The following is a 57671-nucleotide window of genomic DNA, read 5'->3' as shown; positions in this document are numbered from 1 at the left end:
GCGGGCGACGAGGCGGCCGATGCGGCCGAAGCCGTAGAGCACGACATCGCGGCCCTCACGGCACTCGATCTTGTTGGCACCGGTCGCACCGGCCACCGCCTGGGCGGTGAACTGCTCGATGCCCAGTCCGCGGTCGTCGGCCCGGTACTCCTCGGCGAGCCGGCCGATGTCGATCTGCGAGGGGCCGAGGTCCAGCGTGGTCAGGGCCTCAAGGAACGGCAGCGTCTCGGTGACCGAGAGCTCCTCGCCGGCTATCTGACGTACGAAGCGGTGGGTCTTCAGGAGCGAGACCACCGACTTGTTCACCAGGGAGCGGCTGTGCAGCAGAACGGTCACGTCCCGCTCGCGGTGCAGCTTCCCGATGAGCGGGATCATCGACTCCGCGATCTCCTCGCGGTGCTTCCAGTTGGTGAACGAGTCGTCGTTGACAGTCACAGGAATTTATCTTTCGAGCTAGGCGGCGCTCACATGCTAACTCCCTGCTGTTCAGGAGCTTGAGGGGGTGGGCCATCTCACTCCTCGGACAGGTCCGGTGCGGTGCTTTCTGCGGCTTCCGTGACGTTTCGCCGCGCGGGCCGGGGTACTCCGAGAGGCATGAACGCGCTACGACGTCTGAAGTCCGATGCCACCCTGCCCCTGCTCGCCGACGGCTACCGCTGGCTGCCCGCCCAGTGGGAACGCACGACAGCACCCGTGGTTCGCACCCGGCTGCTCGGCCGTCCCGCCGTCGCGCTGCGTGGTCCTGACGCGGTGCGCTTCTTCTACGAGGAGCCGCGCATCGCGCGCAGTGACGCGCTGCCCGAGCCGGTGCTCTCCACCCTGTTCGGGCACGGCGCCGTGCACACGCTGGACGGACGCGCCCATCAGGTGCGCAAGACGCTGTTCATGGACCTGCTCAAGGACCCGGGCCGCATCGACGCCCTCGCGGAAGCGGTCGGCACGATCTGGGACGAGACGGTCGGGTGGTGGGCGGACGGCCGGCGCGTGGTGCTGTTCGACGAAGTGAGCCGGATCCTGACACGCGCCGTGTGCGGATGGGCGGGGCTTCCGCTGGACGCCGCCCGGGTCGAGCCCGTGGCACGCGATCTGGTGGCCATGGTCGACGGCTTCGCGGCCGTGGGACCGCGGCACGTGCGCGCCCGGCGGGCCCGCAGCCGCGCCGAGAAGGGGCTGATGCGGCTGATCGCGCAGATCCGCACCGGTGAGCGCAAGGTGCCGGACGGCTCGGTGGTCGATCTCGTGGTCCACCACAGGGACGCCGACGACCAGCTGATCGACGCGCACACGGCCGCGGTGGAACTGCTCAACGTCATCCGTCCGACCGTCGCGGTGTGCTGGTTCGTCGCCTTCGCCGCGCACGCGCTGCATCAGGACCCGGACCAGCGGCAGAAGATCCTCGACGAGGACGGCTACGCACGGGCCTTCACGCACGAGGTACGGCGCTTCTACCCGTTCGCCCCGTTCGTGGCCGGGGTGGCGACCGAGGAGCTGTTCCATCAGGGCGAGCCGATCGAGGAGGGCTCGCTCGTGCTGCTCGACCTGTACGGCCAGAACCACGACGAAGAGCTGTGGCCGCACCCGTACGACTTCGACCCGGGACGCTTCGTCAACCGTCCCCCGCAGCGCGATGTCCTGGTGCCGCAGGGCGGCGGTGAGGCGGCGAGCGGCCACCGGTGTCCGGGCGAGGACATCACGGTCCGGCTCCTCGAGGTGCTGACGCTGCGCCTGGCGCGGCTCGCCTACGCGGTCCCCACGCAGGATCTGCGGATCGACCTGGGGCGCATGCCGACCCGGCCCCGGAGCGGGTTCGTCCTGACCCGCTCGTCGGAGGTTTCGCCGGCCTCAACTGCAGCGCCTTCTCAGGAAGGTTGAGGAAGCGGGCGCCCCTTCACGCAGGTCCCCGGCGTTCGACGGTGGCGCCCTCTTCCGTGACCGTGCGGCCCACGCCCTCGCCTCGCCCCACTCCGGCGAGCTTCTCGGGATCGGTGACGATGTACACGTCGGACACCCCCTCGCCCTCGGCGGCCAGATCCATCACCATCACCGCGAACGGGGCCCCTTCCGCGTACACCACCGCGGCCGCATCACCGTTGACGCTCCGGTAGCGGACGTCGAGGTCGGCCGGCGGGCGCGAGGCGAAGCCGGCCAAGGTACGGGCGACCTTGTCGCGGCCCCGGACCGGGCGCGGCACCGAACGGGCCTTGCCGCCCCCGTCGGTCCACAACGTCACGTCCGGCGCCAGGATCTCGAGCAGCGTCGCGAGGTCGCCGCCGAGCGCCGCGGCGACGAACCGCTCGGTCGCCTGACGGCGGACCCGCGGGTGGGCCTCGAAGCGGGGGCGCCGGGAGCGGACGTGGGAGCGGGCACGGTGGGCGAGTTGGCGTACCGCCGAAGCACTGCGGTCGAGGATCTCCGCGATCTCCGTGTGCGCGTAACCGAACACCTCGTTCAGGACGAACACCGCGCGCTCCAGCGGGCTGAGCGTCTCGAGCACCACGAGGAGCGCCATCGACACCGCCTCGCCGCGCAGCGCCCGCTCCCCCGCATCGGCGTTCTCCACCGGGGAGTCCGCGGCGACCAGGGGTTCCGGCAGCCAGGGGCCGGCGTACATCTCACGGCGGCGGTCCTCGACGGCCCGCCGGGCGAGCGCGTGGTTGACCGCGATCCGCACCAGGTAGGCACGCGGCTTCTCCACCGGCGCCTGCGGTGCCCCGCGGCCCCGGCCCGCCCATGACAGCCAGGTCTCCTGGAGTACATCCTCGGTGTCGGCGACGCTGCCGAGGATGTTGTAGACGACGGAGAACAGCAGCTCGCGATGGTCGACGAAGACCTGCGTCGCCGCGTCGGTCCCCGCCGTCTCCCGCTGCCGCCCTGGGCTGTCGGTCATGCCGCACCTCCCTCGTACCCCCGACGAGGCTCCGCGCCCCCGGAACGTGACATGAACTCCGGAAGTGTGGGTCACCTCTCAACCGGCCCGCAAGAGGTCACACTCGCCGCCGCCGCTCCCCTCCTAGGTAGCAAAACCGTCTGGACGACGGGGAGTTGGCGCCCAAGGCGTGCGCCCCCTTCGTCCGCACCGAAGGGAACCCCTCATGAAACTCGTCGTGTTCGGAGCCAACGGCCCCACCGGACGCCAGGCCACCGCACAGGCCCTCGCCGACGGCCACGAGGTCACCGCCGTCACCCGCCGACCCGAGGACTTCCCGCTCGCCGACGCCCGGCTGCGGATCGTCGGCGCGGACGTACGGGACCCGCTCGCGGTCGAAGCCGTCGTGGCCGGTCAGCACGCGGTGATCTCCTCGCTCGGGGTGCCCTATGGGCGCGCCCCCGTCTCCCTCTACTCCGAAGCCGGCACCCACATCACCCAGGCGATGACCAAGCACGGCGTCCGGCGCCTTGTCTGCGTGACGTCCACCGTGCTGTTCGACACGGAGGCACCCGGCGAAGGCTTCCTCTTCCGCAAGGTCGTCGAGCCGCTCATCGCCCGGACGATGGGCCGCACCGTCTACGAGGACATGCGGCGCATGGAGGCGATCGTCCGCGACAGCGGCCTCGACTGGACGGTGGTCCGCCCCGGCGGCCTCTTCGACGCGGACGCCGTCACCGACTACCAGGTCGCCACCACCCGTCTCCCCGGCCGCTTCACCTCCCGCTCCGACCTCGCACACGCCTTGGTGCGCAGGGCGGTTGACGGCCTGGATGTGCACTCGTTCATCGACGTACGCACCACGGATGGAGCCCCGACCTTCCTCGAACTCCTCAGGAAGGAGGCGTTCGGCGGCAAGAAGTCCAGCTGACCGGGCAGGGGCGGGAGTCACCGGCACCCGCCCCCACCAGCTAAATCGCTGTCGCCGAGCGCCTCCGCCAGGAGAGGATCGAACTCCACGAACCAGGAGGAACACGATGAGCGGGGCACCCCTGACCCTCAATGAGCTGCTGCCGAAGACGGAGCTGTCGGCTGCCCTCGAGGCCGGCCACGTCACCCGCAAGTCGCACCCCTCGCTGCCGCTGTCCATCTACACGTACACACGCAGCGCCCAGTACGAGCGGGCTTGGACCCAGGTGACCACCCGCTGCCGTGGCCTCGTTGCCGATGACCGCACAGGTGAGATCGTCGCGCTGCCCCTGCCGAAGTTCCACAATGTCGGTGAGCACGAGACCGGTCAGCCCTACGCGCCCGCCCTGCCGGACGAGCCGTTCGAGGTGTACGACAAGGTCGACGGCAGCCTCGCGGTGGTCTTCCACTACGCGGACCGCTGGCACGTGGCGTCCAAGGGCTCGTTCATCAGCGACCAGGCGACCTGGGCGCAGCGCCGCCTGGACGGCAAGGACCACACGGCCCTTGTGCCCGGTGTCACGTACCTCGCGGAGATCCTGTACCCGCAGAACCGCATCGTCGTGGACTACGGCGACCGACGGGACCTGGTGCTGCTCGCGGCGTTCGGCGTCGACGGCACCGAACTCCCGCTCGCCGAGGCGGCGACGCACTGGGACGGGATCGGTTCGGTGGTCCGTGTCTGGCCCGCGATGCCGCTCGCCGAGCTCATCGCCCTGACGGACTCGAACACCCTGCCCGGTGGCAAGACCGCCACGGGCACCGACGCCGAGGGCTTCGTGCTGCGCTTCGCGTCCGGCGTGCGGGCGAAGGCGAAGCTCGCCGAGTACGTACGTCTGCACAAGGTCATCACCGGTGTCACCGAGCGGGACATCTGGCGCGGCCACGGCATCCAGCGTTTCGCCCACCTGCCCGCCAAGCAGGTCGCGCAGGCACTCGGCTGCACGGCCGCGGACATCGAGGCGAACCGCCGCCCGCTGGACGCACTGCTCGAGCAGGTGCCGGACGAATTCGACGCCTGGGTACGGGAGTTGATCGCCGGCTTCGAGCAGGAGGTCACCGACCGCGAGCGCGCGATCGACGAGGCGTACGAGACCCTCGCCCACCTCGGCGCCGACCGGGGCGCGTTCGCGCGCGCCGTACAGGCACTGCCCGAGGTGAACCTGCGCTCCGCGATGTTCCTACGCCTCGACGGGCGCACCACCGAACTCGTCACCTACCGTTCCGTACGGCCGGAAGCGGCCGACCCCTTCAAGACCGATGAGGAGAACTGACCCGTGTCCGAGGCAACCAAGCCCGTCGTGCACGTCATGACCGGGCTGCCCGCATCGGGCAAAACGACCGCGGCCCGCAAGCTTCAGGAGGAGGCGGACGGCCGGATGCGCCGGGTCAATCTGGACGATCTGCGCGTCATGCTGGACGTCCCCTCGCCCGAGCAGCGGCGTTCGTACGCCCATGAGCAGACCGTCCTCGAAATCCAGGACGCCGCCGTGCGCGCGGCGGTCGAGGGCGGGTTCGACGTGGTTGTCGACAACACGCACCTCACGCCGAACATCCCCAAGCGGCTCAAGGCGGCGGTCGCGGGCAAGGGCACCTTCGTCGTGCACGACTTCACCGACGTACCGCTCGAGGAGTGCATCCGCCGGGACGCGGGGCGCCCGCGTGAGGTGGGTGAGGAGATCATTCGCATCCTCGCCGACAAGCACACCAAGGCCCGCAGTGGTGGCTGGCGGCTCACGGCCGAGTGGCTGAACGACGAGCCCGAGGTCACGCCGTACGTCCCCGACCCGGCGCTGCCGGCCGCGGTGATGTGCGACATCGACGGCACCCTTGCGCTGCGCGGCGACCGCGGACCGTACGACTTCACGCGCTGCGACGAGGACACCCTCAACGAGCCGGTGCGCCACGCCCTGCGCGCCTTCCGAGCCGGGGACGGTGACGGTGACGTCATCGTGCTGCTCTCCGGCCGCGGCGAGGAGCACCGGGCCATCACCGAGGCCTGGCTCGCCCACCACGAAGTGCCGTACGACGAACTGTGGATGCGCGCCCACGGCGACCACCGCCGTGACGACCTCGTGAAGGCGGAGCTGTTCGACGCGCATGTGCGGAACCGGTACGCGGTCCGGGTTTCGCTGGACGACCGCGACCGGGTCGTGGCGGTCTGGCGCCGGATGGGGCTGCCCACGTGGCAGGTCGACTACGGCAATTTCTAGGGGCGTCGACGGTTCGGGCAACCTCGGGCAACCGGTGTCCGACCCGTCCCTGCGTGCCAGAATTGTGCGGTGGACCGGGGGATGCTCGAACGCGACCACGAGCTGGGCCGGCTGGCCACCGCCGCGCGGGAGGCGGCCGACGGGGCCGGTTCGGTCGCGCTTGTCCACGGTGAAGCGGGGATCGGCAAGTCGAGCCTGGTCAAGGCCATGTCCGCGGTGCTGCCGCCGCACGCGCGGATCCTCGTCGGCGCCTGCGACGACCTGGCGACGGGACGGCCGCTCGGGCCCTTCCGTGATCTGGTCGGCGGGGCGGAAGGCGTCGGCGAGGAGCTGGCGAAGGCGCTGCAGGGAGCGGGTGACCGCCATCGGGTGTACGACGCCCTGCGCTCGGAGCTGACCACGGCTCCGCTTCCGGTGGTACTGGTCGTCGAGGACGTGCACTGGGCCGACGAGGCCTCCCTGGACGCGCTGCGGTTCCTCGTACGGCGGATGGAGCGGCTGCCCGCGGTCCTCGTACTCACCTACCGGGACGACGAGTTGGGCCGTGAGCACCCGTTGCGCCAGCTGCTCGGGCAGGTGTCGCGCACCGGCCGTGTGCACCGGCTCGCGCTGCCTCGGCTCTCACGGGGTGCGGTCGGCCGGATGAGCAGGGCCGAAGGGCTCGATCCGGCGCAGGTGTACGCGGTCACCTCGGGCAACCCGTTCTTCGTCGCCGAAGTGCTCGCGGCCGGCAACGCCGGCGGGGTGCCGCCCACGGTGGTGGACGCCGTGCTCGCCCGGCTCCGCGGGCTCGACGCCGAGGCGCGGGACGCCCTGGAGCAGCTGGCCGTACTCCCGTCGGCGGTGGAGCACCGGCTCGCGGAGGCGCTGCTGCCGGACGCGCTGACGGTGCTCGCCACCGGCGAGCAGCACGGTCTTCTCTCGGTGACACCCGAACGCGTCGTGTTCCGGCATGAGTTGATCCGCCGGGCGATCGCCGACTCACTCCCCGCCGCGCGCCGGATCACCCTCAACCGCGAGGTGCTCCGCGCGCTGGTCGCGAGTCCCGGCGCCGATCCGTCCCGGATCGTGCACCATGCCGCGCAGGCCGGCGACGAGGAGGCCATCGCACGGTTCGGGCCGGTCGCGGCGGCCGACGCCTCGCGTACCGGCGCCCACCGCGAGGCGGCCGCCCAGCTGCGGCTCGTCCTGCGGGACCGGCAGCGTTACGGCGCCGCCGAACTGGCCACCCTGCTCGAACAGTTCGCCGTCGAGAGCTACACGATCGCGGACTCCGCGGCCGCCGTCGCCGCCCAGCGCGAGGCCGTCGCCCTGCGCAGATCCCTCGGGGACACCCGCGCGCTCGGCGCCGATCTGCGCTGGCTCTCCCGGATCCACTGGTGGGCCGGCGACGCGGACGAGGCGCAGCAGGCGGCGCAGGAGGCCATCGTCGTGCTCGAAGGCGCACAGGATGAACGGCTGCTCGCCCTGGCGCTGAGCAACACCGCACAGTTGCACATGCTCTCCGAACGGCACGCCGAGGCGGTCGAGTTCGGCCTGCGGGCCATCGCGCTGGCCCGGGCGACGGACGACGCGGCGATCCTGTCGCACGCGCTGAACAACGTCGGGTGCGCGCGCTGGCGCACCGACGACCCGCGGGGCCGCGCCCAGCTGGAGGAGGCGCTCCAGGTGGCGCTCGGGGCCGGCGAGGTCGAGCACGCCTGCCGGGCGTACGCGAATCTCATCTGGAATCTCCTTGAGCGTCTGGAGTACGCGGAGGCCGACCGCTACTTCGCCCCCGCGCTCGAACTCGCGGACCGGGCCGAACACTTGGGCTTCCTCAGCTATCTCCAGGTGGAGCTGGCCATGCGCCGGTTCGCCGCCGCCGACTGGGACGAGGCGGAACGGTACGCGGAGCTCGCCGTGCACGATCATGTGCCGGGCCGCTGCCCTGCCCTGACGGTGCTCGGCCGGGTGCGGATCCGGCGCGGCGCACAAGGCGGCGATGAACTGCTCACGGAGGCCTGGGAGATGGCGGTGCGCACCCGCGAGCTGCAACGGACGGGAGCGGTGGCGGCGGCGCGGGCGGAGGCGGCCTGGCTGCGCGGCGACGTCGAGGCCGTCATCGAGGCCTCGCTGGAGGTGTACGAGCAGGCCTGCCTGCTCGAGTCCCCTTCCCATCGCGGCGAGTTGGGCTACTGGCTGACCCGTGCGGGCCACCCGGTCCCGCCGGACGACTCCGGGCATCCGTACGCGCTGCAGAGCGCCGGGCAGTGGCACGCCGCCGCGGCGGCCTGGCGCGGGGTCGGCTGTCCGTACGAGGAAGCTGCGGCGCTCGCGCAGAGCCCCGACGCCGACGACAAGCTGGGTGCGCTCGCGCGCCTGGACGCGCTGGGCGCGGAGCCGCTGGCCCGCCAGGTCAGGGCGGAGCTGCGCACGCTCGGTGTGCGGCGCATCCCGCGCGGGCCGCTCGCGGCGACCCGGGACAATCCCGCGGGGCTCACCGAGCGGCAGCTCCAGGTGCTGCGGCTGATGGTCGAGGGCCTGACGAACCCGCAGATCGCGGACCGTCTGGTGGTGTCGGTGCGGACGGTGGACCACCACGTCTCGGCGGTCCTGGAGAAGCTGGGCGCTCCTTCACGGGGCGAAGCGACCGTGCGGGCACGCGAGTTGGGGCTGACATAGGCAGTCGGGTGGCGCGACCTGGGTGCCCCTCACGGATATCGGCGCCCCCACCCCCGTACTAGACAAGTGCACACCGGACCCAGCCAGGGTTCCGCACCACGGGGGATCACATGCCGAAGACACCGGCACAAGCCGCACAACAGGAACTGGCCGCGCTGAACGGGACGTTGACCGGACCGGACGACCCCGGCTACGAGGACGCGCGGGCCGTCTACAACGCGATGATCGATATGCGTCCCGCCCTCATCGCGAGCTGCACCGACACCGACGACGTGCGCCGCGTCATCGGCTTCGCCCGCGACCACCAGCTGCTTCTCGCCGTGCGCGGCGGCGGTCACCACGGCGCCGGGCTCGGCACCTGCGACGACGGAGTGGTCCTCGACCTCTCCCCGCTCAAGGAGATCAGCGTCGACCCGAAGGCCCGCACCGTACGCGTCGGGGGCGGCTGCGTATGGGGCGAGGTGGACCGCGCCACCAACGCGCACGGCTTCGCCACACCGAGCGGCATCATCTCCACGACCGGCGTCGGCGGCATCACGCTGGGCGGCGGCCTCGGGCATCTGAGCCGCAAGTACGGTCTGACCATCGACAATCTGCTCGAGGCGGATGTCGTGCTGGCGAGCGGTGAGGCCGTGCGGGCGAGCGCGGACGAGAACAGCGATCTGTACTGGGCGATCCGCGGCGGTGGCGGCAACTTCGGGGTCGTGACGTCGTTCCTGTTCCGGCTGCACGAACTGAGCACCGTCGTCGCGGGCCCCACCTTCTGGCCCGTCGACCTGGGCACCGAAGTCCTGGCCGCCTACCGGGACTTCCTGCCGTCCGCGCCGCGCGAACTCAACGGCTTCTTCATGTACGGGTCCGTGCCGCCGGCCCCGCCGTTCCCGGAGGCGATCCAGGGCCGCAAGACGGCCGCCGTCGTGTGGTGCTGGGCCGGTGACGACGCCGATGCGGCCGCCCGGGCGATGGCTCCACTCCTCGACGTGCTGCCCGAGCCGCTGCTGCACGGCCCCGCGCCGATGCCGCACCCCGCGCTGCAGTCGGCGTTCGACGGGCTGTACCCGCCCGGCGACCAGTGGTACTGGCGCGCCGACTTCGTCGACCGGATCCCGGACGAGGCGGTCGCGCTGCACGCCAAGTTCGGCGCGGACCTGCCGACCGGGCAGTCCACGATGCACCTGTACCCGATCGACGGCGCCGTCCACGACCACGCTCCGGCGGACACTCCGTGGAGCTACCGCGAGTCGACCTGGGCTTCGGTGTACGCCGGCGTCGACCGCGATCCCGCCAACGCCGAGCTCATCAAGCGCTGGACCGTCGACTACTTCGAGGCGCTGCACCCGTACTCGGCGGGCGGTGCGTACGTGAACATGATGATGGACGAGGGGCAGGAGCGGGTACGGGCCAGCTACCGCGACAACTACGCGCGGCTCGCGCGGATCAAGGCCGCGTACGACCCGGAGAACCTGTTCCGGCTCAACCAGAACATCCAGCCGGCGCCGCGCCCGCCGTTCGAGGCGCGGCCCTGATCACGAGGAGAGGAAGGGCCCGGGGTGTGACGCATCCCGGGCCCCTCGCCTATGAGCACGTCCAGCAGGTCCAGCAGGTCCAGCAGGTCCAGCCGGGTACTGCTCGGCCTCCGCTACAGCATGCTGAGCATCCTCGGTCCGGCTCCTCGGGAGTCGGCCCGACCTGGTGGGCGAGGGGGCGACGGCTCACGTGGAGTGCGGCGGCTCCGCGGCAGTGGGCTGCAGGAGGTCCGCGATGGTGCCGATCGCCCGGCGGATGGCGGCGTCGGTGACATTGCCGAAACCGAGCACCAGCTGGGCGGGCTGCGTCGCACCGTCCGCGCGGTAGTCGCTCATGCCGTACAGGCCTACCGAGCGGGCCCGGGCTTCGGTGACGACGTGCTGTTCGTCCACGCCGGGTGGCAGTTGGGCGACGGCGTGGAAGCCCGCGGCCAGTCCCGTGAGTTCGACTTCGGGTGCATGCCGGGCGAGGGCCTCGGCGAGAACCTGGTGGCGGGTGGCGTACACCGTGCGCATCCGGCGCAGATGGCGGTCGTAGCGTCCGGATTCGATGAGGCGGGCGAGCGCGAGCTGTTCGAGGGCCGGGGAGCCGCGGTCCGCGAGGTATTTGTCGTGGGCGAGGGCGGCCGTCAGGTGCGGCGGGCAGAGGATCCAGCCCAGGCGCAGGGCAGGGGCCAGGGATTTGCTGACCGAGCCGACCGACGCGACCCGGTCGGGGACCAGGCCCTGCAGGGAGCCGACCGGGCGGCGGTCGTAGCGGAACTCGGCGTCGTAGTCGTCCTCGATGATCAGCGCGTCGGCCGCCTCGGCCCAACGGGCAAGGGCTTGACGGCGGTTCGGGGCGAGGACCACTCCGGTGGGGCTCTGATGGGCGGGTGTGAGGACGACGGCGCGCGCACCGCTGGCCCGCAGGGCGGCCACGTCGATGCCCTGTCCGTCGACGGGGACCGGGACCGGCCGCAGGCCGTTGCGCAGCGCGATGGCGTCGCAGTCGCGGTCGCCGGGGTCTTCGAGGGCGACTTCCGTGATTCCTTCGCGGGCCAGCGCGGCGAACAGGAGGTTGGCCGCCTGGGCGAAACCGCTGCAGATCATGGTGTGTTCGGGGTCGGCCGCGGCGCCCCGCACCCTGCGCAGATACGCGGCGAGGACTTCGCGTAGTACGGCGCTTCCGCGGGCGTCGCCGTAGCCGGACGCGGCGACAGGGGCACGGCGGCCTGCTTCGGTGAGGGAGCGGAGCCAGTCGTGCAGCGGGAAGCTCGACAGCTCGGGCACGCCGGAACGGAAGTCGACAGCAAGGGCCTGGGGACGTGCGGGGGTGGCGGACTCGGTGCGGGTTGTGGCGCGGGCGGCGACCCGGGTGGCCGAGCCAGGATGGGCGCTGAGATAGCCCTCGGCTTCCAACTGGGCGTAGCACTCGATGACGAGGCCGCGCGAGACACCGAGGGTGCGCGCCAACTCCCTTGAGGACGGCAGCCGTTCACCCGCAGCGAGGCGTCCGCCACGTATCGCATCGCGCAGTTCGCACTGCAACTGGGTGCCGAGAGGCTCATGTCCGATGCCCCGGTCGAGGCTCAGAACAAGCTCCGGCGGGCGCGAACCGGTCCACTCAACGGGCATGAAATTGGACCTTAGCAGCGGACCGGTCGCCCCCTAGCGTCAAGAGCACAAGCCGTACCCACCCGCCGCCGGGAGCCCGCCATGACTACCGAACTCCAGCCGCGCGAGCGCCTGTTGACCCGCCCTCTGGTGATGGCGATGCTCGCCAACTTCGGCGCCATGTCCACCTTCTATCTGCTCCTGTCCGTGATGCCGCTGTACGCGGCCGAGGCGGGCGCCGGTGACGGCGGGGCGGGCCTCGCGACCGGTGTGATGATGCTGGGCACCGTGCTCGCCGAGCTCGCGGTGCCGTGGATGCTCGCCCGCCGCGGCTATCGGGCCGTGCTCTCGCTCGGTCTCTGTCTGCTCGGCCTCCCGCCGCTCACGCTCCTTGTCGTCGACAGCGCGGAGGCCGTGCTCGCGGTCTGTCTGGCTCGGGGGGCCGGGCTCGGCATCGCCGTGGTCGCGGGCACCGCGCTCGTCGCCCATCTGGTGCCCGTATCGCGCCGCGGTGAAGGGCTCGGACTCTCCGGCGTGCTGTCCAGCGTGCCGTCGATCGCCGCGCTCCCCCTCGGCCTGTGGGCCAGTCAGAAGTACGGCTACGCCCCGGTGCTCCTCGCGGCCGCCGCACTCGCACTGCTGCCGCTCTTCGCGGTGACGGGCGTGCCGACGGCCAGGCCGGAGCGCGGCGTGCGCCGAGGCGGCCTCCTCGGCACCCTCACCGGCGGCGGCATCGCCGGACCCTCGACGGTGTTCTTCGCGGTGACCCTGGCCACCGGCGTCATCATGACCTTCCTGCCGCTGTCCGTCCCGGCGGCTACGGCAGGTCTCCTTCCGGCGGCGCTGCTCGCCCAGTCGGTGGCCACTCCCCTGGCCCGCTGGTGGGCGGGCAGGTTCGGCGACCGGCGCAGCCCGTCCGCGCTGCTCCTGCCGGCCGTCCTGACCGCCGCCTCGGGTACGGCGCTGCTCTGCCAAGCGGGCAGTCCACCGGCGTTGTTCGCCGGGATGGCGCTGTTCGGCGTCGGCTTCGGCCTGGCCCAGAGCGCCTCCCTTGCGCTGCTGCTCGCCCGGGTGGAACGGTCCGAGTACAGCAAGGTGAGCGCGCTGTGGAACCTCGTGTACGACGGCGGCATGGGCGCGGGTGCGGCCGGCTTCGGCCTGGTGGCCGGGCAGACCGGCTATCCGGTGGGCTTTCTGCTCACGGCCGTCGTCGTACTGGCGACGGCGATACCGGCAGTACGGGACACCCGCAGCCGGCCTGCGCCGCGGCCGCCGTACAAGTCGCGGCCCTGAATGCCGCGAAGGTCCGGGGCGGCAAACGCCCCGGACCCTACGACTCGGACCGCTCAGCCCGCGAACTCGGCCATCCACGCCTCGACTTCGTCCGCCGAACGCGGCAGTGCGGCCGACAGGTTCTCGTGGCCGTCGGCGGTGACGAGCAGATCGTCCTCGATCCGTACGCCGATACCGCGCCACTCCTCGGGGACGGTGAGGTCGTCCGGCTGGAAGTACAGGCCGGGCTCGACCGTGAGGACCATGCCGGGCTCCAGGGCCCCTTCGACGTACTCCTCGCTGCGGGCGTGCGCGCAGTCGTGCACGTCGAGGCCGAGCATGTGGCCGGTGCCGGCCATCGTGAAGCGACGCTGCAGACCGAGGTCGTACGCGCGCTCCGCCGGGCCCTCGATGAAGCCCCACTCGACGAGCCGGGCCGCGAGGTGGCGCTGGGCCGCCTCGTGGAAGTCGCGGTAGGCGGCGCCCGGCTTGACCGCCGCGAAGCCGGCCTCCTGCGCCTCGTACACCGCGTCGTAGACCTTGCGCTGCACCGGTGTGAACGTGCCGCTGATCGGCAGGGTGCGGGTCACGTCGGCGGTGTAGAGGGTGCGCGACTCGACCCCTGCGTCGAGCAGGAGCAGCTCCCCTGGGCGCACCGGGCCGTCGTTGTCCGTCCAGTGCATGATCGTGGCGTGCTCGCCGGCGGCGCAGATCGAGCCGTATCCGACGTGGTTGCCTTCGAGCCGGGCGCGGCGGTAGAAGGTGCCCTCGATCCAGCGCTCGGACGTGGCGACGGCCGTCGACAGCTCGCCGACCACATCGGTGAAACCGCGGACCGTGGAGTCCACGGCGGCGCGCATCTCGCCGATCTCCCACGCGTCCTTGACGAGCCGGAGCTCGCTGAGCGCCTCCTCCAGGTCCGTGTCACGCTCCTCGTCGGTGGTGACGGCGGCTTCCAGGGCCGGGTCGAGCCCGCGGACGATCCGGGTCGGCACGCCGGAGGAGGCGGCCAGGTCCTCGGCCGCGGTACGGACGTCACGGCATGCGAGGCCGAGCACGCGCTCGGACTCGGCCCGTGAGCGGCGGCGGCCCATCCACAGTTCGGCGGTGTACCCGATCCAGAACTCGTCGTTGTCCCGTCCGTCGCGCGGCAGCTGGTAGCAGTAGGCGTCGTGGCCGCCGTCCGCGCGGGGTTCGAGGACGAGGGCGCCGTCGCGGGCCTGGTCGCCGGTCATGTGCACATAGCCGGTGTAGGGCCGGAACGGGTAAGTGTCGTCGTTGGAGCGGGTCTTGAGGTTCCCCGACGGGATCACCAGACGCTCGCCGGGGAAGCGCGCGGAGAGCGCGGCGCGACGTCGGGCGGCGTACGGAGCCTGCGCGTCGGGCTCCAGGTCGTGCCGTTCGGTGTCCGCCCACCCCGTGCGCATCAGAGCGGAGAGTTCCGCGGAGATCTCTGTGTAGAGACCGTTCTTCCGGCGCTTCGCCACGTCGTCCACCTTTTCTGCGTCCGCACTGGTGCTCTTCCGTTGCTCTTCCGCGAGCGAAGCTAACCGGCGTCCCGGGGGCGTGGTGCCCGGGAGTGCCAGTGGCACAGATCGGCCAAGGCGGTGTCCGGACCGCCGATAATGCTGCGTATGACGATGAACGAACGCCGCCCATGACGACGAACGAGAGCCGCGCATGACGCCCGCGAAACTCGGCCAGGCTCTGCGTTCCCTGGGGCTCGACGACACGGCGGCCCGGCTCTATCTGGCGCTGCTCGATGTCGCCCCGGCCCCGCTGGGCGAGGTGGGCCGGGCAGCGGAGCTGGACGGCGGCGAGCTGACCCGTGCGTACGACGGTCTGGTCGACGCGGGCCTGGCGAGCGCGGCCGCGCAGGGTGCGGACGTGGTGGCACCGGTGCCACCCGGCGCGGGCTTGGAGATCCTCGCGCGGCACCGGGCCGCCGAGGTCGAGGAGTCGCGGATCGCCGTCGGCGGCGCCTTCGAGTCCTTCCGGCGGCAGCGGCTCGCGGCGTACAACGACGATCTCGTCGAGGTCGTCACCGGCGACGCGATCGGGCCGCGGATCCGGCAGGCCTGGGCGAGCGCCCGGACGCAGATCCGGCAGTTCGAGTCACCGCCGTACTTCCCTCTGCAAGGCGCCACCGACGACGCGCTGGCCACGCTCGCGCGCGGAGTGACCCAGCGGGTCGTCTACTCGCGGGCGTCGCTCGAGCACCCGGGCCATCTCACGGACGTCATCGAGCCGTGCGTGAAGGCCGGCGAGCAGGCCCGGGTGCTGCCCTCGGTGCCGGTCAAGCTCGTGATCATCGACGAGGCGTACGCGCTGGTCTCGCTGTCGATCAAAGAGGCCGATGTGCACAACACGATGCTGGTGGTGCAGCCGTGCGGACTGCTCTCGGCGCTGATGGCGCTGTTCGAGCAGTCCTGGCACAACGCCCTGCCGTTCCACGGCCGCACCACCCGCCCCGGGGGTCTGCCGCCCGCCGACCGCCGGCTGCTCTGGCTCCTCGCGAGCGGCGCGACCGATGAGGTCATCGCCCGCGAACTCGGCATCAGCCGCCGCACCCTCTTCCGCCGCCTGCAGATCCTGATGGCGCAGCTGGGCGCGGCGAACCGCTTCCAGATGGCGTTGCAGGCGCAGCGCCACGGGTGGCTGTGACCCCTACTGCTTGTCCTTGTCCTCCCGGTGCCGCGTCCCCGGCAGCATCTCCTGGACCTTGGCCTTGAAGCCCTGCCGGATCATCCCGGTGCGGTCGCTGTCGCCCTTGAGGATGGAGACGGCGGCCGCCTCGATCTGGTCGAGCGTCGCGTGCGGCGGGATCGGCGGGACGGCCGGATCGGTGCGGAAGTCGAGGACGTACGGGCGGTCGGCGGCCAGCGCGTGCTGCCAGGCGCCCTCCACGTCGGCGGCCTTCTCGATCCGGGCGCCGGACAGGCCGAGCGAGCGGGCGAAGTCGGCGTAGGCGACGTCCGGGAGCGACTGCGAGGGCAGGAACTGCGGGGCGCCCGTCATGGCGCGCATCTCCCAAGTGACCTGGTTCAGATCCTGGTTGTTGAGGACCGCGACGATCAGCCGGGGGTCGCTCCACTGCTCCCAGTACTTGGCGACGGTGATGAGTTCGGCGAGCCCGTTCATCTGCATCGCACCGTCGCCGACCAGCGCGATGGCCGGGCGGTCCGGGTGCGCGAACTTGGCGCCGATCACGTACGGGACGCCGCAGCCCATGGTCGCGAGGGTGCCGGAGAGCGAGCCGCGCATGGTGCCGCGCAGCCGCAGATGGCGGGCGTACCAGTTCGCGGCCGAGCCCGAGTCGGCGGCGAGGATCACGTCGTCGGGCAGCAGCCGGTCGAGGGCGTGCACGACGTACTCGGGGTTGACCGGGTCGGCCTCCACGGCGGCGCGCCGCTCCATCACCTGCCACCAGCGGGCCGTGTCCTTCTCGATCTTCTTACGCCACTTCCCCGGCTTCTTGCGCTCTAGCAGCGGCAGCAGCCGGTCGAGGGTCGCGCCGGCGTCCCCCACCAGGTTGAGCTCGAAGGGGTACCGCAGTCCGACCATGAACGGGTCGATGTCGATCTGGACGGCCCGCGCCTGCCCGAACTCCGGCAGGAACTGGCTGTACGGGAAGCTCGATCCGATCATCAGCAGGGTGTCGCAGTCCTGCATCAGCTCATAGCTGGGCCGGGTGCCGAGCAGTCCGATGGAACCGGTGACGTACGGCAGATCGTCGGGCAGCGCGTCCTTGCCGAGCAGCGCCTTGGCCACACCGGCCTGAAGGACGTCCGCCAGTTCCTTCACCTGGTCCTGAGCGCCGCGCGCGCCCTGCCCGATGAGCACGGCGACCTTCTCGCCCGCGTTGAGGATCTCGGCCGCCTCGGCCAGTTGGCTGTCGGCGGGTACGGGCGCGTAGTGAGGCATCCCCAGGCTGGACGGGACCATCTTGAAGGCGTGCTCGGGCGCCTCGTATTCCAGTTCCTGGACATCGGCCGGGACGATCAGCGCGGTCACGGTGCGCTTGGCCTGAGCGGTGCGGATCGCACGGTCGATGGCGTTGGGCAGCTGCTGCGGGACGGTGATCATCTCGCAGTAGTCGCCGGCGACGTCCTTGAAGAGGCTCAGGAGATCGACTTCCTGCTGGTACGAGCCGCCCATCGCGCTCCGGTTGGTCTGCCCCACGATCGCGACGACCGGCACATGGTCGAGCTTCGCGTCGTAGAGGCCGTTGAGCAGATGGATCGCTCCGGGCCCCGAGGTCGCCGCGCACACGCCGACCCGGCCGGTGAACTTGGCGTATCCGACCGCTTCGAACGCGGACATCTCCTCGTGCCGGGACTGGATGAACATGGGCTGGTTGTCGGCGCGGCCCCAGGCGGCGAGCAGGCCGTTGATGCCGTCTCCCGGGTAGGCGAAGACATGCTCGACGTTCCAGGCGCGCAGTCGCTGGAGGATGTGGTCGGAGACCTTGGTGGACACGGCGGGACCTTTCGTGATGAGGGGGTGGGGTCTGCGGGGTCGGCGACGGGCTGTGGCGTGCCGGTGCGCGAGAGGGTGTCCGGCGAGGGCAACGGCGCTGCCAGGCGCGGGCGTCGTGACCGCGGGCGCTGTACGGGCGGCGGCAGTTGACGTGCGGGCGGCGTCAGATAACGCGCGGGCGGCATCGGATGACGCGGTGGCCGTGCCGACCGTGCTCGAAGCCGGAGTTCCCGGCGAGAGGGCAGCATCCTGTGTCCAGGATATCGGCGCCCAACCCTGCCCGCTCCGTGAGCTGCTGGTCAGAGCCCTCGCCGAGGGCGGCGTGCGGGTGGCGGTGGATCTGCACGGTGGCCAGTCGGGCGAGCCGGGGCCGCCGCCGCGGTGGGGGGCCTCGGCCATGACCTCAAGCCTTTCGTGGGGACGTCGTCGCCGGTTACCCTGCAACGCGCACCTCACACACCGGCCTATTCACCGCCTTTCGGGGTACTCACCCCCGCATGCGAACCGGGGTGATCGACGTGGGGTCCAACACGGTGCGGCTGATGGTCGCGGACGTGGAGGGCGGTGCACCGCTGCCGGTGCACACGGCCAAGGTGCGGCTGCGCCTGGCCGAACAGCTGGGAGAGAGCAGGGAGCTGCCGCCCACCGCGCTGGCGGCACTGACCGAGGCCGTGGCATCGGTGCGCGCACAGAGCGAACGCTGGGGCGCGCCCGAGCCGTTCGCCTTCGCGACCGCGGTGGTGCGCGACGCGCCCAACCGGGACGAGGTGCTGCACGCCGTACGGCAGGACACCGGGATACGCCTGCATGTGCTGCCGGGCGAGGTCGAGGCCGAGCTGACCTTCCTGGGCGCGCGCCGGTGGATGGGCTGGCGGGCGGGCTCCCTTGCGATGCTCGACATCGGGGGCGGCTCGCTCGAAGTGGCCGTGGGGCGCGGCCGGTTGCCCGAGTTCGCGGTGTCGCTGCCGCTGGGCGCGGGACGGCTGACGCGGGAGTACTGCAACAACTCGGAGGATCCGCCCCCGAAGAAGGCCCTGCGGGCGATGCGCCGCGCGGTGCGTCATCAGCTGCGCGATGTGGCCGCCCGGGTGCGCTGGGAGTCGCCGCGTACGAGCGTCGCCTCGTCCCGTACGTTCCAGCAGCTGGCCCGGCTGTGCGGGGCGCCGGCCGGCCGCCATGGCCCGTTCACGCCGCGGGAGTTGAGCCGGGACGACCTGGCCGTCGCGGTCAAGCGGCTGGCGTCGCTGCCGGCCTCGGGCCGCGCGAAGCTGCGCGGCATCTCGGCCGCGCGCGCCAAGCAGTCCCTCGCGGGTGCGCTGGTCGCCCACACGGTGATGGAACTGACCGGGATCTCGACGGTGACGATCTCCCCCTGGGCCGTACGGGAAGGGATTCTGCTGCGGCAGATGGAGGACGGGGCCGGGTGGTGGCCGGCCGGTGCGTCGGACCTGGCGCTTGCGGAGACGGTGCCGCGACCGACTGAATTGAGGGTCGCGCTGCCGAGTTGAGGGGCGGCGTGCGGCCGAGCCGAGGGTGGTCGCACTGCCAAGCCGAAAGGTCTCGATGCCGAGGCGAGGGGTTCGCCGGCGAGTCGGCCCGGCGCACGAAAACGATCGTGTCACCGTGCGGCGGCCGGGTACCCGGCGAGGACCGATGAGGGCGATCCCTCACACCCTCTCTTGGAGCACGTCATGGATCTCGCTTACCTGAACCCGCTGTTCGCACGTCCCGGCCCCTGGGCTTCGGTGTACGCCGACACCTCGCGCCATACGGAGTCCACCGCGAACGACCGCCGCGTCGAAGCCCAGGCGGCGGTCCGCACCCTGGCGGCGCAGGGTGCGGACGAGCCCACCTGCCGCGCCGTACAGGCGGCCGTCGAAGCACTGGGCGACCAGCACGGAACCGCCGGGCGGGCGATCTTCGCCACCGAAGGGGAGGTCGTCCTCGACCCGCCGCTCCTGACACCGCCCGCCGGCGACCAGGTCCACTGGGGTCTGCTGCCCCGGGTCGCACCGCTGGTCGACCTCAACGGCGAGGACCTCGTCTGCCTGGTCGCGTACATCGACCGCAAGGGCGCCGACTTCGAGCTGCGCGGGCCGTCCGGCACGCGCTTCAGCGGTGAGATCGCCGGCCAGGACTGGCCGCTGCACCGCTCCCCGACGGGCGACTGGTCCGAACGCCACTTCCAGACGAAGGTCGAGAACACCTGGAAGCAGAACGCGGCCCTGACCGCGCAGGCCCTCGCCGCACACCACGAGGAGACCCGTGCCGACCTGGTGATCCTCGTCGGCGGTGAGCGCGAACGGCGCGCCGTGTACGACGTGTTGCCGCAGCAGCTGCGCGAGCGTGCCGTCGAGTCCGAGCACGGCGGACGTGCGGCCGGCGCGGACACCCGGCTGCTCGACGAGGACGTACAGCGCGCCATGGCCGCGTACGAACAAGGCCGTGTCGCCGCGGACCTGGAACGCTTCGAGGCCGGCCGGGGCCCGCACGGCGCTCCGCAGACGGCCGCCGAGGGAGTGCCCGCGCTCGTGGAAGCCGCCCGTGAACACCGCATCGCCGAGCTCCTGTTGGAGCCCACCGGGCCGGATCTCCATCGCACCGTGTGGGTGGGACCGGACCCCGACCAGCTGGCCGTGCGCCGCTCGGACGTGCCGTATCTGGGCGAACGCCGTCCCGAGCCGGCCCGCGCCGACGACGCGCTCCTGCGCTCGGCCGCGGCGACCGGGGCCGAAGCGCTCGCCGTGCCGCCGCACAACGGCCCGGCGGGCGGCCTCGGCGCGCTGCTGCGGTGGGCCTGAGCACAGGTTTCCCGGACCGGCGGGAAGGTACCCGGTCGGCATTCACCTGGAGGTGAGCCATGGCCGAGTACGGATACTTCCTGGCGACCGAGGAGTTCGGACCCGCGGAGCTCGTCGAGCAGGCGCGGATGGCCGAGCAGGCGGGGTTCGAGTCCCTGTGGATCTCCGACCACTTCCATCCGTGGAACGCGGCGCAGGGCCAGAGCCCGTTCGTCTGGTCGGTGATCGGTGCGCTCGCGGAGGCCGTCTCGCTGCCGATCGGCACCGCGGTGACCTGTCCGACGCTGCGGATGCATCCGGCGGTGGTCGCGCAGGCCGCGGCGACGAGCGCGGTGATGACGGGCGGCCGGTTCCGCCTCGGTGTCGGCTCCGGCGAGGCACTCAACGAGCACATCCTCGGCACCCGTTGGCCGCCCACGCATATCCGTCTGGACATGCTGGAAGAGGCGGTCCAGGTGATGCGGCAGCTGTTCACCGGCGAGGAGATCAACCACTACGGCAAGCACTACACCGTGGAGAACGCCCGTCTGTACACCGTGCCCGACGCACCCGTGCCCATCGACATCTCGGGCTTCGGCTCCAAGGCCACGTCGCTGGCCTCACGCGTGGGCGACGGCTACATCACGATGACGCCCGACGCGGCGCTCGTGACCCGGTTCCGCAAGGGCGGGGGCGGCTCGAAGCCCGTCAGCGGAGGCCTGAAGGTCTGTTACGGACCGGACCGCGACGAGGCCGTACGCACCGTGCGCCGCCTGTGGGCGAACCAGCTGCTGCCCGGCGAGATGGGCCAGATCCTGCCCTCACCACGCCACTTCGAGCAGCTGGAGCCGCTGATCACCGAACAGCAGGTGGCGGACGCGATGGTCTGCGGCGACGACGTGGACGCGCATGTCGCCGGCTTGTCGGCCTTCGCGGAGACGGGCTTCGACCGGGTGTACGTGAACCAGATCGGGCCGGATCAGCGGGGGTTCTTCGACTTCTACCGGACGAAGGTGCTGCCGCAGCTGCAGGGACCGAAGTGATGCGTCGCCGCGGCCGGCGGCGCTGGTCCGCCCTGCGGATCAGGCCCTAGCCGGCCGCGGCGATCCGGTCGAGCAGTTCGGCGAGCAGGCCACGCTCCCCCGCCGTCAGGACGTCGGTCCCCGGCAGCAGTGCCCGTAGCGCGACGGCCGCTCCCGCAGGGCCGGGAGCCGGGGCGGTCGGCGCGTCGGTGGTGATCGCCGCGATGACCGCCTCCCGCGCCAGATGGGACACGCTGATGTCGCGCCGGTCCTCGTCAGTGGCGATGAGGGCCAGCGTGGTACCGCCGCCCGCGGCGTGGACCAGTTGGATGGCGCGCGCCTCGTCGATGCGCAGCCGTCCCGCGGCGGCGATCCGCCGGACGGAGCCGGCGAGAATGCCCAGCGCTTCGGCGGCCGCGGGCGAGGGGCCGCCGGGGCGGGGCTCGGCATGCATGAGCGTGTACAGGGCCGGGTTGGCGAGACCGAACTCCAGGTTGAGGTTCCAGCCGGTGCGCAGGTCCTCGACAGGATCGTCCGTGCGCTTCAGCGCGTTCTTCTCGCCGAGGTGCCCGGCGAAGCCGCGTGCGGCGACGGCGTCGAGCAGTCCCTGCTTGTCCCCGAAGAGGCGGTAGATCGTCGGCGCCTGGACGCCCGCCGCGGCACTCACCGCACGCGTCGACACCGCCTCACGCCCCTGTTCCGCGAGCAGACGGGTGGCGGCCTCGACGATCCGTTCGCGGTTGCTCTCCGCCGTGGCGGTGCGGTCGGTCTTCATGGTTACCAATGATAACGGTGAAACGTTAGCGCTTTGCAATATCGTCGTTAACGTGCGACCGTTATCAACGGAAACGCTTTGCGGAGGCGCCTGCGCCTGCAGGTGAACGACCGTTCCGCACCCCTCATCCGGAGGCTCCCGTGATCGTCATTACCGCTCCCACCGGTCAAATAGGCCGCCAGGTCCTGGACACGCTGCTCGACAGCGGTCACCCCGTCCGGGTCATCGCCCGCGACCCCGGCCGACTGACCCCGCGGACGCGCGAGCGCGCCGACGTCGTCCAGGGCTCCCACAGCGACCCCGACGTGCTCGACGAGGCGTTCAAGGATGCCGACAGCGTGCTCTGGCTGGTCCCCCCGAACCCGGGCACGGACAGCATCGAGGACCACTACCTCGGTTTCACCCGCCCGGCCTGCGAGGCGATCAGGAACCAAGGCGTCCGGCGCGTCGTCGGTGTGACCAGCCTGGGCCGCACCTACGGCAGGCACGCCGGACTGCTGACGCCCGCCTTCGCGATGGACGAGCTGATCGAGAGCACCGGGGTCGCCTACCGGGCCCTGGCCATGCCGTACTTCATGGAGAACCTGCTCCACCAGACCGAGGCGATCACGTCACAGGGCACGTTCGTCATGCCGAACAGCGCGGACCGTCCGCTGGCCGTCGTCGCCACGCGCGACATCGCCGCGGCCGCCGCCCGCCTCCTGGCCGACGACACCTGGACCGGACAGGACACCGTCCCGGTCGTCAGCCCGGACTCCCTGTCCCCCGACGCCATGGCCCGGGTCGTCTCCGAAGTCCTGAAGCGCCCGGTCCGGTTCCAGCAGGCCGACGCCGAGACCTACAAGGCGACGATGATGCAGTACGGGATGAGCGACGCCTGGGCGCAGGGCCTGGTCGACATGGCCGCCGCACAGAGCGACGGCATCTACGACGGCGAGCAGCGGGCTCTGACCGCACCCGCCCCCACCACCTTCCGGCAGTGGTGCGAGGAGGTGCTCAAGCCGGCCGCAAGCGCCTGAACGAGCAGGGCGTGAAAGGGCCTTGGCCCGGACACACCGAGAGGCCGGACCCTCAGGGCTTGCCCGGCCCGGCCCTGCGGCCGGCGGCCACCAACGCCCCGACCACCGCCGCCACCGCCAGCCGGTTCCGCTGCCGCGAGAACCAGGCCTGCGCGCTCCTGCTCCTCGCCTCCTCGTCGAAGCGTCCGTGCGCTCCGGCGTCCGGTCCCCCGGGGCCGTCGGCCGGCGACCACAGATTGCCGAACGTGTGGTCGCCCTGCTCGTCGTGCTGCGCGGCGTACGCGGTGCGCGCGAGGTAGCGGTCGAACAGGCCGGGCGCCACGGCATTGGCGATCAGCGTCGCCGCCGTGGACCCACCGGTCCAGTACTCACGCCGCCGGGGATGATCCGCCGCGTGGACGACGGCACGTGCGGCGGCCTCCGGCTGGTACACGGGCGCGACGGGGCGCGGGCGCCCGGGCATCCGGGATCTCGCAAAACGGTGCGCGGACGCCGGCGAAGGCGTTGTTCACCCAGATGTCGACAGGCCCGAACCCTCCTCGATCTGCCCGGCCGCATGCGCAGGCAGTGCGCGCTCGCGATCGCTGCGAGCGGCCGGCACGTGCTGAAGGGACCGGGTCGCGGCCGCAAGAGCCGCCGTCCCAGGCGGCACCCGCGGCCGCAACCACAGTCCCTTGGCCACTCAGCCGGCAGCCGGGTATCCCGGCCCTACGGCCTCAAACCCGCGTCGGCACAAAAGAGTTGGCGGTGCGCACGGCACCGGTGAACCGAAGGCGGCTCACCCCTGCTTCCCGCCCGGGCCACCACTGCCGAAGGCGCCGCTGCCGCCGCCGCTCCACTTGGACGGCTCCTGGTCGGCGCTGCTCCTCGTGCTGGAGTGCCGCAGCTGGTGCGGGGTCAGCCGCGGGCTGTCGGGCGGCAGCTCGTCCGGCTCCCTGACCTCCTGGACCGGGCCTGACGGCCGGCCTCCGGGCAGCCTCGGCTGCTCCTCGGGGCGCGGCGGCCGCGGCGCGCGGTCCTGCCTGCGGCGGCCCCACACAAACGCTCCGATCAGCATGCCCACGATGGCGAGCCCCACCAGGGCCAGCACGACACCGACCGCCGCGCCTGGTGCGGCGGCCCGCTCGGTCCAGCCGGTACTCATGACGTTCATCCCGGTGTTCATGACGTTCATCCGTCGCGAGTACCCGCCCGGCCGCCCCTCAGGCACATCCGGGCGGTCTACCACCATGCCCTGCGGCTGACCGGCGACTGGTCGGCGACTGGTCGGCGACTGGTCGGCGGCCGAGGAGATCATGTCCGATACGTTCCTGGGTGCGTCGGCGGTCCTGGAGCGCGGCATCGTGGACGCGGAGCGCGAGCGGCCCTGACGGCGGCCCAGCAGGGCGCCGCCCGGGCGGCGCCCTGCTGGGGCTCGGGGCTACTGGGGCCTGGGGTGTTCGGCCTGGAACATCCAGTGGTGCTTCTCCAGTTGAGCGGTCAGCCCGAGCAGGACGTCCTGGCTCACGAGGTCGGTGTCCCCGGTGATCCGGATGCGTTCGTGCATCCGGCGGATCGTCCCGGCGAGTGCGTCGATGAGCAGTTCGACGACGGCGTGCTCCTGCAGCCAGCCGTCCGGCGGCTGCGCGACGTCCGAGTGCCGGGCGAGCGTCGCGGCCCGTCCGTCGGGCGGAACTCCGATGGTCGACGAGCGTTCGGCGATGGTGTCCGCGTACGTACGGGCGGTCGCGACGACCTCGTCGAGCTGGAGGTGGATCGAGCGGAACCTCGGCCCGAGAATGTTCCAGTGCGCCTGCTTGGCGATCAGCGACAGATCCAGCAGATCGACGAGCGCGCCCTGCAGGACTTCCCCGGTGGCTTTGATGTCGGCCTCGGGGACCGGGCTGTTCACGGCAGTCATCGGCAGGCCTCCTATGAGGAAAGGGGGAGAGTGCTGATCGCCCGGGTGCCCCACCGTCCGGCGGCCATACGTCCTTGCGAATATGGGGCTCACGTGACGTGGGGCACAGGTACGTCGAGGTCCGGAAGGCGCCGGTCCACGCCGGCGTTGTCACAGATCCGCGCCGCCCGGCATCCCATGGGTGACCCGCTTCCGCACGCACCGAGGAGCCGCAGATGAGCCAGGCCACGGACCCCGCCACCGCCGCCTTCGTCGAGCACCGCAACCTGCTGTTCACCGTCGCGTACGAGATGCTCGGTTCCGCGGCGGACGCCGAGGACGTGCTGCAGGAGACCTGGCTCAAGTGGACCGGCGTGGAGTTCGACGAGGTCCGTGAACCGCGCGCGTACCTGGTGCGGATCACCACCCGGCAGGCGCTGATGCGGTTGCGCTCGCTCAAGCGCCGCAAGGAGGACTACGTCGGCCCATGGCTGCCCGAGCCCCTGCTCACCGCCCCGGACGTGGCCGAGAACGTCGAGCTCGCCGAGAGCGTCTCGACGGCGATGCTCCTCGTCCTCGAGACGCTCTCGCCCACCGAACGCGCGGTGTTCGTGCTGCGGGAGGTCTTCGCCCTCGGATACGACGAGATCGCCGCCGCGGTCGACAAATCCCCCGCGGCCGTACGCCAGATCGCGCACCGCGCCCGCAGTCATGTCGCTGCGCGCAGGCCCCGCGAGACCGTCACCTCGCACGCGGCGCAGGGCGCGCTCGACGCGTTCCGGCACGCCGTCGAGACCGGCGATCTACAGGGTCTGCTCGACAAGCTGGCGCCGGATGTCGTGATGCTGACGGACGGCGGCGGGGTCAAGCAGGCACTGCTCCACCCGCTCGCCGGTGCCGCGGAGGTGGGTTCCTTCCTCAGGCTGGCCCTGCCCCGGCTCAAGGAGACCGGCTCGGTCGAACCGGCCCAGGTCAACGGGCATCCGGCGCTGATCATCCGGATCGGCGGGGACCTGGACGGGGTCCTGACCGTACGGATCGACGAGGGCCTGATCACCGGGCTCTACCACGTCCGCAACCCGGAGAAGCTCTCGCACATGGCGGACGAGACGCCCGTCGGCCGCTGAGGGGCGGCCCGCGGGCCCGGGCTTGATCCGTCCCGTGCGCGGTACCCGTCCCCGATGACCCGCATCGACACCGTGAACGGCGCCCGACGAGCGGAGGGCCGCCCGTGATCAGGCACTCCGGATTCACCACCGAGCCCTGGCAAGTGCGGGAGGAATCCCTGCAGTTGGATGTGCTGCCGCAGACGGAGTCGCTGTTCGCGCTCTCCAACGGCCATATCGGCTGGCGCGGCAACCTCGACGAGGGCGAGCCGCACGGCCTGCCCGGCAGCTACCTCAACGGTGTCCACGAGCTGCACCCCATGCCGTACGCCGAAGCGGGCTACGGGTATCCGGACTTCGGCGAGTCCGTCATCAACGTCACCAACGGCAAGGTGATGCGGCTGCTCGTCGACGACGAACCCTTCGACCTGCGCTACGGCACCCTGCACCACCACGAACGCACCCTCGACTTCCGTACGGGGCAACTGCACCGCGCCGTCGACTGGACGTCGCCCGCGGGACGACGTGTCCGGGTGCGCTCGACCCGGCTCGTCTCGCTGACCCAGCGCGCCGTGGCCGCGATCCGCTACGAAGTGGAGCCGGTCTCGCACGAGACGCGGGTCGTCGTGCAGTCCGAGCTCGTGGCCAATGAGCAACTGCCGCCGCACAACGGGGACCCCCGCGGCTCGACCGTGCTGCAGTCGCCGCTGCGCGCCGAGGAACACCACGCCTCCGACGTCCATCTGGGCCTGATCCACTCCACCGAGAAGAGCCGACTGCGCGTCGCCGTGGCCGCCGAGCACCGGGTGGACGGACCGGACGGCTGGCAGGGCACCTCCGAGGCCGAACCCGATCTCGCGCGCTACACCGTGGTGGGCCGGCTCTCCCCCGGCGAGCGGCTGCGGGTGGACAAGACGGTGGCGTACGGCTGGTCGCGTACCCGCTCGCTGCCTGCCCTGCGGGATCAGGTGGACGCCGCGCTGGCCGCCGCCCGGCATACGGGGTGGCAGGGGCTCGCCGACGAACAGCGGCAGCGGCTCGACGCGTTCTGGGACTGTGCGGATGTGGAGGTGCGCGGCGACCAGCGGCTTCAGCAGGCCGTACGGTTCGCCCTGTTCCACGTGCTGCAGGCGGGCGACCGGGCCGAGGAACAGCCCATTCCCGCCAAGGGGTTGACCGGTCCCGGCTACGAGGGGCACTGCTTCTGGGACACCGAGGCGTACATCCTGCCGATCCTCACCTACACCGACCCCGACGCCGTGGCCCAGGCCCTGCGGTGGCGGCACAGCACCCTGCCCCTGGCGCAGGAGCGCGCGAGTCAACTCGGCCTGGCGGGCGCGGCGTTCCCGTGGCGCACCATCGCGGGCCGGGAGTGCTCGGGCTACTGGCCGGCCGGTGCTGCCGCCTTCCACGTCAACGCGGCCATCGCCGCGGCGGCGGTGCGCTATGTGGAGTGCACGGGCGACGAGGACTTCGAGCGGCATATCGGCGTGGACATCCTGGTGCACAGCGCACGTCTGTGGCACTCGCTCGGGCATCACGACGAGGCGGGCACGTTCCACATCGACGGAGTGACGGGTCCCGACGAGTACAGCGCCCTGACGAACGACAACCTCTACACGAATCTCATGGCCCAGCAGAATCTCCGGGACGCCGCCGACGCCGTGGAGCGGCACCCGGAGGCCGCGCGGCGCCTGGGGGTCGACGAGGGCCAGGTGCGCTGCTGGCGCCGGGCCGCCGACGCGATGGCCATCCCGTACAGCGAAGAACTCCAAGTGCACGAGCAGTCGGCCGGGTTCACCCGCCGCGCCCGCTGGGACTTCGCCGCCACGCACCCCGACCAGTACCCGCTGATGCACCACTTCCACTACTTCGCTCTCTACCGCAGCCAGGTCATCAAGCAGGCGGATCTGGTGCTCGCGCTCTTCCTGCGCGGCGACGCGTTCACCGACGAGGAGAAGGCGCGGGCTTTCGCGTACTACGAGGAGCTGACGGTGCGGGACTCGTCCCTGTCGGCCGCCTTCCAGGCCGTCGTCGCCGCGCGGACGGGACATCTGGACCTGGCGTACGACTATCTCGGCGAGACCTCGCTCATCGATCTGCTCGACCTGGAGCAGAACACCCGCGACGGCCTGCATCTCGCCTCGCTCGCGGGCAGCTGGATCGCCCTGGTCGCGGGTTTCGGCGGGCTGCGCCGCCAAGGCGGCGACCTCTCCTTCTCGCCACGGCTGCCGGACCACCTCTTCCGGCTTGCGTTCCGCATCACCGTGTTCGGCCGCCGGATCTCCGTGCGTATCACGCGCGACGCGGCGGAGTACACCCTGCTCAGCGGCGATTCCCTGGTCATACGCCACCACGGCGAGGAGGTGCGACTCACCCCTGAGCGCACCGAGACCCGGCCGCTGCCCGATCTGACGCCGCCGCGCACTCCCTCTCAGCCGAAGGGGCGTGAGCCTGTGCCCTTCGCGCAGCAGTGACGCCCCTGCGGCCTCGGGCGTCCCATCGGCTCAGCGGAAACGAGCGTGGTACCGCTCCCTGCGGCGCGCGGCCCGCAGCAGCGGGGCCCGTTCGCTCTCGGACGTACCGCCCCAGATGCCCGCCGTCTGCCCGCTGCTCAGTGCCAAGTCCAGGCACTGCTGCGCCACCGGACACCGACGGCACACCGCCTTCGCCTCCTGGAGGTCCCGCAGCGCAGGGCCTGTCGTGCCGACGGGGAAGAACAACTCCGGGTCCTCCCGCACGCATTCGGCCCGTTCCATCCACTCCATGTCCATCCCTTCACGGCACCGGAGCCTCGCGGGTACCCCGCGTACCGCAGGAGATAGGTGGGTCAGGGGACGAATTCGTAGGCTCGGCCCGACTTCCGGGCCGCATCAGACCGTCTGGGCAGGGCACTCGCCCGCGAGAAGTGACGCGCGAGAAGTCACCGGACCGAAGCCACTGGAGCGAAGTCACCGGAGCGAAGTCACCGGAGCAAAGTCCCCGGTGCACAGGAGGTTGATCCCATGCCGGTCGCCACGTACTGCCTGGTCGCCGTCGACTGCCCGACCCCGCGGCCCTCGCCGGTTTCTACGCCGCCCTGCTCGGCGGCGAGATCAAACAGGACAACGAGGACTGGTACGACCTGTACGCACCGGGCGGCCACCGCATGGCCTTCCAGCGGGCCCCGGGCCATCAGCCGCCGCAGTGGCCGCGCGCCGACACCAACTCCCAGCAGCTGCACCTCGATCTGACGGTCACGGACATGGCCGACGCCGAGGCCCAGGCCCTGGCGCTCGGCGCCATGCCCTTGGACCTCGACGACGACAACGGCCGCCGCGGCTTCCGCGTCTACGCGGACCCGGCGGGCCATCCGTTCTGTCTGTGCCGCGCCTGAGAGTCAGTGGCAGTGGGTCGTCCGGCCCAGTGTCTCCACCGGAGTCGCGCCCGGGCGGGTCCACTGCGGTGTGGGGCGGCCGGTCGGGCCCCAGGTGGGGTTGCCGTCCGCGTCGAAGCGCCAGGACCAGCACGCGTCGAGCCCCTTGGGCCAGCCCTCGGGGTTGTCCTCCCACTGCTCGCCGCGGCCGTACGGGGTCATGTCGAGCAGACCGAGGGCCGGGTTCGCGCGCTCGTTGCCGCGGCCCGTCGTGGAGTACGTGAGGAACGTACGGTCGCCGTCGCGCAGATAGCTCGCGAGGTAGCCCATCTCGCCGCCGGCCGGCTCGTCGATGCCGCGCACCGAGTACCAGGGCTGGGTGTAGCCCATGAACTCGGCGTAGGCGGCGACCTCGTTCCAGGCACCCGTGGTGACGACGGCGAACGACACGTTGCGGGCGTTGAGGTAGACGGAGTCGTCGAGGTGCCAGGCCGTGGTGGTGCAGCCCTCGCACTGTCCCTGGTGGGGCGCGCCGTCATACCACATGTGCTTGTAGAGCACGAGTTCCTCGCGCCCCTGGAACAGGTCCAGGAACGGCACGGCCCCGTCGGCGCCGACCACCTCGACGCCCCCGTCGAACTCCACCATCGGCAGCCGCCGCCGGGCCGCCGCGATCGCGTCCCCCTCGCGTGTGTGCGCCTTCTCGCGTACCAGCAGCTCGTCCCGTTCGGCCTGCCAGGTGGCCAGGTCGACGACGGGCGGGCGGCCGGACAGTTCGGTCGTCATGAGTTCTCCGCGGTGTCTGGTGCGGGCGGCGCCGTACGGCGCCGCATTTCCGGTCATCGGAGATGACTCCGCGCGACGCCGGAACTCATCGGCGTCTAGGCTCGGTGTATGGCTGGTGGTGGAGAGTTCAAAAGGGATCAGAACTACATCACGACGCGGATCACGGCCGACGGCCGCGACGGCTTCCCCGTGGAGCCCGGGCGCTATCGCCTGATCATCGCCCGCGCCTGTCCATGGGCGAACCGGGCGGCGATCGTACGGCGTCTGCTGGGGCTCGAGGGCGTCCTTTCGATGGGGATCGCCGGACCGCTGCACGACGAGCGCAGCTGGTCGTTCGATCTGGACCCCGGCGGCAAAGACCCCGTGCTCGGCATCGAACGCCTACAGGAGGCGTTCTTCAAACGGGACCCCGACTATCCGCGCGGTATCACCGTGCCCGCCCTCGTGGACATTCCGACGGGGCAGGTGGTGACCAACGACTTCGCCCGGATCACGCTCGATCTGGGGAGCGAATGGGCGGCACATCACCGGGACGGGGCGCCGGATCTCTATCCGGAGAAGCTGCGCGACGAGATCGAGGACGTGGCCGGAAAGGTCTTCACCGACCTGAACAACGGTGTCTACAAGTGCGGTTTCGCCACCTCGCAGGAGGCGTACGACAAGGCGTACCGCCAACTGTGGGACAGGCTCGACTGGTTGGAGGAGCGTCTGACGACCCGGCGCTACCTGGTCGGCGACTCGATCACCGAGGCGGATGTGCGCCTCTTCCCCACGCTGGTGCGCTTCGACGCCGTCTACCACGGCCACTTCAAGTGCAACCGGCACAAGCTCACCGAAATGCCCGCCCTGTGGGCGTACACGCGGGACCTCTTCCAGACCCCCGGCTTCGGCGACACCATCGACTTCGAGCAGATCAAGACGCACTACTACGGGGTGCATCGCACGGTCAATCCGACCGGGATCGTCCCGCAGGGACCTGATCCGAGCGGCTGGCTGACGCCGCACGGGCGGGACGAGCTGGGCGGCCGGCCGTTCGGCGACGGCACCGCGCCGGGGCCCCCGCCGGCCGGCGAGCGCGTCCCGCCGCTGGTCTGACGGCGCGGGCCTACCCTGGCCGGATGTCCCCCACGGATCCCGCAACGGCAGCCGCACTCCACACGGGTGGCACGGTGTCGGGGGTGCGGGACCGCTCCGGGGCGCTGTGCGAGGTGGAGCTCCTCGACGGGCGCTCGGTGATGGTGAAGCAGAACCGTGCGCCGGGGGCGACGCGGGCCGAGGCCACGGGTCTGGAGTGGCTGGCCGCGTCCGGAACCGTGCGGGTGCCGTTGCTCCACGGGTGGGACGAGCGGTGGCTGGTCGCCGAGCGGGTGGTGACCGGTCCGCCCGGTCGCGCCGCGGCCGTGGAGCTGGGGCGCTCCTTGGCACGGATGCACCGCGCCGGCGCCCCCGCGTTCGGCGCCCCGCCGCCGGACGGACCCGTCGAGGCGTACATCGGACAGGCACCGATGCGCAACAACGCCCAGGACAGCTGGCCGGGTTGGTACGCGGAACAGCGCGTCCTGCCGTATCTGCGCACCGCCGTGGACGACGGCACGATCCGGCCCCAGGAAGCCGGGACCGTCGAGCGGCTCTGCGACCGGCTGCCCGACCTGGCCGGTCCCGCCGAACCACCGGCCCGGCTGCACGGGGACCTGTGGAACGGCAACGTCCTGTGGGGCGCCGACGGCCATCCGTATCTGATCGATCCGGCGGCACACGGCGGCCACCGCGAGACGGACCTGGCCATGCTCCACCTCTTCGGCTGCCCCCAACTGCCCTCGGTCATCCAGGGTTACGAGGAGATCGCCCCGCTCTCCGAGGGCTGGCGCACCCGCATCCCCCTGCACCAGCTCTTCCCACTCCTGGTGCACGCGGCCCTGTTCGGCCGCGGCTACGCCGAACAGGCCCTGGACGCGGCCCGATCCGCCCTCGCCGTCTGAACCGGCCGGGTGCGGCCGAATGCGGTAACTGTCCGCGCGGATACGGGAAGACGGGCATGAGCGGTGTGAGGTCGGGCACACGCCACGACGAGGTGCACTCAGATCGCCGTCGTCCCATCCGAAAAGAGGCACTCCCCATGCACCGGCACTTCCGCCACCACAGTGGATCACCCGACCGGCACTCGCCGCCCGGCACACCCGCCGAGGCACGCGCACGCGTCAAGCGCCTGCTCGCCTTGCGGTTCGGGGCCAACGGCCGTCAGCTGACCCGGGACCCCGGCGTCGCGGACATCCTCCTGGTGACTTCCGAACTGTGCAGCAACGCACTGACCCACGGGGGTGGCATCGCCGCCTTCGGTGTCCACGTCGAAGAGGACGGCGTGGCCTTGGAAGTGGCCGACCACTCCTTCCAGCTCCCGGCCACCCGCGCCGATGCCGCCGACGCCATGGCGCCGGGCGGCTACGGATGGAAGCTCGTGGAGCGGCTGTCCGGCGACGTGAGCGTCATGCTCTGCTCGGACGGCAAGGTCGTCAGCGTATGGATGCCCTTGCGCCCGCACCCGAAGCACACGCTCGCGGCAACGGCTTGACACCGCGGAGACCGGCAACGCGCGGACACAACACCGGCAATGCGCGTACGCATCACCCGCACCGGTGACCACACAAACCTCCGTACGCCACAAAGAATTACGGCTGCCCGGGCATTACCTGCCCCCAAGGGGGTACGCGGCGTCCCGAACTCCGTCGCGTCGGCCCACACCGGATGTGACCAGGACCGCACAGGTCGGCTTGCCCTCCCTGCCGGCCTGATCGGCACCCTGGGCCCGTCCACGGCCGGCAGCGGCGGAGTGCAAGGTTGTCGAAGACGAGAGGTGCATGTGAGTCCGCGGGAAGATGCCACCCGGGAGCGTCTGCACGACGCCCTCAGGGAACGTCACGAAGAGATCGCCGACCGGTGGGTACGGCTGCAGCTGGAGCAGACCGACGCCGTCGACCTCGACGAGGGCCAGCTGCGCACGGAGGCCGGCCAGTTGCTCGCCGCGCTCACGGACGGCCTGTCCGGCGAGACGCCGGTGCGCCACCTCTTCGCCTCGCACCGCGATCTGCGCGCCTGCGTCATGGAGTTGTCGCTGCACCGCGCCCGCGCCGGCGCCTCCCCCACCGACACCTCGCTCGCCGTGCTCTGCCTCAAGGAAGCCCTCCTTGAGGCGATGCAGTACACGACGCGGGACACCGCGGAGCTGTTCGCCGCCGCCGTGCTGATCAACCGGCTGCTCGACACGGCCGGGGCGCTCTCCTTCGAGACGTATGTCGAGGGCCGCGAGGAGATCATCCGGCGCCAGAGCCGCCAGCTGCTCGAAGTCTCCACCCCCGTGGTCCGGTTGTGGCGCCATGTGCTGGCCGTGCCCCTGATCGGCACGCTGGACACGGCGCGTACCCAGGTCGTGATGGAGAGCGTGCTGCAGGCCATCCAGGAGCACGAGGCGCAGGTGGCCATCATCGACATCACCGGGGTCCCCGCGGTGGACACGGCCGTCGCCCAGCATCTGATGCACACCGTCAACGCCGTACGGCTGATGGGCGCCGACTGCGTCATCAGCGGTATCCGCCCGCCGATCGCGCAGACCATCGCCCAGCTCGGCATCGATCTGTCGACCATCCTCACCAAGGCCACCCTCGCCGACGCGCTCGCCGCGGCGGTCCGGATCACGGACGAGCCCATGCCCGGCGCGGACGCGCACCTCACGGCGGCCGCACGGTGAACGCTCCGCGGCCTTCGGCCGTGCCCATCCTGCGGCTCGGCGACGTGTTGGTGACCGGGCTCCTCAACGAGCTCGACGACACCTCCGCTCTGACGTTCACCGACGAGCTGACGGAGCGCATCGTCGCCGACGGCGCGCGCGGCGTCCTGATCGACGTCTCGCGCCTCGACCTCATCGACTCGTTCGTCGCCCGCACCCTCACCGAACTCGCCACCATGGCACGCCTCCTGGGTGCCAGGGTCATCGTCGCGGGGATGCGTCCGGCGGTGGCGATCACGCTGGTCGAACTGGGGCTGCAGCTCAAGGGCGTGGAGACCGCTCTCAACGCGGAGCAGGGCATGCACGCGCTGGGGTGGCAGCAGACGGCACGGTCCCCGAGAGGCGACGCGTATGACGCTCTACGATGAAGCGTTCGCCCGCGGCGCACGGCACGCCGACGCCCCGCTGCGGCCCGTCGGTCTGGACGTCGCTCCCGACGGCGCGCAGACGCACGCGGTGATGAGCGAGCAGGATCTGCTGACCGTCCGGCACGCGGTACGGTCCGCCACGGTCGCGGCCGGGTTCGCTCTGGTGGATCAGACCCGTATCGTCACCGCGGCCAGCGAACTCGCCCGTAACGCCTATGTGCACGGCGGCGGAGGCTCGTTGACCATCGAGGTGCTCGGGCACGGCGCCCGCGGTGGCGTCCGCCTGACGGTGCGGGACAACGGTCCCGGCATCCCCGATCTGGACAAGGCGCTCACCGACGGCTGGACCACCGGGACCGGCCTCGGGCACGGCCTCGGCGGGGCCCGCCGGCTCATGCACGAGTTCGGCGTGGACACGACCGTCGGCGAGGGCACCACGGTGACGGCGGTCCGGTGGAACAACCGGTGACGGCGGCGACGGCGCAGGGCCATGTGGCGACGCAGGTCCGGATGGACCACTACAGCGCCGTCCACATGGCCGCCAACGCGGCGCGCGCCACCGCCGAACTCTGCGCTCTGGGCGGGTCGTTGCCCGAGCGTGCCGCCGTGCTGGCCAGCGAACTGGCCAGCAATGTGGTCAAACACGCCAAGGACGGCGCGCTCTACCTGCAGAAATCGCCCGACGGTACGGGGGTCCAGATCATCGCCGTCGACCGCGGCCCGGGCATGGCGGACCCCGCCTTGTGCATGGCCGACGGCTACACCAGCACCGGCACGCTCGGTTCGGGTCTGGGCGCCGTGCAGCGTATCGCCGACGAGTTGACCATCCGCTCCCGCCCCGGCGAGGGGACCTTGGTCTGCGCCCGTCTGTCCGCCCCCGGCACTCGGCGCGTGAACGGGCCGGGTCTGGGCGCGCTGTTGATGCCGGCGCAAGGCGAGGAGGAAAGCGGTGACCACTGGGCCATGGTCCGCACCGAGGACACGCGCACCTTCGCCGTGATCGACGGCCTCGGGCACGGCAGTACGGCTGCCGAGGCCTCCCGGGCGGCCGTCGGCATCTTCCTCGGAGCCGGCGAACTCCCGCTGCCCGAACTGCTCGAGTCCCTGCATGTCGGGCTGCGGCGCACCAGAGGCGCTGCGGTGGCGCTCCTTCGGCAGCGCCCCGGCAGCGTCGAGCACTGCGGCGTGGGCAATGTGCGCGTCGCACTGACCACGCCGGACGGGACGGTGCGGCGGATGGCGCCGCGCCCGGGCGTGGTCGGCTGGAACCTTCCCGCGCCGTACGTCGAGCGGATCGACGCACCCGCGGGGAGCTCCGTGGTCGTGCACACCGACGGCGTCGGCGATGCATGGGCGAGGAACCCCTCCCCGGCCACGCTGCGCCTGCCGGCGCCTCTGCTCGCCGCCGCCCTCGCCCATGGCCACCGCCTGTCGCGGGACGACGCCACCGTGCTCGTCTCCGGTACGACCAAAGGAAGTTCATGATCACGCATGGCACCACGCACCGCTCCCTGCGGGGTCTGCGTGCCACCCTGCGCCGGCTCGCCCACCAGTGGCAGCTGCCCGCCGAGCTGAGGGCCCGGCTCACCCTGTCGGTGTCGACCGTGGCCGCCGAGGAGCTCAACGCGGGCCGCATCGTCACCCTGCACGTGGCACCCGAGCCGGCCCCGGACGGACGCCCGCCGCAACTGGCCGTCCGGCTGCGCGCTCCGCTCGCACCGCCGGGGGTGCCCGCACCGCGGGATCTTCCGCTGCCGGCGGAGCAGTTGCCGGGTGCCGTCACCCTGTGGCGGCTGCCGGCCCAGGCCTACGCGCCCATGGCGGAGAGTTCTGTAGGCCAGCTGGAACTGCTCGAGGAGGAGCTGCGGTCCGCGGTCGAACGAGCCGACGCGCTCGCCGCGGAACAGGACCGCCTCACCCGTGAGTTGAACGAGACGAACAGCGGAGTACTGGCCCTGTACGTCCAGTTGGAGGAGCGCGACGAGCAACTGCGCCGTGCTCACGGACGGACCCTGCGCGAGCTCGAGGACGCGCTGCGGCCGCCGCCGGTGCGGATCGAGGGCCTGGAGATGGCCGTCCACTATGCGCCCGCCGACACGCACGCGCCGACGGGCGGGGACCTGTACGACTGGTTCCGGCTGCCCGACGGCAGCGTCCACATCACCGTGGTCGACGCGCTCGGGCACGGTGTGACCAGCACCCGCAGCGCGCTCAACGTGACTCATGCGGTGCGCACGCTCGCCTTGGAGGGGCATCCGCTCGACTCGATCGTCGCCCGTACCGACGAGATCCTGCTGCCGTTCGACGGCGAGCTGATGTCGACGGTGCTGCTCGTCCGCATCGATCCCGGCTCGGGCCGGCTCTCGGTGGCCAACGGCAGTCATCCGCCGCCGCTCCTGGTCCGCGCCGACGGCGCCACCAAGCTGGTCGAGGTACGTGGGCGCGGAATCGGCTATCCGCTGGCCGGCAGCGACGCCGTGCGGCACGAACATCTCGGCCCGGGCGACCTGTTGGTGCTCTACACGGACGGCCTGACCGAGAGCCGCCGCGACCCGATCGAGGGCGAGGCCCGGCTCGCAGCCGCCGCGAGCCGTCTGCGCCGACTGCCTATAGCGGAGTTTCCCGGCGCTGTCGCGGCCGAACTGCACACGCGGATCCTCCATTCCGACGACACCCTCGCCTTGGCGGTGCGCCGCACGATGCCGACTCCAGGTGGAACACCGTGAACCCCACAAGCCCCTTCTCGGTGACCCACCGCGCATGCCGCGGCGGCACCGTCCTGACCATTACCGGCGAGCTCGACTACGACGCCACACCCGCGGTGCGCAAAGCGCTGGAGAGCGTGTGCCTGTCGGCCGGCGATCTGCTGGTCCTCGACCTGACACAGGTGCCGTTCTGCGACTCCAGCGGCATCACCCAGCTCATCGCCGCCCGCAACACCGCGATCGGCCGGCGAGCCGCCATCGCGGTCGCCGGCCTGACACCCGCGGTGTCCCGTGTCCTGCACATCACGGGCCTCAACGCCGTACTGCCGTCGTACGCCTCCCCCGACGAGGCGTTCAGCACTGCTGGGGCACGGGGCACGGGGCCGGTGGCGGAGCACGATTAGCTCGTCGCGTCGGTGGCCGGGCGGCGTCGCTGCCTCAGGCCGCGGTGACCGTGATCGGGCCGCTGTACGCGCCCGGTGCGAGGTCGGGCACGGTGACAAGGGCACGGCGGTCGTCCGTGCCGACCTCGGTGGCGAGAACGGCTTCCGTGGACGGCATCATCGGCGCGATCGTCGCGGCCGCTCTCGTATGGTTCACGGTCACTGCCGTCAACGCGCCCGGCCAGCGGGACGACCCGGGCGTCACCCTGATCATGGCCGGGATCGGCGTAGCCATCCTGGGAGTCGCCCTCATCGTGGTCGTCCTGCGGATGCTGCTCGCCCAGGCCGTCGCCCGCGACGCCGAGGCGGCACAGATCCAGGCCGAGCTGGACGAGGTGATCTGATGCCGATCACCGTCGACATCGACGTGATGCTGGCCCGACGGAAGATGTCCGTGGGGGAACTCGCCGACCGAGTGGGGATCACGCCCGCCAACCTGGCGGTACTCAAGAACGGCCGCGCCAAAGCGGTGCGCTTCACGACGCTCGCCGCCCTCTGCGAGGTACTCGAATGCCAGCCGGGTGACCTGCTGCGCTGGGAGGCCGAGAACACCACGGGCGGGTGAACCGTCCCTGCCGACGCGTCGGCGCCGGACGCGCCCGCCCGCGAACTCCGCTGACGAAGCTGCGGAGTTCGCGGCGGTCTGCGTCCAGGCCGTCAGTCCACCGCATCAAGGAAGGTCAGCACCGAGGCGTCCTCCTCGATCAGCGGGGCGAGTGCCTTGTTGAACGGGCCTCCGTACGGGGCCTTCAGATGGGCCTGGAACGCGGCTTCGTCCCGGTACACCTCGAAGATCCAGAAGGCCCGTGGGAACGCTGTCTTCGTGTAGATCTCGAAGGCGAGGTTTCCCTCTTCATCACGGACCCTGTCGGCGTATTCCTGAATCAGCCGGGACACCTCACCCTCCGCTCCCTCGCGTGCGGTGAACTCGGCGAGCAGGGTCTTGGTCTTGCGCACTATGGCGAGTCCTTCGGGGTCGGGTCAGTCGCGGTACGAGTCGAGGCGCCACACGCGGGCCTTGTCCAGCTTCACCGAGCCGTTCTCGGCGAAGATCTCCACGCCTTGGGCGGCCGGGTCCGGGAAGATCTGGTCGGTGATCACGGCTTCGCCCTTGCCTCCGAAGACCTCGACCGACGACCAGTCGACGAGGATCCGCAGCTTCACCTTGCCGTCCTTGGCCTTCAGCGGTGCCCGCTGGACTCCGGGGAAGCTGTCGCTGAAGTCCACGGCCCCCGAGCGGGTGCGGTCGACGTACAGCTCCTGGGTGGTGGCGTCGTAGCCGATGACGGTCTCTTCGCCGCCGGCGCCGGTGCGCACCTTCAGACCGAAGCGGTCGGCGTCCTTGAGGGAGAAGGTCGCTTCGATATCGAGCGCCTTCCCGGTCGCGGCCTGTCCGCCCAGCGGCCGCGAGGTGTTCGTGACCGTGACGCCGGTGGCCGTCGCCGCGTCTTCCTGGCGCAGGGACTTGATGCTGCCCACCGGTTCGCTGGTCAGCCGGATCCGGCCGTCCACGGTGCGCAGAGCCATCTGCCGGGGGACGCTCTGTGCGCTGCGCCACGGGGAGGTCGGGGTGGCGCCCGCATACTCCCAGTTGTTCATCCAGCCGATCATGTAGCGCTTGCCGCCCGGCGCGTTCTCCCAGGACACCGCCGCGTAATAGTCCTTGCCGTAGTCCGCCCAGGCTGCGCGCTGCACCGTGGATTCGGCCGGCTCGTAGGCGGTGGTGAACTGGTCGGCGAGGAGGTGCCCCATACCCCCGGTGTTGCGGTCGACGAGCTGGATCCGGGCCTTCTTTCCCGCGTACGGGCGCAGGTCGAAGGAGGCCCAGTCGAGGGACTCGGTGTGGGTGCCGCTGGCGCTGCGGACCACCTTGCCGTCGACGAGGAGGTTGACCGATGTCTCGCGGGAGACGGGCTGGGCCGCGGCGTCGGACAGCATGATGTGGTCGACATTGATGTGGCCCCAGCCACCGGTGTGGTCGTCGACGATGCGGATCCGCGCCGTCTTGCCGGCCAGCGCCTTGACGTCCCAGGAAGCCCAGTTGAGCGCCTCACCGTCCTTGCCTGACGTGCTGCGGACGACTTCGCCGTCGACGAGGAGTTCGACGGCCGTGGGGTTCTCGGTGCTGGAGGGGTGATTGCCGCCGCCGACGAGGAAGTTGATGTGGTCCTTGTCGATGGTGAACTCCGGCGAGGTGAGCGTGCCGGTGGTCGAGTCGCCGTTCCGGAAGCTGTTGACCAGGCCGTTGCCCAAGTACCCGTTGACTTCCTGCTGGTTGGGCAGGGTGCCGGCGGCGGGTGCGGAGCCGAAGGCGTCGCCGGTCGTCGTCCAGTCGCCGTAGTCGCCGCCTTCGAAGTCGGCGAGGACCGTACCTGCGGGCGGGTCGGCCGGACCCGGCACCGTGCCGGGCTTGTGGGGGTGCCGTCCGCCGCCGACCTTGAAGTTCAAGTACCGGCTGTCGACGGTGAATTCGGGTGAGGTGAGGGTGCCGGTGGTGGCGTCGCCGCCGTGGAAGCTGTTGGCGAGCCGCGCGCCGTCGAATCCGGTGACCTCCGACTGGCCTGCCACGGCGCCTGTCGCCGGGCCGTCGCCGAACGCGGTGCCGGTGGCGGTCCAGGTGCCGAAGTCGGCTGCTTCGAAGTCCTGCACGACGGTGCCGGCCGGCGGGGTGTACGTGCCGGAGTCCTCGGCGGTGAACTTCTTGCCGTCGAAGTCGCCCACGAAGTACTGGGCTCCCGAACCTCCGGCGATGCCACCGGGGTTCATGTTGACGACAAGGACCCACTTGGTCTTCTTCTTGTCACCGTCGACGGGGAGGGGGAACAGGTCGGGGCACTCCCAGACTCCGCCGGTCGCGCCGGCCGGACCGAAGTCGCTGAGCAGGTCCCAGTCCTTGAGGTTCTTCGAGGAGTAGAACTGCACCTTGTGCTCGGTGGAGAGCGAGACCGTCATCAGCCAGCTCTTGGTGGGCGCGTACCACTGGACCTTGGGGTCCCGGAATTCCTTGGACCCGATGTCCAGGACGGGATTGCCTTCGTACTTGGTCCAACTGCGGCCCCGGTCGGTGCTGTACGCGAGCGACTGCGCCTGGATACCAGTGGCCTTGTCGAGACTGGTGTAGATCGCCACCATGGCCGGGTCCTGCTCCGTGCCGAACCCGGTGGTATTGCCCCAGTCGACGACCGCACTGCCGGAGAACACCATCTCCTTGTCGTCGTGCGACAAGGCGAGCGGAAGCTCCTTCCAGTGCACCAGGTCCTTGCTGACCGCGTGCCCCCAGGACATGTCGCCCCACGAGTTGCCGTTGGGGTTGTACTGGTAGAAGAGGTGGTACTCGCCCTTGTAGTACACGAGCCCGTTGGGGTCGTTCATCCAGTTCTCCTGCGGCGAGAAGTGGAACTGGGGACGGTACTTCTCCGCGAACGGCGGGGAGTTCGGCGGGGTGTCGGACGTCGCGGCCTGCGAAGGCAGCGTGGCTGCGGACATGGCGCAGACGGTCGCCACCGCGGCGATCAGCCGTCTGCGGGCAGGCCGGGTTACGCGTACAGAGCTCATGATCTCTCCTGTGCGGAGGGAGGTGGGGTGAAGGGCCGGGGCTGGTGTCATCGTTGACTTATGTCATCGATGACACCAGCGAGCCGATGATGGAGTCGAGTCGGCCGCCGCGTCAACGGTTCGCGCACAAAGCTCCGTTGGGCGTCACACGGCTCGCCAGCTGGGCGCCGCACGGCTCCTCAGCCTCGTCCGCTGGTGACAAGCTCCTCCACCTCGCTCCGCCACGGCGGGTTGGGGCCGGGAACCGAGCAGGTCAGAGCCGCGACTCTGGAGGCGAACCGGCAGGCTCCCGCCACGTCGTCGAGACGCACGTCCGGCAGCCGGCCACCGAGCAGACCTCTCGCGCCGAGATGGTGCAGCAGTCCGGCGGTGAAGGAGTCCCCCGCGCCCACGGTGTCGACGACGACCGCCGGAGTGGCCGGCATCTGCAAGCGTTCGCCGTCGAGCGACGCCAGCACTCCGCCCGCACCGCGTGTGATCACCACGAGCCGCGCACCCGCCGCGTGCCAGATGTCGCACGCCTCCTCGGGCGAGGTGCCGGGCAGCAGGATCTCCAGGTCCTCCTCGCTCAGTCGCAGTACGTCGGCGAGGGTGCACCAGTACGCCAGCCGGTCGCGGTAGACCTCGGGCCGTACCAGCAGGGGCCGGACGTTGGGGTCGATGCTGATCGTCGCGCCGGGGGCCGCTGCCGCCAGGAAGTCCTCCACCACGCCCGCGCCGGGCTGCCGCACCAGGGCCAGCGATCCGGTGTGGACGCAGGCGGTCCCGGACAGGTCCACGCGCGCCAACTCCTCGGCCCTCCACTGCCAGTCGGCCGTGTTCTGCGCATGGAAGGAGAACGTCGCCTGCCCCTGAGTGTCCAGCTCCGCCACGGCCAGCGTGCTGGGCTCGGCGGCCTCGACGGCGTCCGACAGATCCACGCCGGAGGCCTCGAGATGGCCGCGGAACAACCGGCCGAACACATCCCCGGATATGCGGGCAAGGAAGCGGGCCGAGGTGCCGAGCCGCGCCAGGGCCACTGCCGTGTTCGCAGGTCCGCCGCCCGGTAGCACCCGCAGCGCCAATTCGCCTGTGGTGTTTGCCGGTTCGGTGAAGGCGTCGGCGACGCACTCGCCGAGGACGGTGATCTGACGTGGAGTCATGGGCAGCTCTTCTCTCGGAAGTACGGGCAAAGGGGGCGCAGGCACGCACGGCCGCCGCTCGACTCCGTACGGCATCGCCGGGCACTGGACCGTTGCCGGTTCGCCGGGCTGGAAGGTGCGTTGCCGATTTGTGACGAGCGGAAGGCATTGACGTTGCCGGGATGCGGAGTCCATCATCCTCGCCAGACAGTGTCAACGATGACATAAGTCAACGATGACACCCGGCAGAGCTCTGAGGCCACTCGCGCAGTGCTCTGAGACCCGACCCGTACTGAGACCCGCCCCGTGCCGCCAGCCATCCCACAGGAGTCGCCATGTCACGCACCACTCGTACGTCCCGCTCCGCCCTCGCGGCCGCCGCGCTCACCACGGCCGCGGCGCTCACCCTCGCGGCCTGCGGATCCGGCTCCGGATCGAGCCCGGCCGGCGGCAGTTCGGACAGCGTCAAGGTCGGCCTGATCACCAAGACCGACACCAACCCGTTCTTCGTGAAGATGAAGGAGGGCGCGGAGCAGGCCGCGAAGAAGCATGGAGCCGAACTGCTCACCGCCGCAGGCAAGTTCGACGGCGACAACGCGGGGCAGGTCACGGCGATCGAGAACATGGTCGCCTCGGGCGTCAAGGGCATCCTGCTGACCCCCAGCGACTCCAAGGCCATCGTGCCCGCGATCGAGAAGGCCCGCGCCAAGGGTGTCCTGGTCATCGCCCTGGACACCCCGACGGAGCCGCAGAGCGCGGTCGACGCGCTGTTCGCCACCGACAACCTCAAGGCCGGTGAGCTGATCGGCCAGTACGCGAAGACCGCCATGGCCGGGAAGGCCGCGAAGATCGCCACGCTTGACCTCGCGCCGGGTGTCTCCGTGGGCGTCCAGCGGCACAACGGCTTCCTGAAGGGCTTCGGCATCAAGGAGGGCGACCCCTCCGTCGTCTGCTCCCAGGACACCGGCGGTGACCAGGCCAAGGGGCAGACGGCGATGGAGAACTGCCTCCAGAAGGAGCCGGACATCAACGTCGTCTACACCATCAACGAACCGGCCGCGCTGGGCGCTTACACCGCACTCAAGGCCAAGGGCCGGGAGAAGGACGTCCTGATCGTCTCGGTCGACGGCGGTTGCACCGGGACCCAGGCGGTCAAGGACGGCAAGATCGCCGCCACCTCCCAGCAGTACCCGCTGAAGATGGCCGCGCAGGGGGTCGAGGCCGTCGTGAACTACGCCGAGGACGACAAGAAGAAGGCCTCCGGCTACACCGACACCGGCGTCACCCTCGTCACCGACAAGGCGCAGGGCGGGGTCACGTCCGAGGACACCGGATACGGGCTGGAGAACTGCTGGGGCTGAGCCGCCCCTCAAGGACGACAACCCCCGTATTCCGACAAGGACTTGGCATGACAGCAACGACCACGCCGTACTCCGAGCTCGCAGCGCCGTCCACGGCCCGCAGACTGCTCGCGGCACCGACCACAGGACCCCTGGTCGCCCTCCTGGTGGCCTGCGCCTTCTTCTCCGTATCGACCGATCAGTTCCTCACCGGCGGCAACTTCTCCCTGATCGTGCAGCAGGTCATGGTGGTCGGCACCCTCGCCATCGGCCAGACACTGATCATCCTCACCGCGGGCATCGATCTGTCCTGCGGAGCGGTCATGGCGTTCGGCAGCATCATGATCGCCAAGATGGCGGCGGAGGGGTCTCTGCCACCGCTCGTCGCCATTGCCTTGGGCATCGGCGTATGCGGTGGATTCGGGCTGCTCAACGGGCTGTTGGTACAGAAGATCCCGCTGCCACCGTTCATCGTCACCCTCGGCATGCTGAACGTGGCGTTCGCGCTGACGCACATCTACTCCGAGGAACAGACGATCTCCAACCTGCCCGGCCCGCTCACGGCGCTGGGCGAGACATTCCCGCTGGGCAACACCGACATCACCTACGGCTCCCTGGTCACCATCGGCCTCTTCCTCCTCCTGGCGTACGCGCTGAGCAGCACCGGCTGGGGGCGGCACGTCTACGCCCTGGGCAACAGCCCGGAGGCGGCGCGCCTGAACGGCATCCGCACCTCCCGCCTGACCATCGGCGTCTACACCGCTGCCGGACTGCTGTACGGCATCGCGGCGCTGCTGCTCATCTCCCGTACCGGCGTGGGCGATCCGCAGGCCGGCCAGACGGACAACCTCGACAGCATCACCGCGGTCGTCCTCGGCGGCACCAGCCTGTTCGGCGGACGGGGCTCGGTCCTTGGCACCTTCATCGGCGTGCTCATCGTCGGAGTCTTCCGCAACGGACTGCAGCTGATGGGTGTCGCCTCCATCTACCAGACGCTGATCACCGGAATCCTCGTGATCCTCGCAGTGACCGTCGACCAGCTCTCCCGGAAGAAGGCCCGTTGAATCCTCCCCTCCCTGGAGGAAGGGGCTTCCTCACCCTCCAGGGCTGATCGGGGATTTCCAGCTCACGCAGCCTTACGGACCGGCGGCCCGTCGGGTCTTCCGCGATCAGCACCAGCCGGGTTGAGACCAGCCCGGACGAGCATCACGCGTGCGGAGTTCTTGTCCCTGGGGGACTCCACTTCGCACGCGGTGCACGTATACGTTCTCTCCGAGAGAGGTAGGCGATGCTTGGCTCTCGCATCGCAGTGCGCGCAGTCCATGGTGGTGCGCGCGGGGTTGACCAGGTACACGGTCCGGCCGTGCTTGCGGCCCATCTCGATCAGGGCGGCTTTGGTGGCGCCGATCGCCGCGTCAGCGGCTTTGCGGGCCATGGTCGACTTGGCGAGGAACTTCGGCTTGAAGTCCTCGACGGCCAGGGCGTCGTGGTCGCGGACCACACGCTTGGCCCACTTGCGAGCCGTGTCCTGCCGCTGTCGCGCGACCTTCTTATGCAGCTTCGCAGCCTGCCGCTGCGCCTTACGGAAGCCCTTCGACTGGGCTTTGCCTCGCGGGGCACGGCGGCGCGCCATCTGACGCTGGTAGCGGGCCAGCCCCGACGCGGCCTTCTTTCCGTGCTCGGCATGCGGAAGGTCATGGTCGTCGCTGGTGGTGGTCGCGATCTCCTTCACCCCCCAGTCGATCCCGATCACACGCCCGGTCGCAGGCAGGACTTCAGGTGTCGTCGCGACGACGAACGACGCGTACCAATGGCCGAGACTGTCGCGGTAGATCCGCACCGAGGAAGGCGGCGTGGGCAACTCCCGCGACCACACCGGACGCGCGACGATGCCGTTCGCCAGGTGCAGGCGGCCGTCCTTGAGACGAAAACCCCGCTTCGTGTATTCGAGGGTGGGCCGCGCTTCGCGCTTCTTCTTGTACCGGGGCATCCCCGCCCGCTGACGCATCGGCAACCCGGCCCTGACGTCCTTGAGCGCCTTGGCACGGGACTTGCCGAAGTCGCGCACCAACTGCTGTTGCGGCACACACGCACCCGCACGAAGCCACGGTGTAGATCTACGCGCCTCGGTCAGCATCGCGGCGAGCTGCACCGGCCCACACGTCGCCTTCTCGCCGGTCGCCCGGTTGCGCGCGTGAACAGCCTTCGACTTTGCGACCGACTCATTCCACACCCAGCGGCACCGGTCCCACTCGGCCTCAAGCGCCGCGCACGCCGACCTGGACAGGCGAAGCCGGAAGGTCCACCGGGCATGCCCGGCCGCCTCGCTCGCCATCGCCCCCGTCGCCATGAGCATCAACCTATCCGCGAGGACTGACAGTTGAGACCAATCGATCTTGACGGGCCGCCTCACCACCCCGACGGAAACCGGGAATCCTCCTGGCGGCGAACCCCAGCCCTCTGCCCTGCCCCGCAGGAGCTTCGTCTCCTCACCCAGCCAAAGCAGGGCGTATCCACGAAAGAGACCTCATGATCTCCACAGGCTCCCCCACCCCCGTCCTCCAAGCCCGCGGTCTGGTCAAGCGCTACGGCCATGTGACCGCCATCGACGGAGCCGACTTCGACCTGCTGCCCGGTGAGGTCCTCGCGGTCATCGGCGACAACGGCGCCGGCAAGACCAGTCTGATCAAGGCCCTCACCGGCGCGGTGGCCCCGGACGAGGGCGAGATACGGCTGGGCGGCGAACCCATCACCTTCTCCGGCCCGCAGAGCGCACGCGCCCACGGCATCGAAACCGTCTACCAGGACCTCGCGGTGGCCTCCTCCATGGACATCGCCTCGAACATGTTCCTCGGCCGCGAACTGCGCCGCCCCGGTCTCCTCGGCAGCACCCTGCGCCTGCTCGACAAGAAGCGCATGCGCCAGGAAGCCGCCGAGCACATGGCCGACTTGAAGATCGGACTGCGCTCGCTCACGCAGGCGGTCGAGACCCTCTCCGGCGGCCAGCGCCAGGCCGTCGCGGTCGCCCGCGCCGTCGCCTGGGCGCGCTCCGTGGTCGTGATGGACGAACCCACCGCCGCCCTCGGCGTCAAGGAGTCCGGTCAGGTACTCGACCTGATCCGCAGGGTCCGGGACAAGGGCCTGCCCGTCGTCCTGATCAGCCACAACATGCCGCATGTGTTCGAGATCGCCGACCGGATCCACGTCCACCGCCTCGGTCGGCGCGCCGCCGTGATCAAGCCCGGCGACTACTCGATGGCGGAGGTCGTCGCCATCATGACCGGGGCGCTCAGTATCGACGAGGCCGGGGATACTGTCGTAGCGGATTCCGAGGCGGCGAAGGCTGCGGGAGTCCACGCCAGCTGACGCACTCACGGGTCCCGGCAGCCTCGGCCGGGACCCACGAGAGCTGGACCCACGAGAGCCGGGACCCACGAGGACCGGGGCCCACGAGCAACAGGAGACCGTTTCCGCCATGGCAGCGAAGCGCCGCCCCACGCTGGCAGACGTAGCCCGAGAAGTGGGCGTCAGCGCCAAGACCGTCTCCCGCGTCCTCAACGAGGACGGGCCCGCCTCGGCAGCGACCAGGGAGCAGGTACTCGCCGCCGTGGCCAAGCTGGGCTTCCAGCCGAACCTCATGGCCCGCAACATCCGCGTCGGCGGCCCTGACACCACCGTCGGCCTTGTCGTCCCCGACCTGTCCAACCCGTTCTTCGGAGCGGTGGCCAGCGGCATCGAGGACGCGGTACGCGAGCGCGGACTGACCCTGCTCATGGGGTCCTCCGCGGACGATCCCGCCCGCGAACGCGCACTGACGGACAAGTTCCTCGGCCGCCGGATCAGCATTCTGATGGTCGTGCCGTCCGTCGGCGCGGACCACGCCCCGCTCAAGGGGCACCGCTCGGGAGGGCTGCCCGTGGTCTTCCTCGACCGACCGGGCACGGGACTGGCCACGGACAGCGTGGTCAGCTCCAACCGGGAAGGCTCCCACGAGGGCGTCACCCATCTGATCGCCCATGGTCACCGCCGTATCGGATTCGTCGGGGACCTGCCCACCAAGCTCTACACCCGGCGCGAGCGTCTGGCCGGCTACCGCTCGGGCCTCCAGGAAGCGGACATCCCTTACGACCGGTCACTGGTCGTCAGCGCGCATGACCAGGAAGGGGCCGCGGCCGCGACCTCAGGTCTGCTCGACCTGGCCGATCCGCCCACGGCCCTGTTCGCCGGCAACAACATCATGGCCCTTGGCATCGTCGCCGAACTCGCCCGCAGCAAGCGCAAGGACGTGGCGGTGGTCGCCTTCGACGACGTCTCGCTCGCCGAGGTCCTCGAACCGGCCCTGACGGTCGTCGCCCAGGACCCCGAGGAGATCGGCAGGTCGGCAGCGGCCACCGCCCTGGCCCGGCTCGACGGCGACCGCTCCCGTGCGCGCACCGTCACCGTGCCCACCCGGTTGATCGTCCGCGGGTCGGGCGAGCTGCCCGTGCCCAAGCGGTGACCGGGGCGGCCCCACTTATGGATGGAGGGCGGCATTCCCCCCGCCCTCCATCCCTCGTACGGCCAGGACTCAGCCGCCCTCCACTCCTCGTACGGCCAGGACTCAAGCGTCCTGCGCCTGCCCCAGCCCCGCCGTCAGCGCCTCTTGACGGGCGCCGCCCGGGGACAAGTCCCATGCTTCTACGGAGAATTCGCTCCGCCCGGCGCCGGTCGTACGGGCCTGCAGCCGCCATGGTCCGTCGGCGAGCGGATAGAACCGGAGCGTGAGCGCCTGCTCGTCGCCCACGTACACCTCGGCGATGGAGCGGTCCACGATGACGCGCAGTTCGACGGCGGCGCCGGGGTTCGCCGCGGCCGGGCAGGGCGCGCTGAACGAGCCGCCGCGCGCCCGCGGGTCGAGCGATGCGTGGGTGCGGTCGACGACGAGGCGACCTGCCGCCGGGTCAAGGCTGATATCGAGGTACTCGGACCCGTCCGCCGAGGTGATCAGCCGCAGCCCGCTGGTACCTGTCGTGTCGGGTACGAGTGCGGCAGTGAGGTCGAAGGCTGTGCCGACCTGACCGAGTTCGGTGGGCTCGGACGCGGTGGTGTGCCCGGTGCGATGCAGGACCCTCGCGCCGCGCAGGGCAAGAAGCTCACGGGCCGGGCGCTGGGCGAGCGTGCCGTCGGCGGTGAGGCTCACTTCGCGAGGGAGCGTCAGCACGCCTGCCCAGCCGTCTTCGTGCGCCCACGTGTCGTCGCGCGCCTCCCAGGACCAGCCCCACATCAGCCATCTGTCCTCCCCGGGCACATCGCCCGGTGCCTTCAGGAACGCGGGGGCGTAGAAGTCGGGCCCGTGGTCGAGGGGTTGGGGCTGCGCACTCGCCGTGAAGGTGCCGTTGTTCTCGCGGCCGATGTGGACGGTCGTGTGGCTGGGACCGCCCTGCGGTGTCCAGTCGCTGACGATCAGGACGCCGCGGTCACCGAACGGCGCGTACTGCGGGCACTCCCAGCCGACCGGCCCGCTGCCGGCCGCGGCGTCGCTGGTGTGGAACGGGCCGCGATACGTCCAGTGCTCGAGGTCGCCGGATTCGTACAGCTGCGCCGCGCCCCGGCCGTCCTCGAGCGCGGAACCGACGAGCATGCGCCAGCGGCCGTCCTGCCGCCAGACGTACGGGTCCCGGTACATGGTGGTGTCGGTGGGTGGCTCGGCGATGAGCAGCCGGGGACGTTTGGTCCAGGTGCTGCCGTTGTCGTGCGACTCGGCCGTCGTCACCGGTTGCCACCAGCGGTCGTCGCGATGGGCCGAGTAGAAGGCGACCATGCGGCCGTCGACGGAGATCGCGTTGCCCGAGTAGCAGCCGTCGGCGTCGTATCCGCCGGGGGTGGGTGCGAGGGCGACGGGCAGGGGCTCCCAGTTGATCAGGTCCGGGCTGCGGAAGTGGCCCCAGTGCACGTGCTTGTGCTGAGGTCCGTACGGGTTGTACTGGAAGAACACGTGATAGTGGCCGTCGTGGAAGACCAGCCCGTTGGGGTCGTTGATCCAGTTGCGGGGCGGTCGCAGATGGACAGCGGGCAGGTGGGCGGCGCGGAGCGGCGACGTGGGCACACGGAACCTTTCTCAGGGCGTGCGAAAGACACGGATGAGGCGAGTCGAAGGGCGCGGCACGGCAACTCGAAGCCGGCGCCGTAAGGGAGTCGGCGAGTCAGCCCTTGACGCCGGTGGAGGCGATGCTGCTGACGAAGGCACGCTGGAACGCCACGAAGAGCGCCAGGATCGGCACGGTGATCATGGAGGAGTACGCCATGATCTGGCCCCAGCCCACGTTCAGCTGGAAGAAGTAGGAGATGCCGACCATCACCGGCCGCAGCTCCTCGCTCTGCACCACCATCAGGGGCCACAGATAGGAGTTCCAGGCGGGCAGGAAGGTAAGGATGGCGACCGTGGCGACGGCCGGTGCTGACAGGGGCATGACGATCCGGCGGTAGATCGTGAACCAGCCGGCGCCGTCCACGATCGCCGCTTCGTCCAGCTCCTTGGGGATGCTGCGGAAGTACTGGTGGAAGAAGAAGATCGAGAAGGCGTTGGCCACGAACGGCAGGATCTGCACCTGGTAGGTGTCCATCCAGCCGGTGGTCCACTCGAGTTGGAAGCCGTTGGCGCGCAGCAGCGGCAGTTGGTTGACCCACCACACCAGGGGCAGCGCGAACGTCTCGAACGGCACGATGAGGGTGGCGATGACGGCGGTCAGGACCAGCTTGCGGCCGGGCCAGCGCATCCGGGACAGGGCGAAGGCCGCAAGGCTGTTGACGATGATGCCGAGCACCACGGTGATGGTGGAGATCAGCACGGAGTTCAGCAGGAACCGCGCGGCCGGGACCCGTTCGAAGACGCCTGTGTAGTTGTCCAGGGACACGTCTCCGAGGGGCAGGAAGGCGCGCAGGGAGTCCAGGTCCCCGAAGATCTGGTCGTCCGGTTTGAAGGACGAGACCACCATGAACACGAGGGGCAGTACGAAGACCAGTGCCAGGACGATGCGGGCTCCCTGGCCGCCGAGGCGCTTGAGGAAGGCGGCCATGTCAGTCCCTCTCCCGGGTCAGGAATCGCTGGATGAGTGACACCGCGAGGACGAGTACGAAGAAGATCAGCGAGATGGCGGCCGCGTACGCGGTCTGCTGCTGGTCGTAACCGGTGTGCACCGCTTGGTGGACGACGGTGGTGGTGGAGTCGAGCGGGCCGCCCTGGGTCATCACCCGGATCTGGGTGAAGAGGCTGAACGCGGCGATGGTGATGGTGACGAGCACGAACGTGCGGGTCTCGCGCAGGCAGGGCCAGGTGACATGGCGGAAGCGGTCCCAGCGGGTGGCCCCGTCGAGGTCGGCCGCCTCGTACAGCTCGGCCGGGATGGTCTGAAGGCCGGCCAGCCAGATGACCATGTGGAACCCGACGCCCTGCCACACCGACATCAGGATGACGGCGGGCATCGCGGTGGCCGGGTCGCCCAGCCAGTCAGGGCCGTCGAAGTGGCCGAAGGTCAGGGTGGAGATGACGCGGTTGACGAGGCCGTCCTGCCGGTAGAGGAAGGTCCACAGGAGGGACACCACGACCATCGACGTGACGACCGGCAGGAAGTAGACGGTACGGAAGAAGTTGACGCCCCGTACCTTCGCGTTGACGAGCAGCGCGAGCACGAGCGCGAGCCCGGCCTGCAACGGGACGACGACGGCCGCGAAGTACACCGTATTGCGAAGGGACTTGTAGAAGACCGGGTCGTCGAAGAGCCGCGTGAAGTTCCTCAGGCCGACGAAGCGGGCCGGGGTGGGCGAGATGAGCCTCGCGTCGGTGAACGCCAGAGCGAAGGCGAGCGCGACCGGTACGACGAGGAAGACGAGCAGCAGCGCCACGGCCGGGGTGGCCATGCCGAAGGCGGTGAGGCTTTCGCGGCGACGGGCGCTGGTCGTTCGGGTTCGCCGGACCGGGCGCAGCCGGTCCAGGGCTGCGAGCATGGTGGTCACGTTTCTCCAGAGGGCCGGTCCGGTTCGGGTGCGCCGCCTGGGGCGCGGACGGGTCCCGAACCGGACCGGGGCGGATCAGCCTGAGTAGTAGTCGTTCGTCTTCAGGTTGTTGTCGATGTTCTTCGCGGCCTGGCCGAGCGCTTCCTCGGGGTCGGCGCCGGCCAGGAGGTCCTTGGCGGCCTTCTCGAACTCCGTGGAGATGTACGGATAGGCCGGCGTGACCGGGCGCACCTGCGCGTACTCGCGGGCGAAGCGCACAAGGACGTTGAACTTGCCGCCGGGTTCGTAGCCTTCTACCTGCTGACTGGCTGCTTCCGTGGCGGGCAGGGTGCCCGTGGCCTTGGCGTAGTCGACGAAGTACTTGTTCTGGCGGGAGAACTTCAACCAGGCTTGCGCGCCTTCCTTGTTGGAGCAGGAGGAGCTCATCGCCCACTGCCAGGAGGCGCCGCCGATCTTGGGTCCGTCACCGAAGTCGACCGGCGGCAGGATCGCCAGATCGTCGCCGAACTTGTCCGCGTTCTTGGCCGCGTTCCAGCTGCCGTCCCAGTGGATGGCGCTCTTACCGGCGAGGAAGTCCGGGTTGGGGTCGGCCGCGGACTTCTTCGCGATGTAGCCCTTGGCGGCCAGGGAGCTGAACCACTTGCCCCACTCCACGGAGTTCTTGCCGTCGAGGGTGCCCGAGGCGCTCTTGTGGTCGCCGCGGTCGATCAGGTCGCCGCCGAAGCTCTGCAGCTGCGGGGAGTAGCCGTACGACCACCACTCGCCGGTGCCGCCGGTCCCCATCTCCAGGGGATAGTCGAACTTGCCGCTCTTCTTCAGCTTGGCGAGCGCGGCGTCGAACTCGGCCTTCGTCCAGGGCTTGTCCATGGTGGGGATACGGATGTCATACGCGTTCAACACCGACTTACGGGAGAAGAACGCGAGGGAGACGTCGTAGAAGCCGAACGCGTAGAGCTTGTCCTTGTAGCGGCCGACCGTGCTCTCGAGCTGATCGGTCAGCGGCACCTCGCTGCCGGATACGTCGATCGGATCGAGATAGCCGCCCCAGGCCCAGTTCGCCACGTTCGGACCGTCGACATCGAGCAGACAGGGCAGCTTGCGGGCCGAGGCCGCGGCCACGACCGAGCTGTTGTAGTCGGTCTGCGGGAAGGCCTGCAGCTTCACCTCGTACTTGTCCTGCGAGCCGTTGAAATCCTTGATGATCTTCTTGACGACATCCAGCTCGGCCGAGTTGCCGGCATTGTGCGTCCACAGGGTCAGCGTGTTGCCGTCGGCTCCCGATGTGCTGCCGCCGCTGCCCGATGCGCAGCCGGCGACCAGTGTGGTCGCCGACGCGACGGCTACACTCGCCATGGCGAGGCGCCTGATTCTGAACACCACGAGGTTCCTCCATCTCACTGAGGCGGGTCTTGCCGGACCCGCCGTGGCGACCGGTTGCGTCGGTCGCCGTTACTGGGTGGGGAGTCCCGCCGCTCCGGTGGATCGGAGCGGTGGGACTTCTGTCTTCCTGTGCCTGTACGCGTGCCGGTGTCAGCCCGTGGCGGGCGCGCCGACCGAGGCACGTTCCTGCAGCGGCATCGGCACACGGTGCACGACTGCTTCGAGCGGGCCGCTGCGCAGGGTCAACTCCACGGCCAGGCGGCCGAGTTGATAGTGCGGTAGCCGCACCGTGGTGAGCGCCGGGCGCAGTACGGACGCGATGTCCTGGTCGTCGAACGAGATCACGGACACGTCCCCGGGCACCGAAAGACCCGCCTCACCGAGCGCCTGATACGCGCCGAACGACAGCCGGTCGTTCAGGCACACCAGCGCACGGGGCCGGTGCCCCTGCGCCAGAAGCGCGGACACCTCGCGGTGGCCGTCCGGTGTGCCCCAGTCGCATTCGACGACGCCCTCCAGACGCGCACCGCCCTCCCGCAGCACCTCCTCCAGACCGCGCATGCGCTCATTGCCGGCGATGATCCCCTCGGGTGTGGCCGGCAGCGCCTGGTGGCCGCCGATCGCCCAGATGCCCTCGGTGTGCCCGGCCGCGAGCAGCGCACGGGCCGCGTCCCGGCCGGCCTCGACCTCGTCCGGCACCACGGAGGGCGCGGCGAATCCGGGGGCCAGGCAGTTGAGGAGCACCACGCGGCGCCCGAACAGCTCCTTCGGCGGCGTCACATAGCGGGTGAACATGGATGCGTAGATCAACGCGTCGACCTGCCGGTCGAGCAGCGCGTGGACCAAGGACGACTCGGCGTCGGAATCTCCGCCCGCTTCCGTGATGAAGAGCAGGTTGTCCCGCTCCCGTGCGGCCTCCATGGCGCCGCGGATCACATCGCCCGCGAACGGTGTGGTGGTGATCCGGTCCGATACGAGACCGATGGTCTGCGTGGACTTCGTCCGCAGGCTGCGCGCGGTGACGTTCGGCCGATACCCCAACTCCTCGGCCGCTTCGAGGACTCGGGCGCGGGCCGCATCGGAGATCCGCATGTCGGTCCGGCCGGCCAGGGCGAACGACGCGGTCGTCGACGAGACACCGGCCTTGCGGGCGACATCGGCCATGGTGATGCGCCGTTCGGACATCAACGACTCAACTCCAGCTTGTTAAATCGGATTAGCAAGTGGGTTGAGAGTGCTGGACCCGCCCCCTCCTGTCAACACTCCCGTCATCTCGCCCTGACCGCAGGGTAGTTATGCGGCATTTTGAGGTGGCTCTGGGTTACGTAAGGGAGATTCCGTATGCGTTAGCTCTTGCGTTAGCGGAAGCGGAACGCGAACCATGCCGAGCCATCGCCTAAACCGATTTGGCGGTACGCAGTGCCCACTTCGACCCCCACCGGAGGTCCGGATGCGAACACGCTCACCAGCAAGGCCGGCAAGACCAGCGAGCCCAGCGAGGGCTCTCAGGCCCGGACTGCTGCGCCTGATGCTCGCGCTCGCGATATGCCTCGGATTCCTTACGCCCCTGACAGCGCACCCCGCGGACGCGGCCCAAAGCACCCTGTCCAACCCCGGGTTCGAGACCGGTGACCTCACCGGCTGGACCCCCACCGGCACCGCCTTCAACGGATCGGTCACCGACGATCCGGGGTGGGGCTGGGGCTGTTGCTTCAACCACGAGGGCACCCACCATCTGTGGGGATTCGCCTCAGGTGGTGACGCCTCCACCGGGACCCTCACGTCCGAGCCCTTCACCCTGACCGGCACGGGAATGGTCAGTGCCCTGGTGTCCGGCGGCCGCGACGAGAACCAGCTGTACGTCGCCCTGACCACACTGGACGGAGACGTCCTGCACAAGGCGACGGGTACCGAGGACGAGGCGTACCGCCGCGTCACCTGGGACGCGCGTGAGCACCTGGGCGAGCAGCTGCGGATCACCGTGGTCGACCGCGCGACCGGCGGTTGGGGACACATCAACCTCGACGACGTACGGGTCGGCGTCGACAAGCCGCCCGCCCCGGGCGAGGAGGGCCTTGCCGCTCACTGGGACTTCGCCGAGGGCCAGGGCACCACGACCGCGGAACGGATCAGCCAGGGCGCGGATCCCATCAGCTATGTGTTCAACGACGCCGTGTACAAGCCGGACAGCGACCCGCTGTGGAACGCGAAGCGCCCCGAGGACGGCGTACTGTCCGGCGCCCTCCTCTTCGACGGCTACTCCACCTGGGTCTCCCGCGCCGCGTCACAGACGCAACTCCCCACGGACGGCATGACCCTTCAGGCGTGGGTGGCACCGCGCGCCTTCGAGTGGGGCGATGAGGGCAAGCCCTCCGCCATCGTGAACCAGCAGGACAAGAACGCCCGCCGCGGCTTCTCCCTCGGTGTGGGCCGGCACGGAATGTGGCAGTTCGGCGTGGGCACCGGTGACGCCTGGTACGAGACGCAGGTCCCCAAGACGGCGGCGCTGGCCGCCGGCAAGTGGGCGCACCTGACCGCGGTGTTCGCGCCGGGACAGGGCGCCATGAGGCTGTACCTCAACGGTGAGCAGGTCGCCGAGACCGCCGTGCCCACCACGGCGCGCCTGGCCAAGGCCGATGTTCCCCTCGTCATCGGCAGGCACAACCAGCCCGCCCTCATCAACGGCACCTTCGCCGTCAACATGTTCAACGGCCTGATCGACGAAGTGAAGATCCACACCAGCCCGCTGGCCTCGACTGCGGTGGCGGCCGCCCACGCCAAGGACCTGCAGACCTTCTCCGGGGGCACCATCCCCCAGGCCCGCATGGCCATGGACCGCTCGCGCTACGACGGTGACCGCTACCGGCCGGGCTACCACTTCACCGCCCCCAACCACTGGATGAACGAGCCTCACGCCCCGATCCAGGTGGGCGGCAAGTACCACCTCTTCTACCAGCACAACTCGCACGGCCCGTACTGGCACAACATCGCCTGGGGCCACGCCGTCAGCGAGGACCTCGTCCACTGGCGCGACCTGCCCGTGGCCCTCGCCCCCACCGCCGACAGCGTGGCACCCGACGGCGTCTGGTCCGGTGCGTCGACCCTCGACGAGAACGGCGTCCCCGTCCTGCTGTTCACGGCCGGCAACGACGCACAGCGCCCCAACCAGGCAACGGGCCTCGCACGCCCCGTCGACCCCAGCGACCCCGACCTCGTCGAATGGAAGATGCACCCCACCCTGGTCACCAGCCAGCAGGCCGACCTGGACGTCGGCGCGGGACGCAAGGTCCGCTTCGGCGACTTCCGCGACCCCTTCGTATGGAAGCAGGGAGACACCTGGTTCCAGCTCATGGGATCGGGCGTCCAGACCACCTCGGGCACCGACGTCGGCGGTACGGCGCTCCTCTACACGTCCAAGAACCTGACCGACTGGACCTACTCGGGCCCCTTGATGGTCGGTGACGTGGCAGCCCACCCCAAGACCGGCCAGGTCTGGGAACTGCCCACCTTCCTGCCCATCGGCAAGGACGACCAAGGCCGCGAACGCCGGGCGCTACTGGTCAATCCGGCGTTCCCGGCCGGCCCCGGCGAGTACAGCAGCAAGTTCACGTACTACTGGGTGGGCACCTGGGACGCAGGGGCCCGCCGCTGGACGCCGGACACCACCGAGCCCAAACTCCTCGACTACGGGGAGCACTTCACCGGCCCGAGCGGCCTGGTCGACGACAAGGGACGTTCCCTCGTCTTCAGCATCGCGCAGGACCGGCGTACCGAACGTGCCCACTACGACGCCGGCTGGGCCCACAACGCCGGTCTCCCCATCGAGCTGTCCATGCGGCCCGACGGCGACCTGGGCATCCGCCCCGTCGCGGAGGTCTCCCGCCTGCACTCCGGCGACCCGCTCCTCGACATCACCGCACCGACCTCCGTCGCCGGCGCCAACGAGCGCCTGGCCGGCATCAAGGGGGACATGCTGCACATCAAACTGACCATGGAACGCGGCAGCGCCGACACCTTCGGTCTCGACGTGCTCCGCAGCCCCGGGGACGAGGAACGGACCCGCATCTTCTACGACGCGCCCGCGGGCCAGTTCGGCGTGGACCGTACAAGGTCCGGAAACAACTCCAGCACCGAGGGCGACCTGGGCACCCATAAGGGCCCGCTGGCGCTCACCAACGGCGAGCTGACCCTCGACGTGTTCGTCGACCGCTCATCGATCGAGGCGTACGCGAACGGCCACAAGTCCCTCACCACGCGCGCCTATCCGTTCCGCCAGGACTCCCTCGGCCTGCGGCTCTTCGGGGACGGCGGTGCCGTCAAGTCCATGACGGTCTGGAAGATGGGCAACATGACCGACTGACCCCGGCCTCGGACAGCGGAGAATCCACCACTGGCCCCCAGCGCCACCCGGAATGGGTCCGCCTCCAGGAGGCGGGCCCATTCCTGGTGGCGGACCAGCGGCGCCACTATGACGGTGAAACCGATGTCGGCCAACTCATGGGGGCGTTCCGCGGTTCTCGTCAGTTGAACTCGGCCGCGTGGTCGATGGCCCACCTCGCGAAGGTGCCGGCCGGACGGCCGGCGAGGCGCTCAACATGATCGGTGACGCGATGGGACTCCGGTCGCCACACCGAGGCGGCGATAAGCGCCTCCACCAGTGGCTGGGGACGACCGTCGGT

General features: G+C 70.5%; 50 protein-coding genes and 2 pseudogenes (2 of these 52 cut by a window edge). 31 read left to right on the top strand and 21 right to left on the bottom strand.

Annotated features, from left to right (window positions below; genetic code table 11):
* Positions 1–435 carry the 5' portion of a glyceraldehyde-3-phosphate dehydrogenase gene (locus G6045_RS01555; RefSeq protein WP_165329886.1) on the bottom strand. Its footprint begins 1020 nt before the window's first position, so only the first 435 of its 1455 coding nucleotides appear in the window; its start codon is at positions 433–435; its stop codon lies beyond the left edge, outside the window.
* Between the two features lie 159 nt (positions 436–594).
* Here G6045_RS01555 and G6045_RS01550 point away from each other — a divergent pair, with 159 nt between their 5' ends.
* Complete coding sequence (locus G6045_RS01550) at positions 595–1872, top strand: cytochrome P450 (RefSeq protein WP_165329885.1); 1278 nt, start codon at positions 595–597, stop codon at positions 1870–1872.
* 16 nt (positions 1873–1888) lie between these two features.
* Here G6045_RS01550 and sigJ read toward each other — a convergent pair whose 3' ends face one another.
* A complete protein-coding gene (gene sigJ / locus G6045_RS01545) occupies positions 1889–2887 on the bottom strand; it encodes an RNA polymerase sigma factor SigJ (protein WP_165329884.1) in 999 nt (332 codons plus the stop codon).
* A 205-nt stretch (positions 2888–3092) separates the two neighbouring features.
* Here sigJ and G6045_RS01540 point away from each other — a divergent pair, with 205 nt between their 5' ends.
* The 5 genes from G6045_RS01540 to G6045_RS01520 all read left to right on the top strand — a co-directional run bounded on the left by G6045_RS01540 (position 3093) and on the right by G6045_RS01520 (position 10238).
* Positions 3093–3797 (top strand): NAD(P)-dependent oxidoreductase, encoded by a 705-nt coding sequence (locus tag G6045_RS01540; protein WP_165329883.1) that lies wholly within the window; start codon positions 3093–3095, stop codon positions 3795–3797.
* 106 nt (positions 3798–3903) lie between these two features.
* The gene (locus G6045_RS01535) at positions 3904–5109 is read left to right on the top strand and encodes an RNA ligase (protein ID WP_165329882.1); all 1206 of its coding nucleotides are present in this window, start codon (positions 3904–3906) and stop codon (positions 5107–5109) included.
* A 3-nt stretch (positions 5110–5112) separates the two neighbouring features.
* Positions 5113–6048 carry a phosphatase domain-containing protein gene (locus tag G6045_RS01530; RefSeq protein WP_328707619.1) on the top strand — a complete coding sequence of 312 codons (936 nt, stop codon included), beginning with the start codon at positions 5113–5115 and terminating at the stop codon, positions 6046–6048.
* 69 nt (positions 6049–6117) lie between these two features.
* Entirely contained in the window at positions 6118–8712 is a 2595-nt protein-coding gene (locus tag G6045_RS01525; protein ID WP_165329881.1) for an ATP-binding protein, read from the top strand.
* 110 nt (positions 8713–8822) lie between these two features.
* Positions 8823–10238 (top strand): FAD-binding oxidoreductase, encoded by a 1416-nt coding sequence (locus tag G6045_RS01520; protein ID WP_165329880.1) that lies wholly within the window; start codon positions 8823–8825, stop codon positions 10236–10238.
* A gap of 186 nt (positions 10239–10424) precedes the next feature.
* Here the strand turns inward: G6045_RS01520 and pdxR are convergent, their stop codons facing one another.
* A complete protein-coding gene (gene pdxR, locus G6045_RS01515) occupies positions 10425–11855 on the bottom strand; it encodes a MocR-like pyridoxine biosynthesis transcription factor PdxR (protein WP_165329879.1) in 1431 nt (476 codons plus the stop codon).
* Positions 11856–11936: 81 nt separating this feature from the next.
* Here pdxR and G6045_RS01510 point away from each other — a divergent pair, with 81 nt between their 5' ends.
* The gene (locus G6045_RS01510; RefSeq protein WP_165329878.1) at positions 11937–13127 is read left to right on the top strand and encodes an MFS transporter; all 1191 of its coding nucleotides are present in this window, start codon (positions 11937–11939) and stop codon (positions 13125–13127) included.
* 53 nt (positions 13128–13180) lie between these two features.
* On the opposite strand, the gene G6045_RS01505 is transcribed toward G6045_RS01510, so the two are convergent.
* A complete protein-coding gene (locus tag G6045_RS01505) occupies positions 13181–14593 on the bottom strand; it encodes an aminopeptidase P family protein (RefSeq protein ID WP_165329877.1) in 1413 nt (470 codons plus the stop codon).
* Positions 14594–14786: 193 nt separating this feature from the next.
* Here G6045_RS01505 and G6045_RS01500 point away from each other — a divergent pair, with 193 nt between their 5' ends.
* Positions 14787–15770, top strand: a complete 984-nt coding sequence (locus G6045_RS01500; RefSeq protein ID WP_165329876.1) for a helix-turn-helix domain-containing protein — start codon at positions 14787–14789, stop codon at positions 15768–15770.
* A gap of 3 nt (positions 15771–15773) precedes the next feature.
* Here G6045_RS01500 and G6045_RS01495 read toward each other — a convergent pair whose 3' ends face one another.
* Positions 15774–17585, bottom strand: a complete 1812-nt coding sequence (locus G6045_RS01495; RefSeq protein ID WP_165329875.1) for a thiamine pyrophosphate-requiring protein — start codon at positions 17583–17585, stop codon at positions 15774–15776.
* Between the two features lie 497 nt (positions 17586–18082).
* Between G6045_RS01495 and G6045_RS01490 the strand changes: the two genes are divergently transcribed.
* From G6045_RS01490 to G6045_RS01480, 3 genes are all read left to right on the top strand, one after another.
* Entirely contained in the window at positions 18083–19093 is a 1011-nt protein-coding gene (locus G6045_RS01490; RefSeq protein ID WP_165329874.1) for a Ppx/GppA phosphatase family protein, read from the top strand.
* Positions 19094–19276: 183 nt separating this feature from the next.
* Complete coding sequence (locus G6045_RS01485) at positions 19277–20386, top strand: baeRF2 domain-containing protein (RefSeq protein WP_165329873.1); 1110 nt, start codon at positions 19277–19279, stop codon at positions 20384–20386.
* A gap of 59 nt (positions 20387–20445) precedes the next feature.
* Positions 20446–21408, top strand: a complete 963-nt coding sequence (locus G6045_RS01480; protein ID WP_165329872.1) for an LLM class F420-dependent oxidoreductase — start codon at positions 20446–20448, stop codon at positions 21406–21408.
* A gap of 46 nt (positions 21409–21454) precedes the next feature.
* On the opposite strand, the gene G6045_RS01475 is transcribed toward G6045_RS01480, so the two are convergent.
* The gene (locus tag G6045_RS01475) at positions 21455–22162 is read right to left on the bottom strand and encodes a TetR/AcrR family transcriptional regulator (protein WP_165329871.1); all 708 of its coding nucleotides are present in this window, start codon (positions 22160–22162) and stop codon (positions 21455–21457) included.
* 140 nt (positions 22163–22302) lie between these two features.
* Here G6045_RS01475 and G6045_RS01470 point away from each other — a divergent pair, with 140 nt between their 5' ends.
* Positions 22303–23181 carry an NAD(P)H-binding protein gene (locus G6045_RS01470; RefSeq protein WP_165329870.1) on the top strand — a complete coding sequence of 293 codons (879 nt, stop codon included), beginning with the start codon at positions 22303–22305 and terminating at the stop codon, positions 23179–23181.
* A 52-nt stretch (positions 23182–23233) separates the two neighbouring features.
* On the opposite strand, the gene G6045_RS01465 is transcribed toward G6045_RS01470, so the two are convergent.
* The 3 genes from G6045_RS01465 to G6045_RS01455 all read right to left on the bottom strand — a co-directional run bounded on the left by G6045_RS01465 (position 23234) and on the right by G6045_RS01455 (position 25081).
* Positions 23234–23614: a hypothetical protein gene (locus G6045_RS01465; protein WP_456243464.1), complete on the bottom strand. Its 381-nt coding sequence runs from the start codon at positions 23612–23614 to the stop codon at positions 23234–23236.
* Between the two features lie 345 nt (positions 23615–23959).
* On the bottom strand, positions 23960–24346 hold the full coding sequence (locus G6045_RS01460) for a DUF6479 family protein (protein WP_235967387.1): 387 nt from the start codon (positions 24344–24346) through the stop codon (positions 23960–23962).
* A 255-nt stretch (positions 24347–24601) separates the two neighbouring features.
* The gene (locus G6045_RS01455; RefSeq protein ID WP_165329869.1) at positions 24602–25081 is read right to left on the bottom strand and encodes a Dps family protein; all 480 of its coding nucleotides are present in this window, start codon (positions 25079–25081) and stop codon (positions 24602–24604) included.
* Positions 25082–25296: 215 nt separating this feature from the next.
* On the opposite strand from G6045_RS01455, the gene G6045_RS01450 reads away from it, so the two are divergent.
* Together G6045_RS01450 and G6045_RS01445 are read left to right on the top strand one after the other, a co-directional pair.
* Entirely contained in the window at positions 25297–26187 is an 891-nt protein-coding gene (locus G6045_RS01450) for an RNA polymerase sigma-70 factor (RefSeq protein ID WP_165329868.1), read from the top strand.
* 104 nt (positions 26188–26291) lie between these two features.
* On the top strand, positions 26292–28643 hold the full coding sequence (locus G6045_RS01445; RefSeq protein ID WP_165329867.1) for a glycoside hydrolase family 65 protein: 2352 nt from the start codon (positions 26292–26294) through the stop codon (positions 28641–28643).
* Between the two features lie 30 nt (positions 28644–28673).
* Here the strand turns inward: G6045_RS01445 and G6045_RS01440 are convergent, their stop codons facing one another.
* Entirely contained in the window at positions 28674–28934 is a 261-nt protein-coding gene (locus G6045_RS01440) for a WhiB family transcriptional regulator (protein WP_165329866.1), read from the bottom strand.
* A 237-nt stretch (positions 28935–29171) separates the two neighbouring features.
* On the opposite strand from G6045_RS01440, the pseudogene G6045_RS01435 reads away from it, so the two are divergent.
* A pseudogene (locus tag G6045_RS01435) lies at positions 29172–29542 on the top strand (VOC family protein).
* A gap of 3 nt (positions 29543–29545) precedes the next feature.
* Here G6045_RS01435 and G6045_RS01430 read toward each other — a convergent pair.
* Positions 29546–30307, bottom strand: coding sequence for a DUF899 family protein (locus G6045_RS01430; protein ID WP_165329865.1), 762 nt, complete (start codon positions 30305–30307; stop codon positions 29546–29548).
* 108 nt (positions 30308–30415) lie between these two features.
* Here G6045_RS01430 and G6045_RS01425 point away from each other — a divergent pair, with 108 nt between their 5' ends.
* From G6045_RS01425 to G6045_RS01375, 11 genes and pseudogenes are all read left to right on the top strand, one after another.
* Positions 30416–31402, top strand: a complete 987-nt coding sequence (locus G6045_RS01425) for a glutathione S-transferase family protein (RefSeq protein ID WP_165329864.1) — start codon at positions 30416–30418, stop codon at positions 31400–31402.
* Positions 31403–31425: 23 nt separating this feature from the next.
* Positions 31426–32286 (top strand): fructosamine kinase family protein, encoded by an 861-nt coding sequence (locus tag G6045_RS01420; RefSeq protein ID WP_165329863.1) that lies wholly within the window; start codon positions 31426–31428, stop codon positions 32284–32286.
* Between the two features lie 137 nt (positions 32287–32423).
* Positions 32424–32876 (top strand): ATP-binding protein, encoded by a 453-nt coding sequence (locus G6045_RS01415; protein ID WP_165329862.1) that lies wholly within the window; start codon positions 32424–32426, stop codon positions 32874–32876.
* Positions 32877–33164: 288 nt separating this feature from the next.
* The gene (locus tag G6045_RS01410; protein ID WP_165329861.1) at positions 33165–34049 is read left to right on the top strand and encodes an STAS domain-containing protein; all 885 of its coding nucleotides are present in this window, start codon (positions 33165–33167) and stop codon (positions 34047–34049) included.
* Entirely contained in the window at positions 34046–34456 is a 411-nt protein-coding gene (locus G6045_RS01405) for an STAS domain-containing protein (RefSeq protein WP_165329860.1), read from the top strand. The genes G6045_RS01410 and G6045_RS01405 overlap by 4 nt, the downstream gene beginning before the upstream one ends.
* On the top strand, positions 34440–34925 hold the full coding sequence (locus G6045_RS01400; protein WP_165329859.1) for an ATP-binding protein: 486 nt from the start codon (positions 34440–34442) through the stop codon (positions 34923–34925). The genes G6045_RS01405 and G6045_RS01400 overlap by 17 nt, the downstream gene beginning before the upstream one ends.
* The gene (locus G6045_RS01395) at positions 34922–35941 is read left to right on the top strand and encodes an ATP-binding protein (RefSeq protein ID WP_328707618.1); all 1020 of its coding nucleotides are present in this window, start codon (positions 34922–34924) and stop codon (positions 35939–35941) included. Before G6045_RS01400 ends, G6045_RS01395 begins: the two co-directional genes overlap by 4 nt.
* On the top strand, positions 35938–37182 hold the full coding sequence (locus G6045_RS01390; RefSeq protein ID WP_165329858.1) for a PP2C family protein-serine/threonine phosphatase: 1245 nt from the start codon (positions 35938–35940) through the stop codon (positions 37180–37182). Before G6045_RS01395 ends, G6045_RS01390 begins: the two co-directional genes overlap by 4 nt.
* Positions 37179–37565, top strand: a complete 387-nt coding sequence (locus G6045_RS01385) for an STAS domain-containing protein (RefSeq protein WP_165329857.1) — start codon at positions 37179–37181, stop codon at positions 37563–37565. Before G6045_RS01390 ends, G6045_RS01385 begins: the two co-directional genes overlap by 4 nt.
* Before the next feature lie 92 nt (positions 37566–37657).
* Positions 37658–37948: pseudogene (locus G6045_RS01380) on the top strand (DUF2975 domain-containing protein); the annotation flags it as partial.
* Entirely contained in the window at positions 37948–38169 is a 222-nt protein-coding gene (locus tag G6045_RS01375) for a helix-turn-helix domain-containing protein (RefSeq protein WP_165329856.1), read from the top strand. The pseudogene G6045_RS01380 and the gene G6045_RS01375, both read left to right, overlap by 1 nt.
* Positions 38170–38261: 92 nt before the next feature.
* On the opposite strand, the gene G6045_RS01370 is transcribed toward G6045_RS01375, so the two are convergent.
* From G6045_RS01370 to G6045_RS01360, 3 genes are all read right to left on the bottom strand, one after another.
* Positions 38262–38561 (bottom strand): putative quinol monooxygenase, encoded by a 300-nt coding sequence (locus G6045_RS01370; RefSeq protein WP_165329855.1) that lies wholly within the window; start codon positions 38559–38561, stop codon positions 38262–38264.
* Between the two features lie 24 nt (positions 38562–38585).
* Positions 38586–41159 (bottom strand): GH32 C-terminal domain-containing protein, encoded by a 2574-nt coding sequence (locus tag G6045_RS01365; RefSeq protein WP_165329854.1) that lies wholly within the window; start codon positions 41157–41159, stop codon positions 38586–38588.
* Positions 41160–41338: 179 nt separating this feature from the next.
* Positions 41339–42301 carry a carbohydrate kinase family protein gene (locus tag G6045_RS01360; RefSeq protein ID WP_165329853.1) on the bottom strand — a complete coding sequence of 321 codons (963 nt, stop codon included), beginning with the start codon at positions 42299–42301 and terminating at the stop codon, positions 41339–41341.
* Between the two features lie 314 nt (positions 42302–42615).
* On the opposite strand from G6045_RS01360, the gene G6045_RS01355 reads away from it, so the two are divergent.
* Entirely contained in the window at positions 42616–43641 is a 1026-nt protein-coding gene (locus tag G6045_RS01355) for a sugar ABC transporter substrate-binding protein (RefSeq protein WP_165329852.1), read from the top strand.
* Between the two features lie 47 nt (positions 43642–43688).
* Positions 43689–44684 (top strand): ABC transporter permease, encoded by a 996-nt coding sequence (locus tag G6045_RS01350; protein ID WP_165329851.1) that lies wholly within the window; start codon positions 43689–43691, stop codon positions 44682–44684.
* 62 nt (positions 44685–44746) lie between these two features.
* On the opposite strand, the gene G6045_RS01345 is transcribed toward G6045_RS01350, so the two are convergent.
* Entirely contained in the window at positions 44747–45970 is a 1224-nt protein-coding gene (locus G6045_RS01345; protein WP_165329850.1) for an RNA-guided endonuclease InsQ/TnpB family protein, read from the bottom strand.
* 179 nt (positions 45971–46149) lie between these two features.
* Between G6045_RS01345 and G6045_RS01340 the strand changes: the two genes are divergently transcribed.
* Both G6045_RS01340 and G6045_RS01335 read left to right on the top strand, forming a co-directional pair.
* Positions 46150–46986: an ATP-binding cassette domain-containing protein gene (locus tag G6045_RS01340; RefSeq protein ID WP_165329849.1), complete on the top strand. Its 837-nt coding sequence runs from the start codon at positions 46150–46152 to the stop codon at positions 46984–46986.
* Positions 46987–47095: 109 nt separating this feature from the next.
* Positions 47096–48118 carry a LacI family DNA-binding transcriptional regulator gene (locus G6045_RS01335; RefSeq protein ID WP_165329848.1) on the top strand — a complete coding sequence of 341 codons (1023 nt, stop codon included), beginning with the start codon at positions 47096–47098 and terminating at the stop codon, positions 48116–48118.
* 102 nt (positions 48119–48220) lie between these two features.
* Here G6045_RS01335 and G6045_RS01330 read toward each other — a convergent pair whose 3' ends face one another.
* From G6045_RS01330 to G6045_RS01310, 5 genes are all read right to left on the bottom strand, one after another.
* Positions 48221–49705, bottom strand: a complete 1485-nt coding sequence (locus G6045_RS01330; RefSeq protein ID WP_165329847.1) for a glycoside hydrolase family 32 protein — start codon at positions 49703–49705, stop codon at positions 48221–48223.
* Positions 49706–49802: 97 nt separating this feature from the next.
* Positions 49803–50675 carry a carbohydrate ABC transporter permease gene (locus G6045_RS01325; protein WP_165329846.1) on the bottom strand — a complete coding sequence of 291 codons (873 nt, stop codon included), beginning with the start codon at positions 50673–50675 and terminating at the stop codon, positions 49803–49805.
* A gap of 1 nt (position 50676) precedes the next feature.
* On the bottom strand, positions 50677–51603 hold the full coding sequence (locus tag G6045_RS01320; protein WP_206343155.1) for a carbohydrate ABC transporter permease: 927 nt from the start codon (positions 51601–51603) through the stop codon (positions 50677–50679).
* Positions 51604–51687: 84 nt separating this feature from the next.
* A complete protein-coding gene (locus tag G6045_RS01315; protein WP_206343146.1) occupies positions 51688–52965 on the bottom strand; it encodes an extracellular solute-binding protein in 1278 nt (425 codons plus the stop codon).
* Positions 52966–53142: 177 nt separating this feature from the next.
* Positions 53143–54177: a LacI family DNA-binding transcriptional regulator gene (locus G6045_RS01310; RefSeq protein WP_165329843.1), complete on the bottom strand. Its 1035-nt coding sequence runs from the start codon at positions 54175–54177 to the stop codon at positions 53143–53145.
* Positions 54178–54520: 343 nt separating this feature from the next.
* Between G6045_RS01310 and G6045_RS01305 the strand changes: the two genes are divergently transcribed.
* On the top strand, positions 54521–57352 hold the full coding sequence (locus G6045_RS01305) for a GH32 C-terminal domain-containing protein (RefSeq protein WP_165329842.1): 2832 nt from the start codon (positions 54521–54523) through the stop codon (positions 57350–57352).
* 160 nt (positions 57353–57512) lie between these two features.
* Here G6045_RS01305 and G6045_RS01300 read toward each other — a convergent pair whose 3' ends face one another.
* A protein-coding gene (locus G6045_RS01300) for an SDR family oxidoreductase (protein ID WP_165329841.1) crosses the window boundary here: on the bottom strand, positions 57513–57671 show its end. The gene runs 723 nt beyond the window's last position; only the last 159 of its 882 coding nucleotides appear in the window; its start codon lies off the right edge, out of view; it ends in the stop codon at positions 57513–57515.

Source organism: Streptomyces mesophilus (assembly GCF_011044995.1).
GTDB classification, from domain to species: Bacteria; Actinomycetota; Actinomycetes; order Streptomycetales; family Streptomycetaceae; genus Streptomyces; species Streptomyces mesophilus.
The sequence above is the reverse complement of the archived record's forward strand: the minus strand, read 5'-3'. Positions and strand labels throughout refer to the sequence as shown.

What these genes read in the sequence shown, in the direction of transcription:
- G6045_RS01550 (WP_165329885.1), top strand. Translation starts at nt 595, where the DNA reads ATGAACGCGCTACGACGTCTGAAGTCCGATGCCACCCTGCCCCTGCTC.
- sigJ (WP_165329884.1), bottom strand. Translation starts at nt 2,887, where the DNA reads ATGACCGACAGCCCAGGGCGGCAGCGGGAGACGGCGGGGACCGACGCG.
- G6045_RS01540 (WP_165329883.1), top strand. Translation starts at nt 3,093, where the DNA reads ATGAAACTCGTCGTGTTCGGAGCCAACGGCCCCACCGGACGCCAGGCC.
- G6045_RS01535 (WP_165329882.1), top strand. Translation starts at nt 3,904, where the DNA reads ATGAGCGGGGCACCCCTGACCCTCAATGAGCTGCTGCCGAAGACGGAG.
- G6045_RS01520 (WP_165329880.1), top strand. Translation starts at nt 8,823, where the DNA reads ATGCCGAAGACACCGGCACAAGCCGCACAACAGGAACTGGCCGCGCTG.
- pdxR (WP_165329879.1), bottom strand. Translation starts at nt 11,855, where the DNA reads ATGCCCGTTGAGTGGACCGGTTCGCGCCCGCCGGAGCTTGTTCTGAGC.
- G6045_RS01510 (WP_165329878.1), top strand. Translation starts at nt 11,937, where the DNA reads ATGACTACCGAACTCCAGCCGCGCGAGCGCCTGTTGACCCGCCCTCTG.
- G6045_RS01500 (WP_165329876.1), top strand. Translation starts at nt 14,787, where the DNA reads ATGACGCCCGCGAAACTCGGCCAGGCTCTGCGTTCCCTGGGGCTCGAC.
- G6045_RS01490 (WP_165329874.1), top strand. Translation starts at nt 18,083, where the DNA reads ATGCGAACCGGGGTGATCGACGTGGGGTCCAACACGGTGCGGCTGATG.
- G6045_RS01485 (WP_165329873.1), top strand. Translation starts at nt 19,277, where the DNA reads ATGGATCTCGCTTACCTGAACCCGCTGTTCGCACGTCCCGGCCCCTGG.
- G6045_RS01480 (WP_165329872.1), top strand. Translation starts at nt 20,446, where the DNA reads ATGGCCGAGTACGGATACTTCCTGGCGACCGAGGAGTTCGGACCCGCG.
- G6045_RS01475 (WP_165329871.1), bottom strand. Translation starts at nt 22,162, where the DNA reads ATGAAGACCGACCGCACCGCCACGGCGGAGAGCAACCGCGAACGGATC.
- G6045_RS01460 (WP_235967387.1), bottom strand. Translation starts at nt 24,346, where the DNA reads ATGAACACCGGGATGAACGTCATGAGTACCGGCTGGACCGAGCGGGCC.
- G6045_RS01455 (WP_165329869.1), bottom strand. Translation starts at nt 25,081, where the DNA reads ATGACTGCCGTGAACAGCCCGGTCCCCGAGGCCGACATCAAAGCCACC.
- G6045_RS01450 (WP_165329868.1), top strand. Translation starts at nt 25,297, where the DNA reads ATGAGCCAGGCCACGGACCCCGCCACCGCCGCCTTCGTCGAGCACCGC.
- G6045_RS01440 (WP_165329866.1), bottom strand. Translation starts at nt 28,934, where the DNA reads ATGGAGTGGATGGAACGGGCCGAATGCGTGCGGGAGGACCCGGAGTTG.
- G6045_RS01430 (WP_165329865.1), bottom strand. Translation starts at nt 30,307, where the DNA reads ATGACGACCGAACTGTCCGGCCGCCCGCCCGTCGTCGACCTGGCCACC.
- G6045_RS01425 (WP_165329864.1), top strand. Translation starts at nt 30,416, where the DNA reads ATGGCTGGTGGTGGAGAGTTCAAAAGGGATCAGAACTACATCACGACG.
- G6045_RS01420 (WP_165329863.1), top strand. Translation starts at nt 31,426, where the DNA reads ATGTCCCCCACGGATCCCGCAACGGCAGCCGCACTCCACACGGGTGGC.
- G6045_RS01415 (WP_165329862.1), top strand. Translation starts at nt 32,424, where the DNA reads ATGCACCGGCACTTCCGCCACCACAGTGGATCACCCGACCGGCACTCG.
- G6045_RS01400 (WP_165329859.1), top strand. Translation starts at nt 34,440, where the DNA reads ATGACGCTCTACGATGAAGCGTTCGCCCGCGGCGCACGGCACGCCGAC.
- G6045_RS01390 (WP_165329858.1), top strand. Translation starts at nt 35,938, where the DNA reads ATGATCACGCATGGCACCACGCACCGCTCCCTGCGGGGTCTGCGTGCC.
- G6045_RS01375 (WP_165329856.1), top strand. Translation starts at nt 37,948, where the DNA reads ATGCCGATCACCGTCGACATCGACGTGATGCTGGCCCGACGGAAGATG.
- G6045_RS01365 (WP_165329854.1), bottom strand. Translation starts at nt 41,159, where the DNA reads ATGAGCTCTGTACGCGTAACCCGGCCTGCCCGCAGACGGCTGATCGCC.
- G6045_RS01360 (WP_165329853.1), bottom strand. Translation starts at nt 42,301, where the DNA reads ATGACTCCACGTCAGATCACCGTCCTCGGCGAGTGCGTCGCCGACGCC.
- G6045_RS01355 (WP_165329852.1), top strand. Translation starts at nt 42,616, where the DNA reads ATGTCACGCACCACTCGTACGTCCCGCTCCGCCCTCGCGGCCGCCGCG.
- G6045_RS01350 (WP_165329851.1), top strand. Translation starts at nt 43,689, where the DNA reads ATGACAGCAACGACCACGCCGTACTCCGAGCTCGCAGCGCCGTCCACG.
- G6045_RS01345 (WP_165329850.1), bottom strand. Translation starts at nt 45,970, where the DNA reads ATGGCGACGGGGGCGATGGCGAGCGAGGCGGCCGGGCATGCCCGGTGG.
- G6045_RS01340 (WP_165329849.1), top strand. Translation starts at nt 46,150, where the DNA reads ATGATCTCCACAGGCTCCCCCACCCCCGTCCTCCAAGCCCGCGGTCTG.
- G6045_RS01335 (WP_165329848.1), top strand. Translation starts at nt 47,096, where the DNA reads ATGGCAGCGAAGCGCCGCCCCACGCTGGCAGACGTAGCCCGAGAAGTG.
- G6045_RS01325 (WP_165329846.1), bottom strand. Translation starts at nt 50,675, where the DNA reads ATGGCCGCCTTCCTCAAGCGCCTCGGCGGCCAGGGAGCCCGCATCGTC.
- G6045_RS01320 (WP_206343155.1), bottom strand. Translation starts at nt 51,603, where the DNA reads ATGCTCGCAGCCCTGGACCGGCTGCGCCCGGTCCGGCGAACCCGAACG.
- G6045_RS01315 (WP_206343146.1), bottom strand. Translation starts at nt 52,965, where the DNA reads ATGGCGAGTGTAGCCGTCGCGTCGGCGACCACACTGGTCGCCGGCTGC.
- G6045_RS01310 (WP_165329843.1), bottom strand. Translation starts at nt 54,177, where the DNA reads ATGTCCGAACGGCGCATCACCATGGCCGATGTCGCCCGCAAGGCCGGT.
- G6045_RS01305 (WP_165329842.1), top strand. Translation starts at nt 54,521, where the DNA reads ATGCTCGCGCTCGCGATATGCCTCGGATTCCTTACGCCCCTGACAGCG.